The sequence below is a fragment of the Spirillospora sp. NPDC052269 genome, from assembly GCF_040679435.1.
Lineage (GTDB): Bacteria > Actinomycetota > Actinomycetes > Streptosporangiales > Streptosporangiaceae > Spirillospora.
Genome location: NZ_JBFAUU010000018.1, coordinates 113,508 through 171,178 on the forward strand (window position 1 = coordinate 113,508; position 57,671 = coordinate 171,178).

The 57,671-nt window shown below is 72.7% G+C and carries 49 protein-coding genes and 1 other RNA gene (2 of these 50 cut by a window edge); 16 read left to right on the forward strand and 34 right to left on the reverse strand.

What is annotated here, in order from left to right:
- On the reverse strand, positions 1-398 hold the 5' portion of the coding sequence (locus AB0L06_RS33380; RefSeq protein ID WP_500235139.1) for a Uma2 family endonuclease. The gene continues 169 nt to the left of window position 1, outside the view; only the first 398 of its 567 coding nucleotides appear in the window; it begins with the start codon at positions 396-398; its stop codon lies beyond the left edge, outside the window.
- 115 nt (positions 399-513) lie between these two features.
- Positions 514-1,125: a tetratricopeptide repeat protein gene (locus AB0L06_RS33385; protein WP_500235140.1), complete on the reverse strand. Its 612-nt coding sequence runs from the start codon at positions 1,123-1,125 to the stop codon at positions 514-516.
- Between the two features lie 123 nt (positions 1,126-1,248).
- On the opposite strand from AB0L06_RS33385, the gene AB0L06_RS33390 reads away from it, so the two are divergent.
- From AB0L06_RS33390 to AB0L06_RS33415, 6 genes are all read left to right on the forward strand, one after another.
- Positions 1,249-2,046, forward strand: a complete 798-nt coding sequence (locus AB0L06_RS33390; protein WP_500235226.1) for an alpha/beta fold hydrolase — start codon at positions 1,249-1,251, stop codon at positions 2,044-2,046.
- Positions 2,047-2,135: 89 nt separating this feature from the next.
- Complete coding sequence (locus AB0L06_RS33395) at positions 2,136-2,666, forward strand: cupin domain-containing protein (RefSeq protein ID WP_500235141.1); 531 nt, start codon at positions 2,136-2,138, stop codon at positions 2,664-2,666.
- Between the two features lie 45 nt (positions 2,667-2,711).
- Complete coding sequence (locus AB0L06_RS33400) at positions 2,712-3,341, forward strand: TetR/AcrR family transcriptional regulator (protein WP_500235142.1); 630 nt, start codon at positions 2,712-2,714, stop codon at positions 3,339-3,341.
- A 243-nt stretch (positions 3,342-3,584) separates the two neighbouring features.
- Positions 3,585-3,785, forward strand: a complete 201-nt coding sequence (locus tag AB0L06_RS33405; RefSeq protein ID WP_500235143.1) for a hypothetical protein — start codon at positions 3,585-3,587, stop codon at positions 3,783-3,785.
- 14 nt (positions 3,786-3,799) lie between these two features.
- Positions 3,800-3,925, forward strand: a complete 126-nt coding sequence (locus AB0L06_RS33410; RefSeq protein WP_500235144.1) for a hypothetical protein — start codon at positions 3,800-3,802, stop codon at positions 3,923-3,925.
- Complete coding sequence (locus AB0L06_RS33415; protein ID WP_500235145.1) at positions 3,922-5,310, forward strand: serine hydrolase; 1,389 nt, start codon at positions 3,922-3,924, stop codon at positions 5,308-5,310. Before AB0L06_RS33410 ends, AB0L06_RS33415 begins: the two co-directional genes overlap by 4 nt.
- Positions 5,311-5,358: 48 nt before the next feature.
- Here AB0L06_RS33415 and AB0L06_RS33420 read toward each other — a convergent pair whose 3' ends face one another.
- From AB0L06_RS33420 to pgfA, 3 genes are all read right to left on the reverse strand, one after another.
- Positions 5,359-6,471, reverse strand: coding sequence for an NAD(P)H-dependent flavin oxidoreductase (locus tag AB0L06_RS33420; protein WP_500235146.1), 1,113 nt, complete (start codon positions 6,469-6,471; stop codon positions 5,359-5,361).
- A gap of 112 nt (positions 6,472-6,583) precedes the next feature.
- Positions 6,584-7,879 (reverse strand): cytochrome P450, encoded by a 1,296-nt coding sequence (locus AB0L06_RS33425; protein WP_500235147.1) that lies wholly within the window; start codon positions 7,877-7,879, stop codon positions 6,584-6,586.
- A gap of 317 nt (positions 7,880-8,196) precedes the next feature.
- Positions 8,197-9,300, reverse strand: a complete 1,104-nt coding sequence (gene pgfA, locus AB0L06_RS33430) for a cell envelope lipid trafficking protein PgfA (RefSeq protein ID WP_500235148.1) — start codon at positions 9,298-9,300, stop codon at positions 8,197-8,199.
- Between the two features lie 176 nt (positions 9,301-9,476).
- Here pgfA and AB0L06_RS33435 point away from each other — a divergent pair, with 176 nt between their 5' ends.
- The 3 genes from AB0L06_RS33435 to AB0L06_RS33445 are packed head-to-tail and all read left to right on the forward strand — an operon-like array spanning position 9,477 to position 13,023.
- Complete coding sequence (locus AB0L06_RS33435) at positions 9,477-10,985, forward strand: MFS transporter (protein ID WP_500235149.1); 1,509 nt, start codon at positions 9,477-9,479, stop codon at positions 10,983-10,985.
- Positions 10,986-10,996: 11 nt separating this feature from the next.
- On the forward strand, positions 10,997-11,779 hold the full coding sequence (locus AB0L06_RS33440) for a glycosyltransferase family 2 protein (RefSeq protein WP_500235150.1): 783 nt from the start codon (positions 10,997-10,999) through the stop codon (positions 11,777-11,779).
- On the forward strand, positions 11,776-13,023 hold the full coding sequence (locus tag AB0L06_RS33445; RefSeq protein ID WP_500235151.1) for an acyltransferase family protein: 1,248 nt from the start codon (positions 11,776-11,778) through the stop codon (positions 13,021-13,023). The genes AB0L06_RS33440 and AB0L06_RS33445 overlap by 4 nt, the downstream gene beginning before the upstream one ends.
- Here AB0L06_RS33445 and AB0L06_RS33450 read toward each other — a convergent pair.
- From AB0L06_RS33450 to AB0L06_RS33530, 17 genes are all read right to left on the reverse strand, one after another.
- Complete coding sequence (locus AB0L06_RS33450) at positions 12,979-17,184, reverse strand: alpha-(1->3)-arabinofuranosyltransferase domain-containing protein (RefSeq protein WP_500235227.1); 4,206 nt, start codon at positions 17,182-17,184, stop codon at positions 12,979-12,981. The two genes, AB0L06_RS33445 and AB0L06_RS33450, sit on opposite strands and share 45 nt — an antisense overlap.
- Positions 17,185-17,235: 51 nt before the next feature.
- Positions 17,236-18,612, reverse strand: coding sequence for a glycosyltransferase family 4 protein (locus tag AB0L06_RS33455; RefSeq protein ID WP_500235152.1), 1,377 nt, complete (start codon positions 18,610-18,612; stop codon positions 17,236-17,238).
- Entirely contained in the window at positions 18,609-19,382 is a 774-nt protein-coding gene (locus AB0L06_RS33460) for a glycosyltransferase (RefSeq protein WP_500235153.1), read from the reverse strand. Before AB0L06_RS33460 ends, AB0L06_RS33455 begins: the two co-directional genes overlap by 4 nt.
- 70 nt (positions 19,383-19,452) lie before the next feature.
- On the reverse strand, positions 19,453-19,584 hold the full coding sequence (locus tag AB0L06_RS33465; RefSeq protein WP_500235154.1) for a hypothetical protein: 132 nt from the start codon (positions 19,582-19,584) through the stop codon (positions 19,453-19,455).
- The gene (locus AB0L06_RS33470) at positions 19,584-21,335 is read right to left on the reverse strand and encodes an MmpA family trehalose lipid delivery protein (protein ID WP_500235155.1); all 1,752 of its coding nucleotides are present in this window, start codon (positions 21,333-21,335) and stop codon (positions 19,584-19,586) included. Before AB0L06_RS33470 ends, AB0L06_RS33465 begins: the two co-directional genes overlap by 1 nt.
- 109 nt (positions 21,336-21,444) lie before the next feature.
- Positions 21,445-22,230, reverse strand: coding sequence for an SDR family NAD(P)-dependent oxidoreductase (locus AB0L06_RS33475; protein ID WP_500235156.1), 786 nt, complete (start codon positions 22,228-22,230; stop codon positions 21,445-21,447).
- 59 nt (positions 22,231-22,289) lie between these two features.
- Positions 22,290-24,443 (reverse strand): acyl-CoA dehydrogenase family protein, encoded by a 2,154-nt coding sequence (locus tag AB0L06_RS33480; protein ID WP_500235157.1) that lies wholly within the window; start codon positions 24,441-24,443, stop codon positions 22,290-22,292.
- 64 nt (positions 24,444-24,507) lie between these two features.
- Positions 24,508-24,813: a hypothetical protein gene (locus tag AB0L06_RS33485; RefSeq protein WP_500235158.1), complete on the reverse strand. Its 306-nt coding sequence runs from the start codon at positions 24,811-24,813 to the stop codon at positions 24,508-24,510.
- 63 nt (positions 24,814-24,876) lie between these two features.
- Positions 24,877-26,622 carry a hypothetical protein gene (locus AB0L06_RS33490; protein ID WP_500235159.1) on the reverse strand — a complete coding sequence of 582 codons (1,746 nt, stop codon included), beginning with the start codon at positions 26,620-26,622 and terminating at the stop codon, positions 24,877-24,879.
- Between the two features lie 75 nt (positions 26,623-26,697).
- Positions 26,698-27,498 (reverse strand): EI24 domain-containing protein, encoded by an 801-nt coding sequence (locus AB0L06_RS33495; RefSeq protein WP_500235160.1) that lies wholly within the window; start codon positions 27,496-27,498, stop codon positions 26,698-26,700.
- A gap of 379 nt (positions 27,499-27,877) precedes the next feature.
- Complete coding sequence (locus AB0L06_RS33500) at positions 27,878-28,756, reverse strand: SDR family NAD(P)-dependent oxidoreductase (protein ID WP_500235161.1); 879 nt, start codon at positions 28,754-28,756, stop codon at positions 27,878-27,880.
- A gap of 268 nt (positions 28,757-29,024) precedes the next feature.
- Positions 29,025-30,911, reverse strand: coding sequence for a M1 family aminopeptidase (locus tag AB0L06_RS33505; RefSeq protein WP_500235162.1), 1,887 nt, complete (start codon positions 30,909-30,911; stop codon positions 29,025-29,027).
- Between the two features lie 271 nt (positions 30,912-31,182).
- On the reverse strand, positions 31,183-33,612 hold the full coding sequence (locus AB0L06_RS33510; RefSeq protein ID WP_500235163.1) for a M4 family metallopeptidase: 2,430 nt from the start codon (positions 33,610-33,612) through the stop codon (positions 31,183-31,185).
- Between the two features lie 446 nt (positions 33,613-34,058).
- Positions 34,059-36,956 (reverse strand): helix-turn-helix transcriptional regulator, encoded by a 2,898-nt coding sequence (locus tag AB0L06_RS33515; RefSeq protein WP_500235164.1) that lies wholly within the window; start codon positions 36,954-36,956, stop codon positions 34,059-34,061.
- Between the two features lie 328 nt (positions 36,957-37,284).
- Complete coding sequence (locus AB0L06_RS33520; RefSeq protein WP_500235165.1) at positions 37,285-37,614, reverse strand: hypothetical protein; 330 nt, start codon at positions 37,612-37,614, stop codon at positions 37,285-37,287.
- Positions 37,598-38,512, reverse strand: a complete 915-nt coding sequence (locus tag AB0L06_RS33525) for a class E sortase (RefSeq protein ID WP_500235166.1) — start codon at positions 38,510-38,512, stop codon at positions 37,598-37,600. The genes AB0L06_RS33520 and AB0L06_RS33525 overlap by 17 nt, the downstream gene beginning before the upstream one ends.
- Positions 38,513-38,699: 187 nt before the next feature.
- Positions 38,700-39,047: a hypothetical protein gene (locus AB0L06_RS33530; RefSeq protein ID WP_500235167.1), complete on the reverse strand. Its 348-nt coding sequence runs from the start codon at positions 39,045-39,047 to the stop codon at positions 38,700-38,702.
- Between the two features lie 628 nt (positions 39,048-39,675).
- Between AB0L06_RS33530 and AB0L06_RS33535 the strand changes: the two genes are divergently transcribed.
- The 5 genes from AB0L06_RS33535 (at position 39,676) to AB0L06_RS33555 (ending at position 42,669) form a co-directional block, all read left to right on the forward strand.
- A complete protein-coding gene (locus AB0L06_RS33535) occupies positions 39,676-39,930 on the forward strand; it encodes a hypothetical protein (protein WP_500235168.1) in 255 nt (84 codons plus the stop codon).
- 269 nt (positions 39,931-40,199) lie between these two features.
- The gene (locus tag AB0L06_RS33540) at positions 40,200-40,457 is read left to right on the forward strand and encodes a hypothetical protein (RefSeq protein WP_500235169.1); all 258 of its coding nucleotides are present in this window, start codon (positions 40,200-40,202) and stop codon (positions 40,455-40,457) included.
- 352 nt (positions 40,458-40,809) lie between these two features.
- On the forward strand, positions 40,810-41,286 hold the full coding sequence (locus AB0L06_RS33545) for a hypothetical protein (protein ID WP_500235170.1): 477 nt from the start codon (positions 40,810-40,812) through the stop codon (positions 41,284-41,286).
- 122 nt (positions 41,287-41,408) lie between these two features.
- Positions 41,409-42,071 carry a hypothetical protein gene (locus AB0L06_RS33550; RefSeq protein ID WP_500235171.1) on the forward strand — a complete coding sequence of 221 codons (663 nt, stop codon included), beginning with the start codon at positions 41,409-41,411 and terminating at the stop codon, positions 42,069-42,071.
- A gap of 211 nt (positions 42,072-42,282) precedes the next feature.
- Entirely contained in the window at positions 42,283-42,669 is a 387-nt protein-coding gene (locus AB0L06_RS33555; RefSeq protein ID WP_500235172.1) for a hypothetical protein, read from the forward strand.
- A 58-nt stretch (positions 42,670-42,727) separates the two neighbouring features.
- On the opposite strand, the gene AB0L06_RS33560 is transcribed toward AB0L06_RS33555, so the two are convergent.
- A complete protein-coding gene (locus tag AB0L06_RS33560; RefSeq protein WP_500235173.1) occupies positions 42,728-43,933 on the reverse strand; it encodes an NAD(P)-binding domain-containing protein in 1,206 nt (401 codons plus the stop codon).
- A complete protein-coding gene (locus AB0L06_RS33565; RefSeq protein ID WP_500235174.1) occupies positions 43,930-45,234 on the reverse strand; it encodes a carboxylate--amine ligase in 1,305 nt (434 codons plus the stop codon). Before AB0L06_RS33565 ends, AB0L06_RS33560 begins: the two co-directional genes overlap by 4 nt.
- Before the next feature lie 155 nt (positions 45,235-45,389).
- Between AB0L06_RS33565 and AB0L06_RS33570 the strand changes: the two genes are divergently transcribed.
- A complete protein-coding gene (locus AB0L06_RS33570) occupies positions 45,390-46,454 on the forward strand; it encodes a glycoside hydrolase family 26 protein (protein WP_500235175.1) in 1,065 nt (354 codons plus the stop codon).
- Here the strand turns inward: AB0L06_RS33570 and AB0L06_RS33575 are convergent.
- The 9 genes from AB0L06_RS33575 to AB0L06_RS33615 form a co-directional block, all read right to left on the reverse strand.
- Positions 46,451-47,641 carry a glycosyltransferase gene (locus AB0L06_RS33575; RefSeq protein ID WP_500235176.1) on the reverse strand — a complete coding sequence of 397 codons (1,191 nt, stop codon included), beginning with the start codon at positions 47,639-47,641 and terminating at the stop codon, positions 46,451-46,453. The two genes, AB0L06_RS33570 and AB0L06_RS33575, sit on opposite strands and share 4 nt — an antisense overlap.
- Positions 47,638-48,246, reverse strand: a complete 609-nt coding sequence (locus AB0L06_RS33580) for a GNAT family N-acetyltransferase (protein WP_500235177.1) — start codon at positions 48,244-48,246, stop codon at positions 47,638-47,640. Before AB0L06_RS33580 ends, AB0L06_RS33575 begins: the two co-directional genes overlap by 4 nt.
- Positions 48,247-48,798: 552 nt before the next feature.
- Complete coding sequence (locus AB0L06_RS33585) at positions 48,799-49,494, reverse strand: Wzz/FepE/Etk N-terminal domain-containing protein (protein ID WP_500235178.1); 696 nt, start codon at positions 49,492-49,494, stop codon at positions 48,799-48,801.
- On the reverse strand, positions 49,491-50,636 hold the full coding sequence (locus AB0L06_RS33590; protein ID WP_500235179.1) for a glycosyltransferase: 1,146 nt from the start codon (positions 50,634-50,636) through the stop codon (positions 49,491-49,493). Before AB0L06_RS33590 ends, AB0L06_RS33585 begins: the two co-directional genes overlap by 4 nt.
- A complete protein-coding gene (locus tag AB0L06_RS33595) occupies positions 50,633-51,415 on the reverse strand; it encodes a polysaccharide deacetylase family protein (protein ID WP_500235180.1) in 783 nt (260 codons plus the stop codon). The genes AB0L06_RS33590 and AB0L06_RS33595 overlap by 4 nt, the downstream gene beginning before the upstream one ends.
- Entirely contained in the window at positions 51,415-53,061 is a 1,647-nt protein-coding gene (locus tag AB0L06_RS33600) for a lipid II flippase MurJ (protein ID WP_500235181.1), read from the reverse strand. Before AB0L06_RS33600 ends, AB0L06_RS33595 begins: the two co-directional genes overlap by 1 nt.
- Positions 53,058-54,428: an O-antigen ligase family protein gene (locus AB0L06_RS33605; RefSeq protein WP_500235182.1), complete on the reverse strand. Its 1,371-nt coding sequence runs from the start codon at positions 54,426-54,428 to the stop codon at positions 53,058-53,060. The genes AB0L06_RS33600 and AB0L06_RS33605 overlap by 4 nt, the downstream gene beginning before the upstream one ends.
- A 53-nt stretch (positions 54,429-54,481) precedes the next feature.
- Positions 54,482-55,960 carry a sugar transferase gene (locus tag AB0L06_RS33610; protein WP_500235183.1) on the reverse strand — a complete coding sequence of 493 codons (1,479 nt, stop codon included), beginning with the start codon at positions 55,958-55,960 and terminating at the stop codon, positions 54,482-54,484.
- Positions 55,961-56,356: 396 nt separating this feature from the next.
- Positions 56,357-56,602 (reverse strand): hypothetical protein, encoded by a 246-nt coding sequence (locus AB0L06_RS33615; RefSeq protein ID WP_500235184.1) that lies wholly within the window; start codon positions 56,600-56,602, stop codon positions 56,357-56,359.
- Positions 56,603-57,123: 521 nt separating this feature from the next.
- Between AB0L06_RS33615 and AB0L06_RS33620 the strand changes: the two genes are divergently transcribed.
- Positions 57,124-57,474, forward strand: a complete 351-nt coding sequence (locus tag AB0L06_RS33620; protein WP_500235185.1) for a hypothetical protein — start codon at positions 57,124-57,126, stop codon at positions 57,472-57,474.
- A gap of 113 nt (positions 57,475-57,587) precedes the next feature.
- Here AB0L06_RS33620 and ssrA read toward each other — a convergent pair.
- Positions 57,588-57,671, reverse strand: a transfer-messenger RNA (tmRNA) gene (gene ssrA, locus AB0L06_RS33625); it runs 289 nt beyond the window's last position.

Below are 57,671 nucleotides of genomic sequence, written 5' to 3' on the forward strand. Positions count from 1 at the left end.
GCCGCCTTCGCGTAGCAGTGCTGCCTCGCCGTGCGATCACATCCCACCCGTCCGGACCTGACCTCCACGGCCATGGCGACACCTCGCGGCGATGTCCAGGTCGTTTCCGAATCGAAGACGTCGAGTTCCGTCGAGGCGAATACCCCATCCGGAATCACATAGTTCTGCGTGCAGGAGTCTCCGCCGGACAGCAACAGCCCCGCCTTGCGTGAGAAATCCATGGGAGTCGCGGACATCCGAGCCACCTGCCGACTGAGCCGGGACAGGCACTTCTCCCGACGTGCGGTGAAGGCGACCGTCACCACGATCTCCCCTTCGATGAGCTCCGCACGCAGCCCTTCAGGCACGCCGAGCTCAAGGAAGCCTTCGAGCTGCACCTGCCCGCTGCATTTCGACAAGTGAGGCACCTCTCCGTAGCGGGTCCAACACAACAGGCTTCGACCATAGGTAGGCGGCCCTCGACCTGTTGGCCACTTCGGCGCTACGGACGCGGCGTAGCGTGATCGGCCTCGACTACGAGCTGAGACGGGCGACTTCTTCAGCCGCTTCCGCGTCGCCTCGCCCGGCTGCCTGGCTATAGAGATCCAGCGCCTCGTCCGGACGGCCTGCTTCCTCAAGAAGACCGGCGAGGTTGAACATGATGGCGGTATTGGCCTCGTAGTCTTCGTCACCCGGATAGTCGGAAGAGTCCGCCCACTCCTCAAGGGCGCGGCGGAACCACATCTCGGCCTCGTCGTTCCGTCCGGCGTCCCAGAGCAGACAGGCGAGGCGGTTGCGCGCGGCCGGGTAGGGCATGTCTGCGGCGGCGCGGTAGTGCTGTTCGGCCTCCGCAAGGCGGCCGTCCTCCTCCAGGAACACGCCGTAGTTGTACTGAGCGGTGCGGTCGGTTCCCTCCTCGGCCGCCCGCAGCGTCCAGGCCATGGCCGCTTCCCGGTCGTCGCGCTTGATCAGCAACGCCAGGTTGATCATCGCGATCGTTTGTCCCTGCTCCGCGGCGGCCTGGTACCAACGTGTCGCGGGCTGCTTCCGACCGGCATCGTCGTACAGCTTTCCCAGCCTGAACATGCTGGGCGCGTGTCCGGCTCGAGCAGCCGCACGGAGCCCTTCGAGATTCGCCTCGTCCACTGTTCGCCACGCCTTCGATCTCGCCAGGGTTTTCACGCTCTCATGAGGGTGCGGACCACCGACAACCAATTTCCCCGGAGATGGTGTCAGCGGCACGTCAGTGGGTGGGGTCAGGCTTGGTTCATGACGGAGCTTGTTGCATCTTCTGCCGATGGCCACCTCGTCCGTGCTCTCGATGAGGGGGACGGGCCCAACGTGCTCGTCGTTCATCCCGGTGGTGGGGGCGCTTCGGCGTGGGACGCGGTCGCGCGGCTGCTTACCGACGACTATCGGGTTGTTCGGGTTCGGCGGCGGATTTATGAGGTTGGGGCCGAGATCGTGTTGCCGCATTCGATGAGGGTTGAGGCGGCTGACATCGTGGCCGTTGCTCGGGTGCTGGACGGGCCGACGCTTCTTGTCGGGCATTCGTCCGGGGCGGTCGCGGCGTTGGAGGCGGCGCTGCTCGATCCCTCGCCATTCGGCGGGATGGTGCTCTACGAGCCGCCGATTCCTACGCGGGAGCTGGTCGCGGGGGCGGCGGGGGTGCGGGCTCGGGCGTTGCTGGAGGCGGGTGAGCCCGCCGAGGCGATGCGGGTGCATATGCGCGACATCGTCCGGATGCCGTCCGCCGAGGTCGACGCGATGTTCGCCGTGCCCCGGGTGCGGGAGCTCTTCGCGAAGGCGGCGGCTGCGCAGATCGCGGACTCCGAGGCGCTCGACGCGCTCGGCCTCGGGATCGGGCGGTTCGCTTCCCTGGACCTCCCGGCGACGTTGATCGAGGGCGACCAGAGCCCCGCTCACCTGCGGGAACGTCTGGCGGACCTCGCGGCGACGCTGCCGGACGCGCGGGTCGTCACGCTCGCCGGGCACGGTCACGTCGCGAGCATGACCGCGCCAGGACTCCTCGCCGAGGTCATCCGCGAGGCGGTGACACGGGTCTGACCTGCACGGCGAGGGCGAAGTACACCGACTGGTTGAGTTGTTGCACTGGTCGGTGTACTTTCGGGAGCACGCTCTCGAAGGAGGTTGTGTTGTCCTATCCACAGGATCGGTACCACGGCGAGAACGGCGAGGTCAGCGCCTCGTTCCGGGCGGCTTCGGAGAAGCCGGAGCTGGCCGGGCCGTCGGGGATGGAGACCTACTACCTCGCGACCGGGAAGCCCACCGGGCGGGAGCACGACATCTCCACGGACGGCGAGTTCGGCCTCTACCACGTGCGGAACCTGCCTCCGGGCGGCGGCACCGGGACACACTTCCACCGGACGATGTCCGAGTCGTTCTTCGTCACGGACGGCTCGCTCGGCGTCTTCGACGGCGAGCGATGGCGCAAGGCGTCCAAGGGGGACTTCCTCTATGTCCCGGCGGGCGGGCTGCACTCGTTCACCAACGAGTCGGACGACCCCGTCTCGTTCCTGATGCTGTTCGCTCCCGGCGCGCCCCGCGAGGAGTACTTCGAAGGAGTCGGGCATCTCGCCGCGCTGTCGCAGGAGGCCCGCGAGGACTTCTTCCTCGCGCACGACAGCCACTTCATCGACTTGGACGGGCCGAAGATCGGCCGCTGACGACGAATACACTGCACCCGATCAGTACGGCGGAGGAGGCCCGGCGTGACGTCCACCGGACGACCCGAGAAGCGGCGCGCGATCCTGGACGGCGCGCGCCGGGTGTTCGGCCGGGACGGCTACACCCGGGCCGGCATGGACGCGATCGCCGACGAGGCGAAGGTGTCCAAGCGGACGATCTACAACCACTTCGCCGACAAGGAGCAGCTCTTCCAGGCCGTGGCGGTCGAGGGCGGGCAGCAGGTCACCGACGCGATCAAGCGCCTGATGGACGTCCACCTCCTCAAGATCCTCGACCTGGAGGAGGACCTGCTCGCCTTCACCCGCGACCGGGCGGCGACGATCGGCGAGTTCCCCGACCACTTCGCGCTCGTCCGGGCTCTGGAGGCCGAGGTCACGCGGATCCCGCGCCCGGTGCTCGACCGGTGGATCGCGGTGGGTCCGCAGACCGCGCACGAGCGCCTCGCCCCCTACCTGGCGAAGATCGCCGAGCGCGGGCTGCTCACCTTGGACGACCCGGAGACGGCCGCGCTCCACTTCGACCAGCTGACCATCGCCACGGTGGTCCGGCGGACCTTCTACGGGGCACTCCCGCTCTCCCCCGAGGAGACCGACCGGATCCTGCGGGACGGGGTCCACGCCTTCCTTCGCGCCTACCGGCCCGCATCGTCCTGAATCGTGTTAATTTCGTGCCGTCCGGTTGGCACGAAAATTGCGGGTGATGTCATGACCGATGCCTGCGAGCACTGCGGGAGGCATCTGGCACAACAGGCCGGGCGTGGACGTAAGCGACGGTTCTGTGACGCCACCTGCCGGAGTGCGGCACGGCGGGCACGGCACGCAAAACGTGCGACCCCCATGCAGGACGTCAAGGGTCGCTTGACATCGATTCGCGGCGGTGACAGCTTGGGCGGCCAGGTGTCCGAAGCGCCCGGAGCGCCGGGCGACGCGCTGGCCGCGGTGGCCGCCGCCGCCGAGGCCGTCCGACGGGCGGACGACCACCTGCGCGGAACGGTCGGCACGGCGCGCTCCTCCGGTCGCACCTGGCAGGAGATCGGCGACGTCCTCGGCATCACCCGGCAGGCGGCGTTCCAGCGGTTCGGGCGTCCCATCGACTGAGAACGGGGACTCCGATGTCGACCAACGTGCTGCCCCAGGCGGCCGACGACCCGCCGGCCGAGACGGCCGCGGGCGAGCGGAAGACCGCCCGCCGCGACTCCATGCCCGACACCGACGCGCCCGCGGGCGGCGCGCGATGAGGGCCCGCACCCGAATCAAGGCCGCCGGACGCGCGCGCGTCACGGCTCTGACCTCCACGCGCGTCACGGCTCTGACCACCACGCGGGTCACGGCGCTGGCCGTCGTGCTGCTGAGCGGGGCGGCGGCGTGCGGCGGCGGCTCGGGCGGCCAGGACGCGGCCGACGCCCCGGCCGCGGCGGGCCGGCAGCTCGACTGGATCGTGTCGGCGTCCCGGCACCTTCCGCTCACCGACGCCGACGCGAAGGCGCACATCGCCGCGGCCGCGCTGCACTCGTTCGGCGGCACGGCCGGGCTGTCGAAGACGCTGGCGCGGATGGGGCCGCTCACCGCGCAGCTTCCGCCCAAGTCCGGGCGCACGCGCGCGGGCGGGTGGTTCACCGCGGGCCACGGCGCCTCGGTGTTCGGCATGTCCGCGACGGACCGGAGCGGACGGATCGCGGCGCTCTACTTCGCCGAGCAGCCCCGGTCGTGGCGCGACCTGGACTCCCGGCTGCACGAGCTCGCGCCGAACGTCTCGTTCGCGACCGCCGAGATCGGCAAGAAGGGGAACTGCCGGGTCGTCCACGGCGTGAACGAGAAGACGCAGCGTCCGCTCGGGTCGTCGTTCAAGCTGTACGTCCTGGGCGCGCTGTCCGACGCGGTCGCCCGCAAGGAGGTCGCCTGGGACAGCCCGCTCCCGATCAACGACGCGTGGAAGAGCCTCCCGTCCGGGACGTTCCAGGACAAGCCCGCCGGGACGACGATGACGCTCGCGCAGTACGCGGACGCCATGATCTCCAACAGCGACAACACGGCCGCCGACCACCTGATCCACCGGCTCGGACGCGAGGCCGTGGAGCGCGAGGTCGGCGCGCTCGGGAACTCGCGGCAGGCGAGCGACCGCCCGTTCCTGACCACGCGCGAGGTGTTCGCGCTGAAGGGGGCGGGCTACCCGGCGAGCGCGAAGCGGTACCTGGCCCTGCCCGCGAACAAGCGGTCCGCCGCGCTGCCCGCGCTGAACGCCACCCCGCTGTCCGGCATCACGGTCTGGCAGCAGCCGCGCGACGTCGACACCATCGAGTGGTTCGCCTCGCCGACCGACGTGTGCGCGGCGTACCAGGGGCTGAGCGAGCGGGCCGCCAAGCCCGGCCAGGCCGACCTGGACCACGCGCTGTCCCTGTACGACGGCGGGGTCGGGCTCGACCCGAAGGCGTACCCGAAGGTGTGGTTCAAGGGCGGCAGCGAGCCGGGCGTCATGTCCGCGAACTACCTGACCAGGACGTCGGGCGGACGGACGTTCGTCACGAGCGTGATGCTCTCGGACCCGAAGAACGCCATCCCGCCGAACGTCGAACTGAACATGCTCGCCCTCGCGCGGGCCGGGATCCAGCTCGCCAATTCCTGAGTGAGCACGAGAGACGTCCCCCAGGGGTTTCCCGGGGGACGTCTCCCGTCACTCGGCGTGGGTGAGGGTGGTCAGGCGGTCGACGGCCTCGACGTATTCCTCGATGAGGTCGTAGACGACCTGCGCGGCCGGCCTGACCTGGTTCATGCTGCCGACGATCTGCCCGACCGGGAACGTGACCAGCTCGCCGTCGCCCGACCGGGCGATGCGCGGCAGGGCGTCCGCGACCAGCATGAACTGCATCGGCATCGGCAGGGTTCCGGGGGACGACTCGCTCTCCCACGCGTCCGTCCAGGCCGTCCGCAGGAAGCGCGCGGGCTTGCCCGTCCAGGCACGCGACCGGACGGTGTCCCGGGACGTCGCGTCCAGCAGCTTCGGGACGGCGCGTTCCGGGGTGTCGGCCTCGTCCACGGTCAGCCAGATGGACCCGGTCCAGACGCCCTCCGCGCCGAGGGCCAGCCCGGCGGCGACCTGCCGGCCCCGGCCGATGCCTCCCGCTGCGAGGACGATCGTGTCATCGCCCACGGCGTCCACGACCTCGGGGATCAGGACCATCGTTGCGACCTCGCCGGTGTGGCCGCCCGCCTCGGTGCCCTGCGCGACGATGATGTCGACCCCGGCGGCGACCTGCTTGCGTGCGTGCCGGGCGCTCGACGCGAGCCCCGCGACCTTCACGCCGTGCTCGTGCGCGAGATCGGCGACGTCCGCCGGGGGCGGGCCGAGCGCGCTGGCCAGCAGCGCGATGTCGTGCCGGAGCGCCACCTCGACCTGCGGACGCGCCGTCTGGTCCGTCCAGCCGAGCAGCGCGCGGTTCGCCTTCTCGGACGGCGGCTCGACGCCGTGCTCGGCGAGCAGCCCCTCCAGGAAGTTTCGATGCTCTTTGGGGATCATCGACTGGAGCCGTCCGAGCAGCTCCTCGGCGTCGCCCGCGTCCGCGCCCTCGTACTTGGCGGGCATGACGACGTCGACGCCGTACGGTTTCCCGCCGACGTGCTCGTCGATCCACTTCAGCTCGAGTTCGAGCTCCTCGGGGGTGAAGTACAGGGCGCCGAGGACGCCCATGCCGCCGGCGCGGCTGACCGCCGCGACCACGTCGCGGCAGTGGCTGAACGCGAAGATCGGGTACTCGATGCCGAAGAGATCGGTGACTCGTGTCCGCACGCGTCGAACATAACCCCGAGCGGATCAAAACTGCAACAAGTTCTAGTTGGTGAGATCGCCTGGCTTCGCATGGCTGGCGAGCGAAAGGCTTAGAACGCGTACTACAGGCGGGTCAGCGTCCGGCCGCCTCCCGGAGGTCGCGCGGACGGCACAGCACCGTCAGCCCGGACGGACGGAACGTCCCCCACGTCGTCGGCGTCAGCGCGTGGCGGCGGATCAGGAGCCGCCGGGCCATGAACGCGGCGATCAGGACGAGTTGGACCGAGGCCAGCGACGCTCCGGGGCAGGTGCGCGGCCCGGCTCCGTACGGCAGGTAGGCGCCGTTCCCCGGACCGTTGGCGAACTGAAGCCACCGGCCCGGGTCGAAGACGTCGGCGTCGACGAAGTAGCGGGGGTCGCGGTGCAGCAGGTACGGGGAGACCATCACGCGTTCGCCGGGGAGCAGGTCGTAGCCGCCGATCTGGACGGGCTCGGCGACGATCCGGGAGAGCAGCCAGTTCGGCGGGTACAGGCGCAGCGTCTCGCGGACGAACGCGTTCGCCAGCGTGAGCCGGGACAGCACCTCGCCGTCGACGTCGTCCGGACCGGGAAGCACCGCTTCGGCCTCGGCGGCGAGGCGTTCGGCCCACTGCGGGTTCGCGGCGAGCGCGACGAGGACCCAGCCCGCGGCGGGCCCGACCATCTCCCGCGCCGCGACCATCGCCGTGACCAGCCGGAACGGCAGGTACACCCGGGGGTCCACGCCGTTGTCGGCGCAGGCGCGCATCAACTCGTCCAGGACATCGCCGCCCGATGTCCCGGGCGGGGCCGCCTCGGCGCGACGGTCGATCACCCGCCGGATCCGCGCCGCGAGGCGGTGCTGAGCGCGCCGGACCCTCAGCCGGGCGGGAGCCGGAACCCATCCGGGCAGGTGGACGTACCGGGGGCCGAGCTCGGTCCGCAGTTCGGCCAGCTCCTCCTCCCCGTCCAGCAGCTCGCCCGCGTCGGGCCCGAAGTGGTAGCGGGCGGCCATCCGCGCGGAGGCGGCAGCGAGCCGGGGCAGCGCCTCGGCCTCGGCGCCGACGGGCCAGGAGTCCGCGAGGTCGGCGGCCCCGGACGCCAGGACCGCGGCGTGCCGTCCGACCCGGTTGTGGCGCAGGGTCCGGACACGTATCGCCTCGACGGCCTCGTTCTCGGGGCGGGCGCGCCGGGGAAGCGCGAACGTCCCGCGCGGCGGCTCGAACTCCTGCCCGGTGCGGCGCAGCACCTGGCGGGTGGCGTCCAGGCCGGAGACGAGATGGATGTGCGGTAAGACCTGCCAGACGTCCCCGAAACGGGCCGTGCCCGCCGCGAGGTATCCGGGACGGTCCGCCTCGTACGCGCCCACCCCGGCGATCACGCCGTCGCGCGGGCCCGGTGGCCGTTTCATCGCGCAGACCTCCACTTCACGGAAACAGGACGGGCTTCACCAGGGGTAGTGCGGGTACGCGCCCATGCGCGCGGCTCGACGGCCCGTGAGGTAACGCTTGATGGCGGCCATTCCAGACACTTCCCCTCCGACGACGATCGGTTCTCTCGCACGGTCGGTGGATCTCGATTGACCACACCGGCCGGGGGCCAAGAGTAGTTAATCGATCGCTGGTTGTGACATGGCGAAGGGGTGAGGGAGCCGTCCCCCGGTGATGCCGGGGTAAAGCGAACGCGTCCGCCCTTGTGACCAGGGCGGACGCGCGGAGGAGAGGTCGGTCAGGAGCGGCCGAGGCGGCGCGGCTGGCGGGCCGGGCGCGGCTGGCGGCGGGCCCGCGAGGAACCGGCGGCCGGGTGGACGCGGCGTCGCGTGCCGGGCGGCGGTCCGGTCGCGAGGCCGCCGAACCGTCCGTCCGGGCCGCGCGGGGCGGTCGGCGGTGGCGGCAGGTCGCGGCGGCGCAGCAGCGTCATCGTGGACCCGGTGCCGAGCATCCCGAGGCCGACGAGCAGCGCCAGGGCCGGGCCGTAGATCCGGGTCCAGCCGATCGCCAGCGCGGACTCCTCCGACAGGTCGGCGAGGTGCTTCTGGTCCGCGGGAACGGTGACCATGTCGGCGTCCGCGACGATGAGTCTGCCCAGGCCGTCCCTGGTCCGGAGCGACTGGGTGATCTTCTGCTCCTGCTTGACCGGGACGCCCGTCCGCGGGTCGACCCACTGGGTGTTGACCGCCTCGAAGTAGCGGTCGACGCGCTGCGGGTAGGCGTCCTTGCCGAGGCCGAGCATGTCGCCGGGCAGCTTGACGTTGTTCATCGACTCGACCTTGACGAGCGGGACCTCCTGGACGAACCGGTAGACCCGGATCCCGGCGACCTCCTCCTCGCCGCTGAACCTCATCGGCAGGGTGCGGCGGGTGGTCGTGTCGTAGAACGGATAGTCGCGCTTGTGCACGTCCGCGATCGGGAACAGCAGCCCGTAGCCGAACATCCGCACGTTGACGTCGCCGCCGACGTTGACGCCGCAGCAGTTCACCAGCAGGCCGGTGCGGCGGTCGAAGGCCATCCGGTACGCCTGCAGGTCGACCTGCTTGCCGGTGGACTTGTCGGTGATGGTGGTCGAGGAGTCCCAGACGGCGATGCGGCCGTTGCCGCCGTTCGCCTTCACGTCGCCGCGGATGGTGCTGTCGGCGACCAGGGTGACGCCCGTCCGGAGCTTCAGCTTCGCCATGTCGAAGAGGCTGGCGTTCTGCGCCTCCAGCCGGACCCGCTCGTAGCGGTTCAGCGGCGCCTGGACGACCTGCTCGGAGACGTAGAACCGGATCAGCGGGGCGAGCGTGGTCAGGAACGCGCCCGCGACGACGAGAACTAGAGCCAGCGAACGCCGCATCGCACCTCCCGGGGGGCGGCCGGTGCCTCCCGGTCCTCCCGGCGCGTCCGGCCGAACGGCCCTGACCAGGCTCTCAGGCCCGGCATGTCCGGTTACCCTACAGGATCAGACGTCCCTTACCTCCCGTCTCAGGCCCCCGGCAGGAACCCCCCGATGACCCGTCTCCCAGGCTTCCCGTGAGCCCGCGTCCGCGCGTCCCGGAACGCCGGTGGCTCGCGCTGCTCGCGGCGCTCACGGCGGCGTTCATGGACCTGGTGGACGTGACGGTCGTGAACGTCGCACTGCCCCGGATCCAGGACGATCTGCACGCCGGTCCCGCGCTCGGCCAGTGGACGGTGTCGGCCTATGCCCTGGCCTACGCGTTGTCGCTGGTCACGGGCGGACGACTTGGAGACATCCTCGGGCGGCGGCGGGTGTTGTTGCTCGGGCTGGCGGGGTTCATCTTCGCCTCGTGGGCGGCGGGGGCGGCGCACTCCCCGGCCCCGCTGATCGCGGCGCGCGCGGCGCAGGGCGTGTTCGCGGGGGTGATGGTGCCGCAGACGTTGTCGGTGATCAGCGTCCAGTTCCCGCCCGGACGCGCTCGGGCGCGCGCGTTCACCCTGTACGGGATGCTGCTCGGCGCGGCGCAGGTCGGCGGGCCGCTGCTCGGCGGGATCCTGCTGCACTACGACATCGCCGGGCTCGGCTGGCGGGCGATCTTCCTGGTGAACGTCCCGGTCGGGCTGGTCGCGCTGCTCGGGGTCGACCGCTGGATGGACGACTCGCGCGCGACGCCGCCGCCCCGGCTGGACGTGGCCGGGGTGCTGCTGGTGAGCGCCGGCGCGGTCGCGCTGACGCTGCCGCTCGTCCAGGGGCGGGCGCTGGGCTGGCCGCCGTGGAGCCTGTTGCTGCTGGTGGCGAGCGTTCCGGTGCTGGTGGGGTTCGGGGTCGTGGAGGCGCGGCGCGAACGGTCCGGGCGCAGTCCGCTCGTGCCGCCTTCGTTGCTGCGGCGCCGTTCGTTCGCGGCCGGGCTGGTGCTGACGACGGCGCTGTTCGGGGCTGTCGCGGCCTGTTTCATCGCGCTGACCTGGGGGCTTCAGTCCGGGCTCGGCTGGTCGCCGCTGCGGGTCGCGCTGACCGGGGCGGCCTGGCCGGCCGGGATGGCCCTCACCGCCCAGCCCACGCACCGGATCGGGCCCCCGCGTGCTCGGGCCTTCGTCCGGGCCGGGGTTCTCGTGATGGCGTGCGGGGTCGGCTTGGTCGCGGGGGCGTTCGCGGTCGTCGGAGGCGATCTGCGGCCGTGGCATCTGGTTCCGGGGTTGTTCGTCGCCGGAGTCGGGATGGGGTTGGCGCTGCCTGTGCTGGCCAATGCCGTGCTCTCGGACGTCCCGGTGGACGCGTCGGGCGCGGCGTCCGGGGTCTACAACTCGGTCACGCAGTTCGCGGGCGTGCTCGGGGTCGCGGTCGCCGGGATCGCCTTCTACGCCGGGGACGCCGAAGCCGGGCCGGACGCGGCGGCTCGGACGTTGCTGGTCGCGGCGGTGGCCCTGGTGGTGGCGGGCGCGCTGTCGTCGCTGCTCCCACGGGGGCTGGCCTGGGCGGACGCGGGCGGGCAGGGGTCCTCGCGATTCACACGGGGGCCGTCCCGAATCGGGACGATCCGGGCTAGCCTGCTCCGACACGTCCACCCCGGGAGGTCACGCTGAGCGCCGCACGTGTGACCGTCGTCGTCCCGACCCGCGACTCCGCGCGGACGCTGGAGCGCTGCCTCGGCTCGCTGCGCGCGCAGACCGTCCCGGTCGAGGTGATCGTCGTGGACAACGCGTCCACGGACGGGACGCCCGGGATCGCCGCCGCGTACGCGGACACCGTGCTGGCGGGCGGGCCGGAGCGCAGCGCGCAGCGGAACCTCGGCTGGCGGGCGGCGACCGGGGACGTCGTGGCGTTCGTCGACTCGGACATGGTCCTCTCCGAGGGGGTCGCCGCCGAGGCGGCCGAGGCGTTCGGCGCCGATCCCGGGCTCGGCGGGCTGGTCATCCCGGAAGAGTCGTTCGGGCAGGGGTTCTGGGCGCGGGTGCGGGCCGTGGAGAAGCGCGCCTACCTGGGCGATCCCGCCGTCGAGGCCGCACGGATCTTCCGCCGGGCGGCCCTCGCCGACGTCGGCGGCTACGACGAGGACCTCAGCGCCTTCGAGGACTGGGACCTCGCCGACCGCGTCGCCACGACCGGACGCGCGATCGGCCGGACCTCCTCGGGCGTCCTGCACGACGAGGGGCGTCTGACACTGCTCTCCGCCTACCGGAAGCGCCGCTACTACGGGCGATGGCTGCCGGTGTACCGCGCCCTTCCGACCGCGCGGTCGTTCGGGCGGGGCGGGACGCTGCGGAGGCTTCCGCTGCTGAGCTCCCCGGTCACGGCCGCCGGGGTGATCGTCCTCAAGGCGACCGAGACGGCCGGGCTGCTCGCCGGCGCGCGTGCGGCGGGGAGGGGCGGGTCGTGACCGCGACGGTTCCGGCCTCCGCGCCGACGGTGTCCCGGCTGCCGGTGGTCTCCGGACGGCAGGACGCGCTGGACGGCGTCCGGGCCATCGCGGCGCTGATGGTGCTGCTGTTCCACGTGGCCGCGAGCACCGGATACCTCACCAAAGAGCCGACCGCTATGACGAGGCTGTTGTCCCGGGGCGAGATCGGGGTGCCGATCTTCTTCGTATTGTCCGGGCTGCTGCTGTACCGGCCTTGGGCGGCGGCCGCAGTGGGGCTGACGCGTTCGCCAGGCACAGGTAAATACCTGTGGCGTCGGCTGCTGCGGCTCATGCCCGCCTACTGGGTCGTCATGGGGGTCGCGATCGGCATGTACAGCCGTGGCCATCTGTCGGACGTCCCGAGCATGGTCGGTCTCGCGACGCTCACCTATGGCTTCGACATGCATCCTTGGTGGACGGACCATCTGGGTCCCAAGGGCCTAGGGCAGATGTGGAGTCTGTGCGTCGAGGCGTCCTTCTATGTGGCGCTGCCTGCGCTCGCCTTCCTGCTGGACCGGTGGGCGCGGCGCGGCAAGTCCCTCCACATACGGGCTCAACGGTTGCTCTATGCGTTGGGCGCGCTGTCCGTGGTGTCGGTCGTCTATGCGGTCGCCATGCTTCGGACGCCCAACCCGGCCTACTGGGGCAGCCTGCTTCCGCAGTACCTCGGGTGGTTCGGCGCCGGAATGGCGCTGGCCGTCGTGACGGTCTGGGCGAACGCCGCGCCGCTCGGCCCGGCGGCCCGGTTCGCGCGGACGGTCGCCGCGTCGGCCGCGATGTGCTGGGCGGCGTGCGTCCTCGTGTACGTCATCGCGTCCACGCCGGTCACGGGGATCTCCCGGCTCAACTCGACCAACGCGTGGACGACCGGGTTCAGCGTCGTCCTGTACGGGCTGGTCGCGCTGCTGCTGGTCACCCCGGCGGCGCTGGCCCCGGCGGACGACCGGCTGGTCGGGCGCGTCCTCGGCAACCCGGTGCTGGCGTTCCTCGGACGGATCTCCTACGGGCTCTTCCTCTGGCAGTTCGTCGTGATCTTCGTGTGGTTCGACCTGACCGACCATGCGCCGTTCACCGGCGACCTGCTGACCGACTTCCCGGTCTGCCTGGTGCTGACCGTCATCGTCGCGAGCGTGAGTTACTACGCGATCGAGGAGCCGATCCGGAAGCTGGGCGGACGACTAACCGCGCGCCGGGTCCGGACGGACGTCGCCGGCGGGAGCTGATCCCGGTTCGGCTGCGGCCGACCAGCTGAGCGCGACACCGTCCGCGAGCCAGGTGTCGGGAGCCTCCGGGGCGGTGAGGGCGGCGGTGAGCCGTCCGAGGACGATCAGCCCGCAGATCTGCGGTAGGACATCACGGAGGACGGGCAGCAGGTCGGCGCGCATGCCGTGCTGGTTCAGCCAGGCCGCGACGGCGACCGAGACGCCGCCGAGCAGCATGAAGAACGCGGCGATCCACGCCGACCGGACGTGCCGGGCCGTCCGTCCGCTGGACCACTGCGGCACGGCTCCGACCAGCGCGGACACCGCCGCCACACCCAGTCCGAGCGGGCCCGCCAGCCAGAATCCGAGCGCGGCGGCGAGGCCGACCGGGGTGACGACGCGGAGCGTCCGGGCCGTGCGTCCGGCGTTCGATGTCGTGGGGGCGGCGGGTGGTGGCGGTGCGTCGTCGTCGCCGCGTTTCGGGCGCCGGATCGAGATCGGGACGAGCAGCGCGAGCAGGCCGAGGCCGCCGAACAGGGCCGTCCGGTAGGCGGTGTCGGGCTTGTACCGGAGGGTGATCGTCCCGGACGTTCCGGCCGGGACCTCGAAACCCTGCCGCCAGCCGTCCAGGCGGACCGGGCGCAGTTCGCCACCGTTAGCGGTCTTCGCGTTCCAGCCCGTGTTGTAGTTCTCGTTCACTACCAGGATGGACTTGCGCGCGGCGTTCACCTGAATCCGGCGCTCGCCCGGAGCCCACGACTGCACGGTGACCGGGCTCGTCCGGCCTGGTCGGGCGGCGGCGAGCGCTCCGCCGGGATCGACGGTCATCGAGTCGACGCGGAAGTGACCGCCGGCGCTGACGTGGTTGTCGCCGTTCGCTACCCGGACGGCGTGGCACGCCCGGAAGGTCACCGGACGCTCGCCGAGCACGTCGGCGGCCGTCCCGGAGATCTGCGTCTTGACGGCATGACCGTTGACCGTGAGGTCCGGGCCGACTCCGCAGGACGTCGTGAACGGCCGTGAGCTGGGCTTGGGCAGTGCGGGGACGCCCGGAAGCGCCACCTCCGACACCTGGACGGGCACCTGGGACGTCGCGAACCGCAGCGTCACCCGGTCGGTGCGCATGGGCGCGAACCGCAGCCGTCCGAACCCGTCGAGCAGGCCCTCGCGGACCGAGCCACGCCCACCGAGGACGGTCACCGTCATCGCGGACCGCGCGCCCGGCGGCCGCGTCACTTTCAGTTCGCTCACCTTCAGCTCGCGCCCCCAGGCGAGCGTCAGCGACGGCCGCTTGTCGTCGCCCGCCGCGATCCAGGCGGTCGCGGGATCGCCGTCGATGGCCGCGCGAGGCTGGGCGGGAGCCTCCTTCGTCCAGGTGGAGCTGGCGGCGACACGCGTCGGGGCGCGGGCCCGGGTCAGCCTGTCGACCAGGGCGGGGTCGGTGACGACGGCGTGTCCGGTGATCGCGGCGGCGCCGCCGTGGCCGGTGAAGACGCGGCGCAGGGTCGGGCCGTCCTCGTCGCCGCGCGCCAGGTCGGGCGAGCAGACCCAGCGGGACGAGCCGCGCATGCACTCCGGCCGGGGCGGCGTCACCCGGCTCATCAGCTGGGGCGCCGTCGCGCCGGACTTCGGGACGGCGGGTAGTCGCAGATAGCGCTCGGCGGTGATGCCGGGGATGGACAGGTCGCGCACGCCTACCCGCGCGCCCTCGCCCGGTGTCCCGGCGACCGCGACGATCCGCAGCCGGATCCAGGCCGTCGGGCCGGGCGGGGCCGCCAGCGTCTGCGCGTCCGCGACCGGACGGACGTCCTGCTCCCGCACCCCGCGCTCGGTCTCGACCGCGACCCGCGACGGAGCCGGTCCGAGCAGGTCGTTGCGGGTGAAGGTGACCTGGAGCGAGCCCGGGTCCAGGGGCGACGGGAGGTCGACGCGCAGCCACTGGCCGACCGGACCGCGCGTCCCGCCGGTGATCCACTGGGTGTCGGGGTCGGAATCGACGGCGGCGAACGGCAGCGCGGACGGGTCCTCGACGCCTGCCAGGGTGCCGGGGTCGGCGGCCGAGGAGGACGCCGTGACGTTCTTGACGCCGGTGTACTCGGCGACGGTCTGCGCGCCGTCCCAGGCCGGGTCGCCAGGGTCGGGGCCGAGGCCGCCGGAGGTGTCCGGCTTGCTTCCGGCCGTCAGCGTCGGGCCGATCTGCGCGCGGATCTCCGATCGCGACCGGTCGCGCAACCGCGCCGAGTCGGACGCGACGGGCGTCCCACCGAGGTCGGACGCGTCGTCCCCGACCAGCACCGGACGACCCTTGAGGGCCCTCGCGTCGGCGAGGTCGAGCAGGCCCTCCGGGGCGCCGCGCAGCCGGACGGGATCGTCCGCGTCGACCAGCCCGGCCACCGCCCGCGCGCCGTCCACCTGGTAGATCTCGACCGCCGGGTACGGCTGGTCGCGCGCGCTCACGGCGTCGTCGCTCCAGCCTCCGGGCTGGAAGCCGAAGTACTTGACCCGCCTCAGGCCCGGCGAGCCGTCGAGGGCCTGGTGGACGCGGGCGGGCCAGGCTCCGGCCAGGTCGTCCCGCGTGAGGTCGTTCCGGACGAGCAGGTACCGCACTCCGGACCTGGCCAGAACCTCGGCGAGCCCGGTCGAGCCCTGACCGGCCGCGACGCGCTGGTCGATCGCGTCCAGCATCCGCGCGTACCCCGGCGACCCCTGCGGGACCATCTGCCGCGCGCCCCAGCGCGTCCGCAGCAGCGGCTGGACGATGTCGTCCATCGGCCGGCCCCACGTGTAGTCGCCCGTCCGCGAGCCGGGCAGCGCCAGCACGGACTGCTCCCCCGCGCGCGTGTTCAGCCAGGACGCCGCGTCACGCCAGTACTTCGGGACCTCCGGGAAGCCGCCGGGCGCGGCCAGGCCGTTCGCCATCGCGGGCGTCGCGACGGCGAGCAGCGTCACGCCCGCCGCCGCGATCACGCCGACCCGGAGGTTGCGTTTCCGCAGCGTGCCGGGCAGGTGCGCGATGCCGAGCGCGAGCGGCAGCCGGATCATCCCGTCGAACTTGTACAGGTTGCGGAGCGGCGCGAGCGGGCCGTCCAGCAGGTCGCGAAGGTGCGGGGCGAGCGGGCCTTCGACCCGGCTCGCGTGCCCGGCCGCGACGATCGCGACGCCGCCGAGCAGGACCAGCAGCGGGAACGTCCGGTCGGGCAGGTCGCGCCGGACGAGCCCCGCGAGCCCCAGCGCGGCGAGCACGGCGGTGACCACGACCAGCCAGGCCGTCCCGGCCAGCGCGGACCCGACCGGCAGTGCCTGTGGCAGGTAGTCGATCCAGCGTTCGGTGCCGCGCAGGACGTCCACCAGGCCGGTCGTCGCGGTGGTCGTGTCGGCCTGCTCGGTGTAGCCGAGCCAGGAGAAGCCGTACTTGCCGGTCAGGACGAGCGGAACGAGCCACCAGCCGACCGCGACGGCCATGGCGACCGTCCACCAGGAGAGCAGCCGGAAGCGGCGCGTCCCGCGCGGACGGGTCAGCAGGAACAGGAACGGGACGGTCAGCACCGCCACCGTCGCGGTCCCGTTGATGCCGCCGCACAGCCCGACGGCCAGGCCGGACCGGGCGGCGGCGCGGATCCGGCCGCCGTCCCGCCGGACGGCCGTCGCGAGCGGCACGACCGTCCACGGCAGCATCGCGAGCGGCAGGTACTCCCAGGAGTTCTGGCCCAGCGCGGACAGCGCGTGCGGGCTGAGCGCGTACGCCGTCCCCGCCGCGAGCCGCGCGGCCGGGCCGCCGATCTCCAGCCGCGCCGCGAGCGCCCGCACGCCCAGCAGCGCCGCGCACATCAGCAGCGCGAACCACAGCCGCTGGACGATCCAGGGCGGCATCCCGGCCGCGTGCCCGAGCCAGTAGAACGGGCCCATCGGGACGAAGTAGCCCGCGGCCTGGTTCTGCAGCTGGCCGAACTGCTCGGCGTCCCACAGGTGCAGCGCCCGGCCGAGGAACGCGCCGGGGTCCAGCACCATGTCGATCTTGGTGTCGGAGAGCAGCAGGCCCGGCTTCGTACAGAGGGCGAGCGCGGTCAGCGCGAGGCAGCACACGAAGACGCGGATGCGGTCCCGCAGCACGGGGTCGACGGCGACCTCGTCGGACACGATCGACACGCCGTCCGGCATGGTCACGGACGAGTCGCCGACCACCAAAGCGCCCTCCCGGACCCGAACCGAACCGACCTTTCGCCTCCCGCCGGATCAGCGGTCGGCGGTGTCCCCGACGCCGTCCTCGACGCCGCCCTCGGCTGCGTCCTCGACACGGCCGAGCAGGCGCTCGAGCGGCGTGGCGGGCCGCACCGGCTCCGCCTCGCCCGCGTCCAGCAGCTCGTCCCGGACCGGGCCCTCCACGACCCGGAGGTGACCGTCACCGTACCGGCGCACGACCTGTGCGTCCGCACCGGTCCCGCTCATGCCGGCCCCGCTCGTTCCGCGCCGGACGGACGCGGCGACCAGCGCGGCCATGCGGTCCGCGGTGTGCTCCCAGTCGAACTCGGCCGCCCAGGCGCGGCAGGCGTCCGCGACCGCGCCCCGGCGGACGGGATCGGCGAGCTCCTTCAGCGCCCGGTCCAGCGTGTGGACGAGCTCGGCCGCGTCGCCGGTGTCGGCGGCGAGCCAGCCGGTCGTGCCGTCCCGTACCGCGTCGCGCAGGCCGTCCACGTCGTAGGCGATCGTCGGGACGCCCAGCGCGGCGGCCTCCGCGACGACCAGGCCCCAGCCCTCGCCGCGCGACGCGCTCAGGTGCAGGTCGGCGTCCGCGACCACGGCGGCCTTCTCGTCCTCCGGGACGAACCCGAGCAGCTCGACCGCGCCGCCGAGCCCGCGCGCGGCGATCTCGGCGGCGAGCCGATCCTGGTCGGGGCCGCGCCCGATGATCCGCAGGCGCAGGCCCGGACGGTCCGGCAGGACGCGCTCGACCAGGTCGAGCAGCAGGTCGGCGCGCTTGTGCGGGACGAGCCGGGTCACGCACACCAGCCTCGGCGCGGACGGATCAAGCGCCCGCCGCTCCAGGCGACCGGCTGGCGGGGTGTCCACGCCGACCGGGACGAGATAGATCGGGCCCGTCCAGTCGAGCCGCGTGCGGAGCGCCTCAACGGTCGTCGTCGAGATCGCGGTGCAGGCGTGCCGCCGGTACGTCCAGCGCGCGACCGGGCCTTCCAGCGTCCGACCGATCCAGGCGAGCCAGCCCGGGAAGTACAGGCCGAACTGCTCGTCGTGCACATGGAAGATCGCGCAGAACACCGGGGTGCGGCGCGGCAGCGCCCACGGCGTGAAGAACGGGATGCCGTTCTGGCAGTCCAGGACGGCGTCGAACCGCCGCCGATGCGCCAGCATCCATGCCAGGACCAGCGGATACACGGTGAAGCGTGCGCCCAGCCGGACGAAGTCGACGCCGTCCACGCGCTCGCGGCGCGACTGTCCGGGCGCGCGGCAGGTCACGTAGGTGACGCGGGCGCCCCGCGCGGCGAACCGGCGGGCGAGCTCCCACGCGTACCGTTCGGCGCCTCCGGCCGCCGGATGCGCCGGGTCCCGCCAGTTCACGATCGCCACGCGCAGGCCGCGGACGTCGTCGCTCATCCGGAACCGGCCCCGCTGATCTCGGTGAAGGGCAGCGCCACCACCCCGGCGGCCTCCGCCGGAAGCGGGGCCTGCGCGGGCGCCGGGGCAGGACGGCGCGCGGACAGCCGGATGGCCACGACGTCGCGAAGGCAGCGCGCGGAGTGCCGTCGCACCGAGAACGTCGAGCCCGGCACGTCCCGCCAGCGGACCGGGATCGCGGTGATCGCCGCGCCGCGCCGCGCGCAGTGCATCAGCAGCTCGACGTCGAACGCGAACCCGCTGGTCGTGAGGTCGGCCGCCGCCTCCCGGACGAGCGGGCCGGCGAAGAACTTGAACCCGCACTGGGTGTCGGTCACCCCGCCCGCCAGGTCGCGGGTGAGCCGGTTGAACACGATCGCCCCGACCTTGCGGAGCGGATGGCTGTAGTCCTCCACCAGCGAGGACGGGTGGCGGCGCGACCCGACCACGACCGGACGGCCGTCGCGCAGCAGCGCGAGCGCGTCGTCCAGGCCGGACAGGTCGGTCGCCATGTCGGCGTCGCAGAACCCCACGTACCGGGCGGTCGTGGCGAGCAGTCCCGCGCGCACGGCCGCGCCCTTGCCGCGCTCGGGGCAGTGGATCACGCGGACCGGGACCGGCCCGCGCCAGGACGCGGCGATCCGGGCCGTCCCGTCGGTGCTGCCGTTGTCCACGACCAGCACGGACGCGGTGACCGGCAGGTCCGCGAGCCGGGCGCCCAACGCGTCCAGGCCGTCCGGCAGCCGGACGGCCTCGTTGAACGCGGGCACGACCACCTCGAGGGTGGGACGCGTGCCGGGCGGGGGTGTGGGGGCGGCCATCGCGGGGGCGGCGCGGGGCCTACCGGGAGCCGTAGTTGTACAGCGGCTTGATGACCGGGGACTCCTGCGAGGCGTTGGTGTAGTGCACCACGCTCACCGAGGCCACCAGCGCCAGCAGCGTGCCCGCGATGGCAGCGATCGCTATGCGCATCAGGGGGCCCTTCCACGTCGGGGGATGCGGGGGATGTGTCTCGTCACAGTAGTGCCCTGGGTGACAATTGACCAGGCGATCAACGCAAACATGACAATCCACGACATTGCGGTCGGAACGAGCGGCGCGCGGGCCTCGTCAGGGCGAGCCGGAGCCGGGATCCGGTAGAGGACGAGGCCGGATCCGGAGAGCACCTCCTCGGCCCCCGCGAGCCGCGCGCGCCACGGCGCGTCGGGGCCGGTCTCGGCGTCCAGTGCGACATACCGGACGCCCGCCTCCCGCAGCGCGGGCACGAGCGGCCCCTTGCCCGACACCGCCGGATCGAGTCTTCGCGCCACCGGATCCTCGGCGGGGACGGTCGTGGAGCCGACCACCACGGCGTCCCGCGTGACGACCCGGCGGTCGAGGTAGCGGGGCAGCGCGTCCAGCGACGTGCGTCCGCCGTTCCAGGGGTAACCGCGGTATGTCGCCCAGGGAAGGACGAGCACGTCCCCACGGACAGGGTCATCGCGGACGATCTTGCGCGCCGCGTCCCAGCCGTCCGGGTACTCGACCGGACGCAGCCGTCCGCCCGCGCCCAAGGCCAGCGACGGCAGGAGCACCAGCGGTAGCACGGCGACCACGACCGCGACGCCGTCCGCCAACGCGTCCGCGCCGTCCTTCTCACCAGGCCGGACGAGCCGGACGAGCACGTCCGCGACCAGCCCGGCCCCGATCGCGATGGCGAGCACGAGCGGCGCCGTGTACTGCTGACCGTCCCGGAGCACCGCGAACCCGGGCCACAATTCGATCAGCCACTTGAGCGCGGGCGCGGCGACGACGCCGAAGGCCGCCACTCCGAATCCGACCGCGGCCGCGACGGCCAGCCCGATTCCCCAGACAGGACGGTCGGAACGCCACATCCGTCCGGCGAACGCGGCCAGCGACGCCAGCACGAGGAGCGCCCAGCAGAACACCAGAACGCCCGATCCGTACCCCTTGGGCACGACCTCGGCGTTCCACACCCCGCCCGTGAACAGGAGGCTTCCGAGCGCACCGAAAGGCGTGTCCGCGCGCGGCGCGAAGGCGTCCACGGCGGACGGCGCGCCCGGCACCCCCGACGGCCGCAGCCACCCCGTCACCAGCCACGGCAGACTCAGCCCGGCGACCACGGCGACAACCCCGACCACCGCCCGCCCACGCCGCCTCCACCCACCCGAAGCAGTCGCGGCGACCGCGAGCGTCGGCAGGCCGGCGATCGCCATCGCGGCGAACCCGCCGATCGCCGCGGGCACGAGTGCCCGCGCGACCCGTTTCGCCTCGCCCGTGGACGCGGCCGCGACGGCCCAGGGCAGCGCCGCATAGCCGAGCAGCAGCGCCCAGTGCCCCAGGACGAGCCGCTCCGCCACATACGGATTCCAGACGTAACAGACACCGGCCGCCAGGCGCGGAAGCAGCCGTCGCGTGGGCACCAGCGCGGCCGCGCCCGCGCAGCCGAGCACGAAAACGGCCAGGAGCAGCGCCTTCTGCACCAGGTCCCCGGGCAGGACGGCCGACAGCGCCGCGACGAACGCGTCGCTCGGGACGTGCCGGGGCAGGGTCCCGGTCAGCCCGAAGGTCAGGGCCGTGAGCGGCTGGCGCGGCACGACGACCATGTCGTAGGACAGCAGGAATCCCCGCGCGAGGCCGGGTCCGAGCGCCAGCAGGCCCAGGACCAGGCCGGTCAGCGCGGCGGCCCCGTGCCGGGTGCGCGCGGTCGTCCCGTCAGTCATCCCGTCCGGACGTTATCGGATCCCCAAGGACGAACCGCCAGGAACACCCCTCAGGAACAGCCGCTCAGGAGCGGCCGCTCAGGAACGCGGCCCGCGGGACCGTCGCCGCTCAGGAACGCTTCGCGCCGGTCAGCGACATCAGCCGGTGCGTGAGGCTCGGGGCCAGCCAGGCCTGCGCCATGGTCAGCCGCATCATCAGCGGAAGCGCGGTGCGCGAGCGGTCGCGGCGGACCGCCGCGACGAGAGCGCCCGCGACCTGCTCCGGCGTGACGGTCGGAATGACCGCCGAGATGCGCGGGATGCGCTCCTCCGAGCCCGGGTTGTTCGCGAAGTAGTCGCTGGACACCTTGCCCGGGACGATCTCGGTGACGCCCACGCCGGTGCCGCGCAGGTCCACGCGCAGCGCGGCGACCATGCCGCGCAGGCCCCAGCGCGCGGCGGCGTAGCCGAACGCGCCCGGCCAGGTGGCCCGCGAGACCGGCGAGTTGACCACGACGATCCGGCCGCTCCCCCGGCGGACCATGTCGGCGGCGAACGCCGTGGTCACGTAGCCCGCGGCCAGGTAGGGGACGGCGGCCATGTCGCGGAAGTCGTGCGGGGTCGACTCGTCCACGAACAGCCAGCGGCCCGCGCCCGCGTTGTTCACGATCACGTCCGGGACGCCCAGCTCGGCGCGGACGCGTGCGGCCAGGTCGACGACGGCGTCCGGGTCGGCCAGGTCGCACGGGAAGACGCGCGCCTGGTCGCCGATCTCGGCGGCGAGCGTGTCCAGGCGGTCCTTCGAACGGGCGACCAGCGCGACCGTCGCGCCCGCGCGGGCGAACGCGCGGGCCGACGCCGCGCCGATCCCCGACGACGCGCCCGTGATCAGGACGATTCTCCGGCCCAGCTCCACTGCGGCACCTCCGGGACGACGACATGAAAGATCCTCATGTTAGCCGTCCCGGGAGGCGTTCAGTCGCGCGGCAGGCCGAGGATCCGCTCGCCGATCACGTTCAGGTTGACCTCGGTCGTCCCGCCGCCGATGGACATCGCGCGGGACGCGAGCAGGTGGCGGGTCCAGCGGCGGCGCAGGTCGTCCTTCCACCCGCCGGTCAGCGCGCCCTCGGCGTCCAGCAGCGTGAAACCGCACTCGGTGACGCGCTGCCCGTGCTCCATCGCGACCAGTTTCCGGACGTTCGCCGTCGCGCCCGGGTCCGTGCCGCTGATCTGCTTCAGCGTCGCCCGCAGCCCGAGCAGGTTGAACGCGTGCTCGTCGGCGGCCAGCCCGCCCAGCTCGTCCCGGACGACCGGGTCGTCGGCGACGCCCAGCTCCCCGGCCAGTTGCACGAGTTTCCGCAGGTCCGCGCCCAACTGGAACGAACTGGTCAGGCCCACGCGCTCGTTCGCGAGGGTGTTGCGCGCGACCCGCCAGCCCTCGTTCACCGTCCCGACGACCATCTCGTCCGGGACGAACAGGCCGTCCAGGAAGACCTCGTTGAACACCGCGTCGCCCGTGCACTCGCGCAGCGGCCGGATCTCGATCCCCGGCGACGTCATGTCCACGAGGAAGTAGGTGATGCCGCCGTGTTTCGGACGGTCCGGATCCGTTCGCGCGAGGAGGATCCCCCACTGCGCGTCCCGCGCGAGGGAGGTCCAGATCTTCTGCCCGCTGATCAACCAGCCGCCCTCGACGCGCTCCGCGCGCGTGGTGAGGCTCGCCAGGTCGCTGCCCGCGCCCGGCTCGCTGAACAGCTGGCACCACAGGATCTCGCCGCGCAGGGTCGGCCGCAGGAACCGCCTCTGCTGGGCCTCCGTGCCGTACTGCACCAGCGACGGCACCACCCATGCGGCGATCATCAGCGGGACGGGCCGGACGTTCGCCGCGCGCAGCTCCTGCTGGATGACGATCTGCTCCAGCGGCCCGGCGTCGCGCCCCCAGGGCTTCGGCAGGTGCGGCGTCACCCAGCCCTCGTCGGCCATCGCCGAGATCCGCTCGATGGCGTCCATCGTGGACAGCTCGCCCACCCGCCTCCGGATCGCGGCGCGCATCGGCGCCACGTCCTGCGGAAGCTCGATGTCCATCTCGCGGCGCACGCCCCGGACGGCGAGTTCCGCGATCTTCGCGCGGGCGGCGCTCGCGCGGCCCAGCAGGGCGCGCAGCGTCAGCGCCCGCCGGTAGACCAGATGCGCGTCGTGCTCGAAGGTGTAGCCGATCCCGCCGTGCACCTGGATGTTGCCTTCCGCGCAGGTCACGGCCGCGTCAGCGGCGAGCGCACCGGCCACGGCGAGGGCCAGGGCGCGCTGGTCCGGATCGTCCTCCGACAGGGCCCGGACGGCGTCCCAGACGGCCGCGCGGGCCCGTTCGACGGCGATCAGCATCCGGGCGCACCGGTGCTTGACCCCCTGGAACCTCCCGATCGGACGTCCGAACTGCTCGCGCAGCTTGGCGTAGGCGACCGCGTCGTCCAGGGCGCGCCCCGCGACCCCGCACGCCTCCGCGCCGAGCAGGACGGTCGCGAGCGCCTGCCCGTCCACGCCCTCGATCACCCGGTCGGCGTCCCGCGCGACGGCCCCCGCGACCGCGACCCGCCCGACCGGACGTGTCAGATCGAGCGATTCGAGCGGCTCGATCTCGGCGTCGGCGGCGTCCACGACGACCCACCGCTCCCCTCCCAGAGGAAGGACGAGCAGGTCGGCGAGGGTCGCGCCGAGCACCGGGCCGACCGTCCCGCCGTCCTCGGACAGCTCCCCGGTGAGCGCGACGGCCGCCGTCCGCGAACCGTCCGCCAGCCCCGGCAGGATCTCGTCGGCGAGCTTCCCGGCGCCGCCGGCCTCGATGATCGCGGACGCCAGGACGGTCGGCGGGTACGGCCCCGGAGCGAGCGCGCGGCCCAGCTCCTCCAGCGCGACCGCCTGTTCCAGCAGCCCGGCGCCCTGACCGCCGTGCCGTTCGGGCAGGTGGAGCCCGGCGAGGCCCTGCCCGGCCAGCGCGTCCCAGAACGCGGTCCGCCGCTCCGGGCCGTCCGCCACGGTCGCCCTGACCAGCCGCTCCACCTCGTGCCGCCCGACCAGTCCCCGCACGGACGCGGCGAGCTCCGCGTGCTCCTCGGTCAGTCCGATCGCCATGGCCGCACCTCCCACCTCGAGTAAGTAGGAGCTTACGAGAACCGTGTTCCGTTGTCCCGGGCGCTCAACGCCAGAGCACCGCCACGACGAACCCGAGGAGCAGCACTCCCACGACCCCGGTCATGGCCATGGCCTCGGAGCTCAGCGAGAACCCGCCCGCCTCGAACCCCAGGTCGGCGACGCCCTCCCCCGGATCCACCCCGCTGCAGGCGTCCGGTCCGGGCTCGCCCGAGACCTCGCCCCGCGCGGACGCGACGTCCGGCCCTTGGCTCGGCGGCGGCATCACGCCGTCCATGACGGGCCACCCGGCCCCGGGGAGCACGCGCGGGAGCGGGCCGGTGGGGGCGTCCTCGAACTCCTCCTCGCGCATGTCCTCAAACCTAGGCGAGCGATCAGCGATCGCCCAGCCCCGGCGAGGACCGGGACGTCCCGGTCAGGGAGCGGCGACCTTGAGCCCGTCCACGAAGGCGTTGATGTCCGGCCAGAGCTTCCGGCTGGTGTTCGGGAGCGAGGCGAACGCGACGGCCGGGGTCTTGTGCCCGGTGTCGATCACGGCCGTGACCACGACCTCGCCGGTCGCCTTGACGCCGGGTCGCTTGTACTTCAGGTAGCGCGCCACCAGCCAGCCCTTGTGCGTGCCGACCGTCAGCTCCTGCGACGCGAGCGGCGTCGAGTCGTGCTGGAAGGTGTAGTAGTCCTTGTCGAAGCCGTTGGCCGCGAGTGCCGCGACCGCCTTGAGGCTCTCCGGGCCCTTGTAGTGCGGCAGGAGCGGGGCGGCGAGGGCGCCGGTCAGCAGCTGGCCGTACGCCGTCTGGTCGCCGTGCTTCTCGGTGACCAGGATCTGCTGGCCGGACCACCCGGTCACGGCCAGCTTGTTCTTCTTGGTCGGCACCTGCCACGGATCAGCGAACCGGGGGTAGGACAGCCCGGACTTCGCGTCCGCCACCCGCCCGGCGATCTTTCCGGGCTTGCCGGAGAACTTGACAAGCGGCTTCTCCGGCGGCGGCTGCGGCTTCGGCGTGTGCGACTTCTGGCCGGCGGCCGGGAGGCCCGGCCGGTCCCCGGTGGCGGAGGACGACGAGGGCGCGTCCTTCTTGTGTTGCATGAAGTAGACGCCGCCCGCGGCGATCAGCCCCACCACCAGCACGCCGACGCCGCCGAAGAGCGCCACGCGGGACGACCGTCCGCCCCCGATCTCGTCGTCGTAGCCGTCGGATCCTCCGTGGGACGACGCCCCGCCCTGGCCCCCGACCAGCATGTCGTCGGCCGACTTCTCGTCCGCCATCCAGCCCGGCATCTGCCAGTTGCCGCTGCTCGGACGTCCGGGACGCGCCGACGCCGAGCCCATGGTCGGGTCGGCCACCGGCGCGTACCGCCCGTCGCCGTCGCCTCCGTCGGGGCCGCCCTCGAACAGCGAGCCCTCCCAGGCGTTCCCGTTGCCGCCCGGCTCGTCCACCGGCGCGACCTTCACGTCGTCCTCGTGCGCCGGGGCCGCGTCGCGGACGGGCCGCTCGTCGCCCTGGGGCGCGGACGGGCCCATCGCCTCGCGGACGGACGGAGCGCGCTCGTGCGCGGGGGCCGGCTTGGGCTCCTCCCACGCCGGGACGGGCTCGCGCGGCGCGTCGTGCCACCACGGGCCGGACTCCTGCGGAGCCGTCCCGGGCTCGTGCCTCATGTCCGGCTCGACGTCGAACTCGACCGCGCCGACGACGTCGGAGAGGTCGGCGGTCTCCTGCGGGAGCTTCGCCTCGACGGACGGCGTGTCCCCGTACGCGCGCGATGCGGGCGCCATCGGAGCCTCGTCGGCGAGGGCCTCCGGAACGGCCGCGGGCTCCGGAGCGGCGGGCTCCGGCTCCTCCTCCGCGGTGGGCCTGTGCCTGTGCGGGGCCTCGACCTTGCCCCAGACGTCGTGGTACTCGGGCTCGGGCTCGCCTGCGGGCGCGGGGTCCGGCTCGGAGAACTCGGTGCGTCCGGTCGGCTCGGGGATCGAGACCTCGGGGACCTTCACCTCGACCTCGGGGTACGACATCCGGGACCGGGTCTCCGCAGAGGCTCGCGGGGCGCGCCCCGCGGCGGGCTGAGCGGGCAGCGGGCCGGTCGGCGCCTCCGCCATCTCCCCGTCGGCTCCGTTCTCGCTCATGTCGGTCCAGCGCGTTCCGCGCTCCCCCTGATCGGACATGCGGCACACGTTACGCGAAGATCACTCATTAGGGCGTGGCCGGTAATTACGCTCAGGACACATCTTTCTATCGCCTCAGTGATGTGCCGGTGACACCAGATCCCGGTGCGACGGCGGAATAGCAGGCACGAGACGTTCCCGCGTGAGCAGCGCGCCACCGGCGACCGCTCCGGGCATGGCGAACACCGCACCCAGCGGAATCAGGAAGACCACGAATGCGGACGCGCCGAAACCCACTGCCAGGGACCGATGCGCCTTCAGCAACGCGAACCGGTCGCGGCGCAGCAGGCCGCGCCGCTCCAGCATGACGGCAGTCAGCTCGCCCGCGAGGAAATATCCCGAAACGCACGCCGCGACGGCCGGCACGACCGTCTGCCCCACCACCGGCAGGAAGCCGAGGACGAAGAACACCAGCCCGAACCCGACCGCGTACAGGCCGAGGATCAGCGCGTCCTTCAGGGCCCGCGCGATCTGCGTGCCCAGCGGGACGTCCGGCTCGGGCGGCGCGCCTCCGAGCGAGTCCTCGACCGCGACCGCGATCCGCTCGTAGAACGGATCGCCGACCAGCAGCGTCACCGCGGTGAACATCAGCACGGAAAGGAACGCGGCCGCGCCGAACAGCGTGATCCCCGCGACCACGTGCGTCGCGGTGCGCAGCCCGGACGACCAGTGGTCGGCGAACGGCGTGACCCCGCGCGCCGCGTCGTCCAGGTTCCACGCGAGCGAGCCGAGCAGCGCCGCGAACACGGCCAGCACGATCAGCGCCGGGATCAGCCCGAACAGCCACTTCCCCGGACGTCGCGCCACCCACGCCAGGCCCCGGAAGAAGTACACGACACCGGAGCCGAAGTCCTTGAGCCCACGCCCCTTGGCCACCGGCACGAGCGGCCCGGCAGGAGCACGCCCATAACCCCCAGGCCCAGGAGCTCCCGGCCCTGGCCCAGGCCCGTATCGAGGGCCGCCCTGCGCGGAGGCCTGGCCATACGCGGGTGCAGGCGCTTGACCGTAACCGCCCTGGGCAGGCGGTTGGCCATACCCGCCCTGCGGCTGGCCGTACGCACCCTGCGGTTGCCCATACCCGCCCTGAGCAGGCGGTTGACCGTAACCACCCTGAGCGGGCGGTTGGCCGTAGGCGCCGGGCGCACCCTGCCCAGGCATCTGGCCGTAGGCGCCTGGAGCGCCCGGGGCTGGAGTGCGGCCGGGCATGGGAGGACGGCCGGGCTGGGGGTGCTGAGGGTGGCTCACAGGGGCAACGTTAGCGGCAAGGCAACCCGACAAGTGCGGATGAACGGTCCCAGACGGCCCGGCGGAGGCCGGTGTCCTTGAGGGCGCCTGATCGGGGCAGGAGGCGCAGGCCGGGCGGGGACGACACGTACTCGCCCGTCCGCGTCCCGAACTCCGGGTCGGTGGCGATCCGGACGACGGCACGCGCGCCCTGGCCGGCCGTCCGCATGGCGGGCGTGTGGGAGAGCAGCCCGGCGACGCGTCCCACTCCGGGGGTGTCGCGGCCGAGGCCGGTGGCGACGATGCCCGGACAGACCGCGTTGGCGGTGACGCCCGTGCCGTCCAGGCGTCCGGCGAGCTCCTGCGTGAACAGGATGTTGAGCAGCTTCGACCGCGCGTACACGCGGAACGACCCGGACGGCCCGTAGGGGGCGGGTTCGGCGAACCGCTCGGGATCGAGGCGGCCCGCCTGGCGATGCGCCTCGGACGCCACGGTCACCACGCGCGCGCCGCCCGCGCGACCGGCCTTCTCCAGCGGGCCGAGCAGCAGCTCGGTGAGCAGGAACGGTCCGAGGTGGTTGGTGGCGATCATCCGGTCGTACCCGTCCGAGCTGGTCTTGGCCCGCAGCAGGTGCACGCCCGCGTTGTTCACCAGGACGTCCAGGCGCCCGTAGGCCGCGTGGACGCGGTCGGCCGCGTGCCGGACGTCCTCCAGCGCCGACAGGTCCGCCAGGAACAGGTCGAAGATCGCGCCGGGGACGCTCTCGGCCAGCTCCTCGACGGCGCGCTCCGCCCGCGTGGGGTTGCGGGCCACGATGCCGACACGGAAGCCGCGCCGGGCGAGCTCGCGCGCGACCTCCTTCCCGATCCCCGACGTGGCACCGGTGACGAGCGCGATCTTGTCCTCCATGGCCCCAGCCTCCCGGAGAGCCGCGTCGCAGTGGAAGACCCCGAACCGAACGTTCGGACGGGAATTCCCGGAAGATCTCCCGTGCGCGGCTCCGTCCATCCCCGAAAATCCGGTCTCCCGGCCGCTCTCCCGCCGGTTTCGAACCGCCGCCCGGCCCCGGACGCGCGTCCGCCCCGTCCGGGTGGGGACGGGGCGGAACACGGGCGGGGGGCGGGTCGTGCGACCGCGCGGGCCCGGGGCTCGGGGGCGGACCCCGGGCCCGGCGCGGTCAGCCTTCGATGCGGTGCTGGGTCCAGAAGGACGTCAGGTCCGTGCTGGTCGCGGCCTGTGCCGCGGCCTTGAACTCCGCCGTCGTCGAGACCCCGTACCAGTGGGACTGCGCGTAGGTGCGCAGCAGGTTCGCCATGGCCGTGTCGCCGAGGACGCGCTGCAGGTCGTGCAGCGCGCACTTGCCGTAGTCGTAGACGACCGTGGAGTACCGCGACGAATGCGCGTCCCAGTACGCCATCGAGTTGGTGATCTTCTCTGCGGACGACGCCCACGACACGCCCGACCAGCAGCCCGACCCGGTGTCGCCGAAGTACAGGTCGGTCGAGTAGTCGGCGAACGCCTCGTCCAGCCAGGGGCCGTTGTACTCGTCGTCGCCCACGATCCCGTACCACCACTGGTGGGCGAGCTCGTGCGCGAGCGCGGTGGAGCTGACCAGGTCGAGCACGAATCCCGGGTACTCCATGCCGCCGAACCAGAAGTTGTTGTCGAGCACGACGTCCGCCTCGCCGTACGGGTACGCCCCGAACCGCGAGGAGTGGGTGTCCAGCGCGTTCGTCGAGGTGTTCAGCATCGACTGCGCGGACGAGGACGAGATCCCGCTCACGTAGTAGACGTTGACCCTCACGCCGCCGGACGAGGTGCCGGAGACCTTCTGGAACGGCCCAGCCGCCCACGCGAAGTCCCGCACCTTGGCCGCCGTCGCCGTCGTGACCGTCCGGCCGGACGAGCCGGGCGTGTCGGTCGAGGTGCCGGTTGCGGGGACCAGGAGCGAGGTCGGGTGGTCGAGCGTGACCTTGAAGTCGGACGCCAGCGAGTAGAACGACTCGCCGTTGTTGGTGTACGGGTCGAGGTGCCAGCCGGACGCGTCCCGGATGGCGAGGACGGGCAGCGCGTTGCCGATGAAGCCGTACGAACCGTCCCGGCCGAACCGGTCCGCCCCGGACGGCACGACGATGCCCAGGTCGAAGCCGACCGTCCCGCTCTGCCCCTGGTTCAGGGGCGCGGGCAGGGTGACCTTGAGCGCCGTGCAGCCGACCTCCAGCGACCCGGCCGTCCCGCCGGAGACGTTGGAGACGGTGATCGGCGTGTTCGACGGGCACGTCCCGTGGTAGTTGTCCCAGAGCCGCAGGTAGACCTCGGACAGCGGGGTCGCGGACGCGTTGGTGAACGACACCGACTCGTGCCCGGTCCACGTCGCGCCGGACGCGTCGCTGCTGAGGTTCACCGTGTAGGACGGCGTCGCGGGGGTGCGGGTGGAGTCACCGGCAGGCGGGGTGGATCCGCCGGAGACGTCCAGGGCGACGTCGTCGAGCACGAAGCTGGTCTGGAGGCTCACGTCCTCGGTGCCGGTGAACGCGAGCGTGACCGTCTGGCCCGCGTACGCGGACACGTCGAAGGTCTTCTTCACGTACCCGCTCGCCGCGTCCGTGTTGGAGAACGTGCCGAGCGTGGTCGTGCCGATCTTCGCGGTGAGCTTGTCGTAGGCGACCGAACCGGACTCACCGGTGTCGATGTGCAGCCAGAACGACAGGGACGCCGAGGAGCACCCGGCGGGCAGCGTCACCGACTGGGACAGCGTGTCGGTGTGCGTGCCCCCGGTGCCGTCCAGCCGGGCGAACCGGCTGCCGGAGTGCGCGGTCTCGCCGCCGCCGGTGTAGATCACGTTGCCGGACGCCGTCCAGGGCGACGTCCCGCTCTCGAAGCCGCCGTTGCCGACGACCTGCGCGGGCGTGCAGTCCGCCGCCACGCGCGGCGTCGGCTTGGCGCCGGGACCGTGAGCGCCGGTCTGGGCGGAGGCGGGCTGGGCGGAGGCGGGCACGGTCGGGGCGACGAGGCTCGCCGCCACCACCGCGGCCCCCGCTCCGAGGGCGAGAGCCCTTCTCATGCGGGGGTTTCGATTCCGGAGGGTCACGCGGCGCACCACGGGGCGTGCGCCGAGGGGATCGGGGGTCACGGGGGTTCTCCCTCGCGGGCAGGTCCCGGGCGCGGCCGGGGTGGGGTCGCGCCGGGGACAAGGGATGGAACCGTCAGGCCGCCCTCCCGGCCAGGGCCTTCAATGGGGCTGGGGCCCGGGCCGGGAGGGACCGGCCTTCCTACCGGCTCCGTCGGGGGGCGCCGGCCGCCACGGGGGGAACGGTGGCCGGCGCCCGGCGACGTCAGGAGGTGGTGACCGCCACGTCGTCGACGACGAAGCTGGTCTGCAGGGACACGTCCTCGGTGCCGCTGAAGGAGAGGGTCACCGTCTGGCCGGCGAAGGAGGACAGGTCGACGGTCTGCAGCGAGTAGCCGCTGGCCGCGTTGACGTTGCTGTAGGTCTTCAGCGTCGTGGAGCCCGCCTTGACCGTGAGCTTGTCGTACGCGGTGCTGCCGCTCTCACTGGTGTCGATGTGCAGGTAGTAGGTCAGCGAGGCCTTGCAGCCCGCCGGGATGGTCACCGACTGGGACGCGGTGTCGGTGTGGGTGGTGCCGTAGCCGTCCATCCAGGCGAAGTAGGACCCGCTGTGCGAGGTCTCACCGCTGCCGTTGGCCGACACGACGCCCGAGGTGGTGGTCCACGGCGCGGTCCCGGACTCGAACCCGCCGTTGGTCACCTTGTTGCCGGGGCTGGAGCACCCGCCGCCGGGCCCGTTGATCGTCCAGGTGAACGTGGCCGTTCCGGTGTTCCCGGCGGTGTTCTTGGCGGTCACGGTCACCGAGGAGGAGCCCGCGGTGGTCGGGGTGCCGGAGATCAGGCCGGAGGAGGCGTTGATCGACAGGCCTGCGGGCAGGCCCGTGGCGCTGTAGGTCAGGGTCGTGTTGTTCGGGTCGGTCGCCTGGATCTGCAGGCTGGCGGCCGTCCCGACGGTGCCGGTCTGGTTGCCGGGGTTGGTCACCTGCGGCGAGCCGGGCTGGCCGGGGCACGTTCCGGGAACCGGGTCGGTGCCGGTGACGCTGACCGCCGCCCACGCGGAGTTCACGGTGTTGTACTCGGTGCAGTGCGTGCCGTACAGGTCCGCGGCGGCCTTCAGCGAGTCGATGCGGGCCTGCGAGTAGTTCTCGGAGCTGTTGGCATAGGACGCGAGGGCCTTGTACCAGATCTTCTCGGCCTTGTTGTTGCCCAGACCCGTGACGGTGGAGCTGTTGCACGTCGGGCTGTTGCCGTAGCCGTGGTCGCCGGAGCCGACCGCGAGCAGGAAGAACCAGTGGTTCAGCGGGCCCAGCGAGTAGTGCGGGTCGAGACTGCCGTTGCTGCTCGTGTAGCAGTTCGGCGACGCGCCGTCCAGCGACGGGTTGTACATGTAGCGGAGCGGCGTGCCGTTTCCATTGATGTCGATGAGCTCGCCCAGCGTGTAGTCAGGGCGGTCCACGGCGTTGTTGGCGTAGAACTCCACCATCGTGCCGAAGATGTCGCTGGTGCCCTCGTTCATGCCGCCGGTCTCGCCGGTCTCGTCCCAGTTGGTGAGGGCGCCGCTGACACCGTGGCTCATCTCGTGGCCGGCCACGTCGATCTCGACGAGCGGCTTGGCGTTGCCCGAGCCGTCGCCGTAGGTCATCTGGCTGCCGTCCCAGAACGCGTTCACATAGGCGTTGCCGTAGTGGGTGCGCGAGGGGACGCCGTTGCCGTCGCCGAAGATGCCGTTCCGGCCGTGGACGTTCTTGTAGTAGTCGAACGTCTCGGCCGCGCCGTAGTGCGCGTCGACGCCCGCGGACGCGGCGTCGCTGTTGGTGCCGTTGCCGAACGTCCCGGTCGAGTTGCTGAAGGTCGTCCCGGTGCCGCTCGTGGCGTGGTTCAGGTTCGTGGTGTACCCGTTGCCGTGCGACGGGTCCTTCATCGACCACGTGCTGCCCGACTGCGTCAGGTCGATCGACACCGAACCGCTGTAGATCGAGTTCCCGGTCCCGGCGGTGAGGATGTTGTCGTTGGCCTTGGCCTTCTGGGTCTTGGCCAGCTTGGCCGCCTGGGCCGGCGAGAGGAACGAGCTGACCTCGTCCCGCTTGGTGACGACCTTGCCCTTGTGCGCGTCCACCAGGACGTGCAGGACGGTCGGCGTCTGGTCGGTCCGGACGCCCCGGACGACGGTCTCCCACACCAGCTGGGACGACCGGCCGGAGTTCCAGATCGCCAGGTGCGGCGCGGCGGCGGAGCTCACCTTGCCGTGCACCTGGCCGCGCGACGTCGCCTGCGCCTGCTTCGCGCTGATGAACGGCGCGGTCGGCACGGTCGGCGTCTCACGGGTGTTGGTGTCGATCTCCTTGTACGAGCCGCCCGGCTTCAGGTGGACGACCAGGTCGCCGCCGTAGACCGGCAGTCCCTTGTAGGTCCGGTCGAAGTGGACGTCGGCCGCGCCGTTCTTGTCGACGACGACCGTGCGCGGCACGAACGCGTGGCCCGCCTTGGCGTGCGCCTGGCCGGCGTGCGACGCGAGCGCCTTCTCGGCGTTCTTGATCGCGGCCTTGCGGGTGTCGCCGGAGGGATTGACCGTGAAGTCGTCCTTGGTGAAGGACGAGGGCCCGGCCGGCATACCGGGTTTCGGTTTGGGCCCGGCCTGGGCCGCTGGGGGGAGGGCGACGAGGCCGGCCGCGGCGATCACGGCCGCGCTCGACACCGTCACGATTCTACGTGGGGTCATGTGGATCGGTTCCCTCTCGCCTCGTGGGGGGCAGGGGCCCGCCGCGGGGACGGCGGGCCGGACAGAACGGGGACGAGGGCGGCGAGTTCGGACTGGCGACTCCTTTCGCGGCATAGCGGGGAAATTCGCCGCATCTCAGATCAACGTGAGTTTCAGCGCGTTAACTCGCCCAAGGAAGACCGAAGACGGAACGTTAGGGATATCCCTACGTACAAGCACATGAACCGGACACGACGCCCACATGACGTCCGACATCGGCTTTTTCCACGCGCCGTGAGCGCGGTCTCGACCCGGCGTGAGGAGGAATTCCGCGCACCGAAATCACGCCCGGACGACGACCCGAACCGGTGTGGAGCCGCGCCGGGGCCCGCACAAGGGCGTGCGCGATCAGGGAAGGGGCGCGCAGGGTCGGCGCAGGGTTCCTAGACGCCGCTCGGCGGGGGATCCTGAGGAGGACGGTGCGGAGACGAGGCGAGGCGTGCGAGGTCCACGCGCGACCGGACGCCGAGCTTGCGGTACGTCCGCGTCAGCGCGGCCTCGACCGTCTTGACGCTGATGAACAGGCGCGACGCGATCTCGCGGTTGGTCGCGCCCTCCGCGACGAGCCCGGCGACCTTCGCCTCCATCGCGCTGAGCACCCCCAGCGCGGCGGACGGCGCGGACGGCGCCTGAGCCGCACGGTCCAGGTCCCGGACGCGGTCGAGCTCAGCGGTGACCAGCGCGAGCCACGGGCGCGCATGCGCGTGCGCGAAGACACGGCGCGCCTCGCGCAGGGCCGACCGCGCCCCGGGCGCGTCGTTCTGCCCGAGCCGCAACCTGCCCAGCACCAGCCAGGACCGGCCCTCCTCCAGCCGGAACGGCAGCTCCGCCAGCGCCGTCGCCGACCGCCGCGCGAGCGCGGTCGCCGTGGCCTGGTCGCCGTGTCCGGCCGCGACCAGCGCTGCGGCCCGGTCCATCACCGCGACCATGACGCGGCGCTCCAGCCGGGTCGCGCGGGCGCGCGTCTCCTCGATCAGCTCGGCCGCCTCGTCCAGGCTCCCCGACAGCGCGAGCGCCTCCGCGAGGTCGCCGTGCCAGCGCCGCATCGCCGGGTCGCCGAGCCCCTGCGCCTCCTCCGACCGCCGGACGCGCCGGAGCAGCGCCGCCGCGGCCTCGTTGCGCCCGGCCATCAGGTGGATGTGCCCGGCGACGAACCACGCCTGCGGCAGGAACAGCAGGTCGCCGTCGTCGGCGCTGTGCTGCTCGGCCCGGCGCGCCGCGTCCACCGCCCGGTCGGCGTCGCCGCCGGCCGCCTCGGCGAGCGCGAGCGAGAACCACGACGGGCCCTGGCTCAGGTCGCTGTCCTCGGCCAGCCGCAGGCTCTGCCGCGCCACGTCCAGCGCCCGGTCGCACCGTCCGCGGTGGACCTCCACGCGCGCCAGGTTGTGCAGGCAGTGGCACAGGCTCTCGACCGCGCCGCGCCGCCGGACGAGGTAGATGAGCGACCGCAGCTCGGCCCGCGCCTCCTCCAGCCGGTCGGCGAGCAGGTGGTGCCGGTAGCGCTGGAAGGCGGGACCGTTGTGGTCCACCATGACGCGCGGGTCCTGGGGCGACGACAACGCGCGCGCGAGCGTCCTCTCCGCGTCCGGACGCCCTAGGAAGAACGCCAGGTGCGCCTGCTTGGCCAACGCGAGGATCTCGGTACGCCTGTCTCCTGCGCGCGCGGCCAGCTCAGCCGAACGCGCCGCGTGCTCATGCGCCTCGAACGCCGAACCCTCGACGAGCCACGCCCGCCACGCGAGCCGGTAGTGCAGTGGAGCGAGCAGGGCCGGATCGTCCCCGGCGTCCGCGAGCGCGCGCGGGAAGATGTCGCCGAACTCGGCGAGCGCCTGCCCCGCCGAGTCGATCACCGCGAGCCAGCCGCGCACGCGGGGCGCCGGCTCGGACGCTACGGCCAGGGCCTCGTGCGCGATCCGCCGGGCCTCGGGCAGGTCCCCGGCGGCGATCGCGTCCTCGGACGCGGTGAGCAGCCGGTTCACGAACCCGCCGGTGTCGTCCCGCGGGGTGTGCTCGGCGGCGAGGCGGCCGAGCCGGCACGCCTCCGCCGGGGCGCCGCGCCGCCGCGCCGCGACCGCCGCCTCGTCCAGCGCCTCCGCCAGCTCGGCGTCCGGGCCGGGCGCGATGAGCGCGCGGTGCCGGGCGCGCTCGACCGGGTCGGTCACCGCCTCGGCGAGCGCGGCGTGCGCGGCGTGCCGCTCCCCCGGCTCGGCCTCGGCGTACACGACGGCCGCGAGCAGCGGATGCGTGAACCGGACGACCTCGCCCGACCCGATCTCCACGATCCCGTCCCGGACGGCCGCCGCGACGTCCTCGTCCGCTCCGTCCCGTCCGGCCGCGCGCAGCAGGCGCAGCGTCGGACGGGCCGCGGCGCTCGCGGTCAGCAGCGTCCGGCGGGCGTCCTCCGACAGCGTGCCGAGCCGGTCGAGCATGAGGTCGCGCAGGCTGTCCGGAAGCGGAAGGTCGTCGTCGGTCGACTCCGGCGGCGACTCCGCCAGGGCGCGCCCGAGCTCGAGCGCGAAGAACGGGTTGCCGCCGCTGACCTCGTGCACGCGCGTCGCGACCGGGCGCGGCCACCGATCGCCGAGCAGCTGCGACACCTCGGCCACGGTCAGGCCCGGAACGTTGATCGCGTGCACGGGTCCCGGGCAGAAGCTCGCGTCGTACCGCCCGCGCTGATCCACCCGGACGGCCACCAGGGCGCGCAGCGGCAGCCCGGCCGCGCGGCGCGCCACGAACGCCAGCAGCTCGACGCTCGGGCCGTCCAGCCACTGCGCGTCGTCGATCACCAGCAGCACCGGCGACCGCGCGCACAGCACCCGGAACAGGTCCAGGACGGCCAGCCGCAGCGGCAGCGGGCCGCGCTCGGGCGGCGGGTCCCCGCCGCGCAGCAGCGCCGACCGCAGGACGGCCCGCTGGTGCCCCGGCAGCAGGTCGAGCACGTCGTCGCCGGTCGTGGACAGCAGGTCGATCAGCCCGAGGAACGGCAGCTGGCTCTCGGACTCGGCGGGCGCGCAGCGCAGCACGGTGTGGCCGGGATGCTCTCCCGCGAGCCGCTCGAGCAGCGTCGACTTGCCGATGCCGGGCGGACCGGTCAGCACGACCGTCCCGTCGTCGCGGCCCAGATGCTCCCGCGCCTCGCTGAGCAGGCCCGACATCCCCACGATGTCGGCGCCCCGCCGGGTGCGGCCGGGACCCATCGGTTCCACGACCACGAACGCCTCGGCCGCCGCCCGTTCGGCGTCCTTGGCGTATCCCCCGGTTGGCCCTGCCGCACGGTCCATCTGGGCGGGTCCTCCGGTTGCTCATGGCCAGGCACGAGTTCCGCGCCGCGAAACTACTCCTCCCGCCGACCATGGTCAACGGCGATGTCAGCCGTCACCCGGCGCCCGGCGGGCGGTGTCATTTTGGTGGATATCGTGCCGCAACCGTAGTGGAACGGTCTCACCGGGGTCACGTGCGCCGGACACGGGCGAATCGGCACGTCCCCCACTCACCCGGCCCGCGCCCCGCCCCCGGCCGCGCTCCCTCCGGCCCCGTCCGGTTCCGGCCGCATGGCGAGGGTGGCCGAGCCCGGCCACCCTCGCGGAACGGCCACCCGCGAACGGCCGGCTAGGGCATGAAGCGGAAGCTCCACGCGTAGGTGGGCGCCGCGTCCCTCCCCGCGTGCGGCTCCATGTACTGGTGGTTGCCGTGGCAGCCCTTGCGCCGGTACAGCTCCACGGTCGTCCCGGTGTTGTTCTTGAAGCCCGTCCCGACGGCCCTCAGGGAGTGGCAGGGCCCGTCCGGCGCGTCATGCAGGCGCTGTTTCCTCAACCCCTCGCGGTACGTGAAGTTCCCGATCGACGCCGAGGCCGCCCCGGCGGCGCTCAGCCCGCCCGCGGCGCAGCCGAGCACCAGCGCGCCCTTGAGCACGAGCATGGTCCTACTCGTCGAAGTCATGGCTGTCTCCTCTTTCCGGATAGTCGAAGGGCGCCATCCGCGGCTGCAAGGGCATCCCCTGCGTCGGAACCACCTGCCCCTGCGAAGGAACCGTCGGCTGCGGCTGTGCGGGAACCGTCGGCTGCGGCTGTGCGGCAACCGTCGGCTGCGGCAACACCTGCGGCTGCGGAGGAAGGGCCGGACGCGGCACGACCTGCGGCTGCGAGGGAGCCGTCGGACGCGGCAGCGCATGCGGCCGCGAAGGCGCCTTCGGCGTCGGCGGCACATGCGGCTGTGCGGGCGTCTTGTGCACGATGACGCCGCCGTTCGACGGATGTCCGTGGGCGTGCACCGCCGCGTGCCGCGCCCGCCGCTTATGGACGAAGTGCGTGAAGACCACGAACCGGTGGCTGTCGAGCCCGCGCGGATAGCAGGTGATGAGCGTCGCCCAGCGTTCCGTCGCCGGACGACCCGGCCTCATGGGCACGGGCGCGAGCACCTTGCTGTCGGTCGGCAGGATGATCTTCGATCCGGCCACCCGGTAGACGTACTCCCTGCGGCCGGAGACCAGGACCACCCGGTCACCGGTCCTCAGCCTCTGCAGGTCGTCGAAGGGGGCCCGCCCGGTCGTCCGGTGCCCGAGGTAGACGGCGTTGCCCACCTGCCCGGGGAAGGCCGTGCCCGGATAGTGGCCGACGCCGTGCTTGAGGTCCGCCTCCGAGATGCCGTCGCTGACCGCGTCGTCGAAGCGCAGCCTCGGGATGATCAGTTCGACGCGGCCCCGGCCCCGTCCGGGACGCGCCTTCCGGTGACCGTGCCGGGCGTGGGCGGGAGTCCGCTCGGCGTGCGCGGGCACGGCGAGGCAGGCCCCGCCGAGGACACCGGTGGCCGCGGCGGCGAGAAGCTGTCTGAGCTGCACGTACTCCTCCTGGCGGTGCTGATTGCTGAAACCGCCGCCCCGAGGCGAACCCCACGGCCGGACGGCCCTGATCACGGCGACAGCGCACCGCCGTGCCGGACTCGAGGGAGATCGGAGTCCGGCCGGGGGTGCGCTGTCGCGGGCGGGAGCAGGACCGGCGCGCTCTCAGGCGTCCGGCCCGCTCACATCACGAGAAGCCCGGGATCGCCTTGCCGGCGAGGCTGAGCGGCAGACCGTCGACCAGCTTCGGCGGAACCTGCGGGTCGTTCGGGCCCGCATCGGAGCCCGGGACCGGGATGCCGACGCTGCGGATCAGACTGCGAATGTTCTTCGCCACCTCCGGCATCTCGTCCGCCTTGGCCTCGGCGCCGCCGTTCGGCCGGCCGCCGACGCCCCGCTGGCCGACCGGCTGGGGGCCCGCGGCGCGGGGGGCGGTTTCGGCGAAGGCGGAGCCGCTGAGCAGCCCCATGCCGACGGCGGTCAGGCCGGCCGCGACGAGCGCGGCACGGCTCACGTTCTTGGCTCGGTTGCGCATGATGTTCTCCTTCGGAGGTTCGGCGGAACGCGTCGCCCATGCCCGGCGGAAGCGGGGATCCGGGCTTTCGTGATCGACGGCCGCCTGTCGGTTTCGGGGTGGCCGGGTACGACTGTGCGCGAATTCGTGCGAGGGCGGGCCGGGGTCGAGCATGCGCTCATGGCCGCACATTCGGAGGAATCCGGCGACCGGAACCCCGCTTTCGCACCTTCACTTGTCGGCCCGAGCGCCGTGGCACCGGAACTCGCGGCCGTGGCAAGTCAGTGTGCCACTCGGAGCGTCCACAGGACCGGCAACACGCCGCATTGGTGAAGCGGCGGACACCGTCCCACCGAATGCCGTTTCCGGTTGATATGAACCGAATGTACGAGCCCTTGGAAAGCACATCGACCTGATCAACACACGGGCTTACCCGGCCGCGCACGAACGACCGGTCCAGCAGTCGCGACTTTTGCCCTGCCGCCGGAAATTCCCGAGCCACCTGATGAACGTTCCCGCAACGGGCAACGGTTTCGCAAAACGCGTTTGTCCCTCCGGCCCGCCGGTGAGGCTGTGAGGTGCGATGGTCGGATGCCGTGGCGCGCTTCGCGTCCGCGGCAACGCAACGACAGTTGAATTGGAGCACTTCATGCGCAAGCGACAGGCTGCTATGACCCTCCTCGGCAGCGTGGGTTTGATGACCCTCATGTCCGCGCCCGCCATGGCGGGCGACAAGCCTACGCCGCCGCGCAACCTGCAGATCATCGGCATCCAGACCTGCCGCAGCGTCGACATCGTCGGCCTCGGCGCCGCCATCCACAACCTTCTCGGCATCGAGGACGAGCACGGTGACTGCGTCAACGGCGGGACCTTGGTGAAGGGCAAGGCCGAGGTCAACCACTAGCCGGACCGTTCGAGACGAGGGTGCGGACGGGGCCGCCCAGGTCTCCTCCGCACCCTTGCCGTCTCTATGACATCCGATTTGTCCGACACCTGTTCCTTCGACGAAACCCGTTCCTTCCACACCGGATCCAACAGAACCGCGTTCTTGTGAGGCGCGCACCGAGCCGTCCACCCTGATGTCCCTCTCGTTCGGAAGCGCCCGTTTCATTCGCCCTCAGCCATCACCACGCACTCGGACTCCCCCTGGGCAAGGCGAGGATGAGTCAACCCATGGGCCGGCCCGAAGAGCCGGGCGGAGGCGACCAAGGCAGGACGCTTTGGGGCGCCATCGGCGAAGGAGCCCTCGGCGGGCTGCTCGCCGCTCTTCTCGCGCTCGCCCTCTGGTATCTCATCCCCGTCCCGCCCCCGACTCCGATCGAGCGCTGGCTCGCCGTCATCGCCACCACCACGGCCGGCGGAATCGCCTCGATATCCGGACGATTTCGGCGCGGACCCGGACCCGGCGGCCCCACCTCCGAGAACGAATAGGACAGGTCAGCGCCCTTCCGTTTTCCGATTCCCGCTCGCACCGGAGACCGGTCGCATACGATGCGGAGGCAGGTGCCGTCCCACAGGGGGGTGGGTGGCACACGGTCCACGTCAGCACGCGGAATTCCGCTCGATCCGATATCCGCCGGCGTCCGGGGCGCCCCGATCCGGCCGGCCTCCGAAAACGATCCTCGAGAACGGACCGAGACCGCGTTCCGCCGATGCGGCGGACGCGGCCCCTCACTTCCCCGGTTCCGGACTTCGCACCCAGTTCGCGAAATTCACCGTCAGCGCCCAGCGCCTTCTCCGGCATGGGCGAACCACAGCGTCAGGTCGTCCGGGGGGCCGATCCATGTCTTGGATTTCCGACTGGTTCCATCGTCCGGCGTTCGCCGCGGACCCGGTGTCGAGCGGCGTCGGATGGTCGCCGCGGACCGTCGCTCCCGACCTGCCCCGGCTCCGCCTGGGACCGGGGACCGACGAGCCGACGCCCCTGGGAGGCACCCGCCACCTCGAGGAACTACAGGTCGTCGTCCTGAAGCTGTCGGGGCTTCGGTGCAGCCTCCAGGTCCCGGACGACGGGCCGCCGTTCCTCAGCGTCTGCCGCGCCGAGGCCGTCCGGATGAGGCAGACCGTGTGGTGCGAGCCCCCGGCCCAGCCCCCCGGCGTCCTGGCGGTCGGGACGGGGAGTTGCTGCACCGACGCGACCGAGGACACCTCGTGCGGGTTCGTCTGGGAGGCGGGCCCCATCGCGCCCGCGTACGAGGTGTTCGAGGCGGCGATCCTCATCATCGCCGCCATGACGACGGCTCACCCGTCCGCGCCGTGACGACGGCTCACCCGTCCGGGGGACCGGCCCCGCACTGATCCACCCAGGCGGGGGAGTCGGCGGCCCGGCCCAGGTCGGCAAGGTGGTTCCCGTTCAAGATCGCCGACAGGACGGACCACCCGATGAACGTCAGGAAGATCGCCGTGCTCGCCCTCGCCGCCGCCGCGACGAGCACCGCCGTCGTCGCCACCACGGCGTCCGCCGCCGCTCCCCGCGAGTCGTCCGCGCACCCCGGGGCCAAGGCGGCGAGCGTGGTCGGGGCGGCGGAGATCCGCCGCACCTACCAGGCCGACGACGACGTCCGCGCGTTCACGATCGACGCGCACGCCGCGCCCTACACCCGTCCGCTCCCCGGCCGGGACGGGCGCCCGGGCCTGCCGGGCTCGCCGAACGACGCCACCGGCACGGTGACGATCTCGCACTCGACCGTCCGCAACGGCCAGAAGGTCACCTTCAAGGCCACGGGCACCGTCGACTCGCTCGTGACCGCGCCGGGGTACGCGTCGCTCACGGCGATCATCAGCTGGACCAGCCCTGGCGGCCCGGACTGGGTCGGCAAGCGGCTCGGCTTCAGCGTGTACGACGCGGGCAAGGACGCGCCCGGCCGCTCCCGCGACCGCCTCGGCTACTCCTGGGAGTTCGTGAACCAGTCGAAGGACGCCGACGGGTACTGGGACGACGAGACCCCGGTCGGCACGGCGATGGCGCCCGCGCCGTTCGCCCCCGTGACCAAGGGCGGCTTCACCGTCACGCACGCCGACCTGTTGCCCGTCCCTGGCAACTGACCGGAGCGCGAGACCCTGCTTGCGCTGGGGAAAGGGCTACCTACCAGCGCGGATAGATCTCGTCCAAGGCGTCCTCTTCCGGCGGCCGGGTTCGGGCGTGGCGGCCGCGACGCAGGCCAGTATTCGGTGTACGCCGCGTGCGCGCGCCGGGAGCCCGGCGCCCGCACGCGCCCGGCGCCGGTGTTTCGCGTCTCCCGCCCGAGGAGGACATGTGAGCTCGCTGGACCCCTACTGCCCGGACTGCGGGGCCGCCGTCGCACGGCCGCACGCCGACGGTTGCGCGATCGCCCGCTGCCTCTACCACGGCGGACGGCGGCTCACCTGCGGAAGCCAGCACCGTGCCGACCTCGAGCTGGACCACGCCTGCGGCCGGGACCTGTGGACGGGGCGGTGGCCCGGCGAGGCCGAGGCCGCCGAGTTCGGCTGGTGGGCCTGCTGGGACGGCCCGGGCCCCGAACGCGGCTGGGACTACCAGGGGCAGGGCTGGATCCAGGTGCCCGCGGGCACGCCCGGCGCCGTCCCGGACCTCGACCGCCTCAGGACCGACGCCCGCTGGGACCGCGACGCGCTGCGCTGGGTCCGGCGCGTGAAGCACTGAACCGGGGGCCCGGCGGTCAGTACCCGGCGGTGAGGGCGCTCCGGTCTCCCCGGACGGGTCAGTCTCGCGTGAGGCGGAGTCGCCGGGTGATGGCGCGCGCGCAGAAGTCGGTGCCGTGGACGAACCGCATGACGGGCCCGAAGCTCGCCGCGGCGGCGAGGCCGGTGAAGAACAGCCCGGGGACGGACGACTCGAACCCCGCGTCCAGCCTGGGCGAACGGCCGATGCGGGCGATCTCGCGGCGGAGCCCGGGCGAGAGGATCCCGACCCGGTCGACGTCCGGGCTGAAGCCCGTGGCGGCCAGGACGTGGTCGACGTTGAGGATCCAGGGCATCCCGGTGTGGTCGACGGTGGAGAGCGTCACCCGTCCGCCGACGACGTCGGCCCCGGAGAGCCGCTGCCCCGGCCGCACCGCGACGCCCCCCTCGAAGCGGTCGCGCAGCCACCACGCCCCGGCGGGGCCGAGCGTGTTCCTGACGATCCTGGCGCGGGCCGCGTCCGAGAGCAGCCGCGTGTACTGCGGACGCTCGGACCACACCCACGTGCGCCAGCCGCGTCCGAGTCCCGACCGCGGGCCGCGCAGCAGGCGCGTCAGCGGTGACCCGCCGTCGCGGGGCGTCGCGTTCCACCGCAGCCTCGTGGTGCGGGTGATCAGGTGGGGCTCCGCGCCGTGCTCGGCGAGCAGCACCGCGGTCTCCAGCGCCGACTGGCCCGCGCCGACGACCGCGACCCTCCGTCCCTTGAAGACCGCCAGGTCGCGGTGCCCGCTGCTGTGGCCGCACACCTCGCCGGGCAGGTTCCGCAGCTCGGGCGGCATGTCGGCGAACCCGCCGACCCCGACGGCCAGGACGACGTTCGCCGCGGAGACCACCTCCCCCGTCTCCAGGGCGACCTCGAACCGGTCGCCGGTGCGGCTGACGTCGGCGACGACCGTCGGCTCGGCCGGCAGCCCGGTCTCGCGGGTGAACCACTCGCCGTACGAGGTGAACGTGTCGAGGGGAATGGGCTGCCCGGGGCGCCACCCGGGACGGAAGTCGAGGAAGCGCGTCCCGGCGTCCGGCGAGCTGAGGCTGGACGCGAACGGCTCGGACTTCAGGAACATCTCCTCGGGCATGGTGGTGTTCCAGAAGTGCATGGGCGTGCCGATGATCCGGCAGTCCATGCCCGCGCCGCGCAGATGCGCCGCCACGGAGAGGCCGTAGGGGCCGGCGCCGACGACGACGGTCTCCGCGCTGGAGGTGGACACGTCCTGGACTCCGTTCACTGGGACGGCGTTCCTTGGTGGCGACGGCCCTTGTCCGGCTTGGCGGACGACTCGGACGAGGCCTTCTCCCCGGACGAGGGGCGGGCGCGGTGCCGGCCGAGGTGCTTGGCGGACGGAGCCCGCCGGACGGTCTTGCGCGCGATGACGCGCACGCTCTGCCGGAAGAGCGTCGTCATCGGGGCGAGGTCGTCCACCGCGAGCCAGGCCAGTTCACTCCCGCGCAGGGCGGCGAACCCGTGGGGCCGGTTCGTGGCCATCAGCGGCAGGAAGTGGTTCTCGACGAGGATCTTCCGGCCGAATACCGGGCGGACCGGCGGGACGGGGCGTCCGGAGGCCAGCAGGTGCATGACGCGGACGAGGTCGGTCCCATCGCCACCGGTGAACAGCCGGAACTGGGCGCCGAGCCGCGGGTTGTAGTCGAGCAGGCTGTAGGTGTCGTTCCGCTGGTCGTACCGGAAGTCGAGGTCGGCGGGACCGGTGTAGCCGAGCCGCTTGGCGAGCGAGCGGACGTGGTCTTCCAGGCGCGGGTTGGGCAGCCACTCCCCCACGACGGTCGCGCCCGTCCGGCGGGGGTGGGCGAGCCGCTTCCGCCCGACGCCGCCGAAGACCAGGTTCGACTCGTCGTCGAAGTAGCCCTGGAAGAACCAGTCGTGCCGGGTGTCGCCGACGACTTGCTGGAAGATGACCGGGCCCGCGCCGCGATGGTCACGGGCGGAGGAGAGGTTGAACAGCGCGCGTGCCTCGCGGAGGCCGCGCACCATGACGGTGCTGCGGGAGCCGCGCGGGAGCATCCACGGGCGGGCCCACTTGCCGATCATCGGAAATCCGAGCGCTTCCAGGTCGGCCTCGGAGACGTGCGACCCGGTCGGCACGTGACTGGGCGGGACGGGGATGCCGGCGCGGCGGCAGCATTCCAGCAGCGCGGACTTGTCCGCGACCTCGGCGGGCGCGCGGCTCATCCCGGGAAGCCGGAAACGGCTCGCGAGGACGGTGCGGTGCTCGGCCGAGAAGAGCGCGGCGGCGTCGTCCAGCGGGATCAGGAGCGGGGCCCGTCCGATGCGGTCGGCGACCAGGGCGAGATGGCCGAGCAGCCCGGACGCGTCGGTCGGGCGCGGGCCGAACTCGTGGGAGCACCACAGGTAGCGGGACCGGCGCACGGGGCTGGCGCGCCCCTCCAGCAGCGCGTGGACCTCGATCCCGGCGCGTCCGAGGGACCGGACGGCCGCCAGCGTGCCGTGGTGCAGCGGATAATGGTTGGTGCGGAAGAGCAGCACCGGAAGCCCGGTGTCGAATTCGGGCACACGGGAAGGCGCATGGGCAGGCGCATGGGAATGGGACAGCGTGGGCCGATTAGCCGCTTCCGCCAAGATTCACCCCGATTCGAGGTTGGGTAAAGAGTTCTTCATCCGGCGAGACCCGCGGTTCTTCACCCAAAGTCGTCGGGCATATTTTACGCATGAGGACCGCCCCCGCACGCGCAGACCGCCCGCGTTTCGCCCTATCGAAGCCGAGGTCCCCCAAGATTCTCGGAGCCCTCTCACTGGCCTCGATCCCCGCCTTTATCGCGTTCGGCGCCGGCACCCCTCACAGGACGGCGGCGCCGTCCTTCGGCCCGGCGCGGCACACCGTCCCGCTCGGGGCGTTCCTGGGATCGGGGAGCGAGGGCGTCGAGGCCGTCGGCCGGTTCCAGAGCTGGCTCGGCTCGCCGGTGGACGTCGGTCACACCTACCTGCCCGGCAACAGCTGGCGCGACATCGAGGGCGCGCCCGCGATCCTTTCGCCCTGGCTGGCCTGGAAGCGCGAGAATCCCCGAAAACTCCTGGTCCTGAACATGCCCATGCTGCCGAACAACGAGGACGGCGTGGACGACGGCTCCGTCTCGGCGATGCTCGGGAACGGCGCCGGGGGCGCCGACGACCAGCACTTCAAGGAGCTGGCGAAGCGGCTCGCCGCCGGTGGCGCGCGCGACGCGGTCATCGTGCCCGGCTGGGAGATGAACGGCGCCACCTACACCAGCCGATGCGGGCCGAACCCGGCGAAATGGATCGCCTACTGGCGGCGGATCGTCACGGCGATGCGCGCGGTCCCGGGCACGAGGTTCCGCTTCGACTTCACCGTCTCGCGCGGCCTCGACGCCATTCCGTGGCCGCACTGCTATCCGGGTGACGACGTCGTCGACATCATCGGGTCGGACAATTACGACCAGCCCGAGGGGGCGCACTTCACCCAGTTCGTCCAGGAGCCCTACGGACTGGGCGAGCAGGCGCGCTTCGCCACCGAGCACAACAAGCCGATGTCCTTTCCGGAATGGGGGATGTTCCGCAATTCCGATGACCCCGGCTTCGTGAAGAGCATGTACGACTGGATCTCCACTCATTCGGTGGCCTATCAGACCATCACCGACTACTGCCCGCACGGGGTGTGGGGCTGCCAGGAGAACCCGCGCGCGTCCGCCGAGTACCGGAGGCTGTTCGGCGGCCACGGCGTCACGTCGCCGCCCGCCCCGGCCAAGCATCGCTAGCTGACCGGGACGGGGCTGTTCAGCGCCGGTGCGTCGGCGGTGCCCATGGCCACGGCCAGGGTGAGGGCGCAGAGCCGGCGCTGCGTCTCGGCCATGTCGAAGTCGCGGACGCGGACACCGGCCGCCTCCGCCTCGGACGCCGCCAGACCGGGATCCCGGAGCCGCACCGCGATGGCTTGAGCCAGCTCGTCCGGGTCTCCACAGGTCACCAGTGCCCCGACATCGGATGTGACGACCTCGGCGAGCCCCGGGATCCGCGACGCGACGACACTGCGGCCGACCGCCAGCGCCTCCAGCGCGACCAGCGGAAGCCCCTCCCAGCGGGACGGCAGCGCGACCACGTGCGCCGCCGCGAGCCAGTCGCGCGGGCAGACGGCCTCCGGGACGAACCGCACCCGGTCGCCGCCGCGCCGCCGCAGCTCGTCCAGGGTGTCGCCCGATCCGACGATCGCGAGCTCGGCGTCCGGGCAGGCCCGGACCACCTGATCCCAAGCGTCCAGGAGGATGTCCTGGCCCTTCTGGCGGGTGACGCGGCCGAGGCACACCACGAGCGGGGCCTGCCGGGGAAGCCGGAGCCGTTCCCGAGCCAGCTCACGTTCGCGCTGGTCAGCGGGGGGAAAGCGGGTGAGATCAACGCCGTTGCGGATCGTCCACAGGCGCTCCCGGATCCCCTTCCCGGTTCCCTGCCGACGCTCGCCCTCGCCGACGCAGACGATCGCGTCCGCGCGGTGCGCCGCCCTCCGCTCCCACCACGCGCTCGCGCGGCCGAGGACTCCTCCGCCGGACAGCCACGACCAGCCGTGCGGCTGGAAGATCACGGGACGTCGCGTCGCGACGCCCGGCAGCCGCCCGACCAGTCCCGCCTTGGACGAGTGCAGATGGACCACGTCCGGGCGCACGGCGGCGATGACGCGGCGCAGCCTGCGCGCCTCGTCCAGCGTGCTCGGTCCGGGCACGCGACCGGCCTCCCACGGATGGTGCGGGACGCCTTCGACCAGCAACTCCTGCGAGAGCCTGCCGTCCTGCGGGCAGGCCACGAAGACCTCCCACCCGCGCCGACGCTGCGCGGCGACGGTCTGAACGACGTAGCCGGCGACCCCGCCCGTCGTCGGTTGAGAGACGTGCAGCACCCGCAGCGGACGGTCCTGGGGGCCGACCTCGACTGCGGGAGCGGTTTCATCGGTCATGAGAGGCCGCCCGCGTGCCGCCCACGCGTTCGCGCGATCCGACTCAACCGCGTCAGCCCCGTGCGGCCGGCGACGAAGCCCAGGTAGCCGGCCGACCGGGCCGAACGGCACAGGACGATCCGCTCGTTCCGGATCAGGTCCGGCCGCCACTTGAGCTTGTAGTCCTCCTGGCCGCGCAGCAGGCTCAGAAACGGCAGGCCGCCCCGGCACGCCAGCCGCAGGTCGTTGCCGAGCAGCATCAACGCCACGTCCATGCCGGTCCGGAGGTCGGGTTCGGCGCCGTACAGGTAGGCGCCGACCCAGTCGGGGCCGATCACCGCGAGGTCGGACGCGACCAGCCGCCCGTCCCACCGGTACTCGGTGAGCGCCGCCTGCCCGGACGCGATCATCGCGGCCGCAGCGTCCCCGAGCATCGCCGCGAAGCGCGGCCGCAGCGTCCCCGAGCATCGCCGCGAAGCGCGGCCGCAGGTGCTCGGGGTTGATCCCGCGCCCCTGCCACTGCCGCCGGTGCAGCCGCAGCATCTCCCCGACCGCCCGCCGGGCCTCGGCGGCGCCGGCCTGCCGGACGTCCAGTCCCAGCGCCTCGATCCTCCGGAGCCTCGCACGGACCTTGCCCGCCGTCCGGCCCGGGAAGCGCGCGCAGAACTCCGCGGGCTCGCACGCGGGAAGCCGCAGGCACACCGAGGACGGCACGCGGCGGCCCGGACGCGTCCAGTGCTCGGCCAGCAGGCCCACCGAGCCGTTCGGCATCACCTCGGGGAAGTCCAGGACGCCCCAGCCCGGCTCGTCCAGCAGCGCCTCCACCAGGTGTTCGAGCGCCATGTCCGCGTGCGCGATGTCGACGAGCACGTCGGTGTGGTCGCTCTGCGCGGCGGCCAGCGGCACGAGGACGCGGTGTCCGTGGCGCCATCGCATCATCAGCGGCGCCAGCGCGATCAGCCGGTCGTCCCGCCAGACGGCGACGAGGCGCAGCCGCCCCGGACGGCCGTAGTGCCGCCACCAGGCGGCATTCCAGGCCAGGGCCTGGAAGGGGGTGGCGCGACTGCGGTCGTACAGGTCGTTCCAGCCCTCGCCCAGCACTTTCCAGGCGGTTTCGTCGCGGTGCACCTCGGTGCGCCAGCGGGCCGTGTCCACCCGGAAGGGGGACGGCTGGAGGCTCACTGCCCGGTCTCCGGCGCGGCCGATCCCGGGTCCGAACCACGCCGCTGCCTGCGGCGGCCCGCCGACGCCTGCGGCCACTGCAACCCGGCGAGCGCCGCCAACGCCGCCAGCAGCCCCCCGGACGCCGCTCCGACCGCGACGTCCAGGACGATCTTGGGCGAACTGGCCGTCGCGGGGGCGAGCGCGTCACTCATCAGGACGACCCGGACGCCCGTGTCCGCCTGGTGGCCCGCGCCGTAGCGGACGAGCGCGGCAGCGGCGGCGTTCGCCAGGGCCGCCGCGCGCCGCGGGCCCGACGCGGACGCGGTCAGCCGGATGAGCGGAGTCTCCGGCGAGGTGGACGTTCGCAGGTGCTTGGCGGCGGTGTCCACGGCCGTCCCCCAGGGCGGCGGGGGCGGCGCCCAGGTGAGCGTCTCGGGGAGGCTCGCGAGCCTGCCGTACGCCTGCGCGTAGTTGACCGCGTCGGAGCCGTTGCTCTGCTTGTCCGGTGCGACCAGCACGTTCGCGGACGCCTCGTAGGTGGGCGGGCTGATCAGCCCGTACCCGGCCCCGGCCACCGCGCCGAACAGGATCACGGCCATCGGGAGCACCGCGCCGCGCGCCGGGCCCGACGGCCCGCGCGACCGCCCGGCCGCGGGTAGGGGACCGGTCTCCGGGCCGTTCTCCGCCGTCCGGGTCTTGGCCGTGGTCATCGATGTGCCTCCTCGGAAGTCGTCATGAGGCCGGGGTGGCCGACCTGGTAGAGCGCGGCCAGCCGGGCGACGAGGCCGTCGATCGCGTAGGCCCGCGCGGCCGCGGCGCACGGACGCGCCGTGGCGGGCCGGTCTTCGAGCTCGCGGAGCGCCGCCGCGTACGCCCCGGCCGTGCCGGGCACCCGCCGGGCGAACGGCTCGGCACTCCCCGTGCCGTCGCTCCCCGTGCTGTCGCGGCCCGGCCGCAGGTCCTGGAGGGCCGGGCAGGTGGTGTAGATCGTGGGAAGCCCGTTCGCCAGGGCCTCGAGGACGCTGAGCCCGAAGGTCTCCTGCTCCGAGGGCGAGGCGAACACGTCCATGGCCGACAGGTAGGCGCCGATGTCCTGCCGCGCGCCCGCGAAGATGACGCGATCCCCCAGGACGGACGCCAGCGCGTACAGGCGCAGCGCGTCCGGACCGTCCCCGACGATCAGCAGCCTGGCGCCCGGCACCTGCGCGACGGCCTCGATCAGGACGTCCACGCGCTTGGTCGGGACGAGCCGTCCGACCGTCCCGACGACGAAGTCCCCGGGCGCCACCCCGAGCCCCTCCCGGACGCGTTCGCGCGCCACGGGATCGAAGGCGAACGCCACCGGGTCCAGCCCGTTCGGGATCGTGACGACCCGCCGCGCGGGGACGCCCCAGTCGCGCAGGCGGCGTTCGACCGTCGGCGAGACCGCGACCGTGGCCGAGCCGAGCTGCTCGCTCGCGCGGTACAGCATCCGCACGGGCCAGGTGGTGTCGCGGCCTTCGATGTGCCCGTCGCCGAGCGAGTGCTCGGTCGCGATGATGCGCCGCACGCCCGCGATCCGCGCCGCGACCCGTCCGTACAGGCATGCCCGGTAGAGGTGGGTGTGGACGGCGTCGTACCTGCCGCGCCGCATCAACGACACCAGCCGGGGCAGGACGGTCAGGTCGCGGTTGTGCACCATCCCCAGGTCGTGCACGGGGACGCCGAGGCCGCGCAGCTCGTCCGCGAGCGTGGTCGGCCCGGCCAGCGTGGCCACCTCGCACTGCACGGGAAGGTGCCGCGCCAGCAGCAGCAACTGGTGCTCCGCGCCGCCCAGGCCCAGCCCGGTGATGAGGTGCAGGACCCGTGTCATCCGAGCCTCCTCTGCCGGAACCGGTGGCGGGCGAACTTGAGCCGCATCCGGAACGGGTCGTCGCGTTCGCCGATGTAGGTGCGGGCGAGCGCATGCCGGTCGGCGCCCGTCTCCCAGATCGCGCACGCGTAGTCGTAGCCCGCCTTCCGGACGGCCCTCGCCTCGCGCGGCGTCACGTTCCCGTACGGATAGGCGAATCCCGAGACCGGCCGCTGGACCAGCTCCGACAGCTGCGCCCGGCTCTCCCGCAACTCGCTGACGAGGTCGTCGTCGCCCACGTCGGGCAGGGAGAGGTGCCGGACGCCGTGGGACGCGACCTCCATGCCCGCCCTGGCCACGGCGCGCAGCTGCTCGGCGTCCATGAGCCGCTTGCGAGGCCCGTCGTCCCAGGAGTTCCGGCCGCCGATCTCCCCGGACACCATGAACACCGTGGCCGTGAACCCCAGCTCCCGCAGCACCGGAACGACATTCCTGACGAAGTCGGCGTAGCCGTCGTCGAAGGTGAGGCCGACCATCCGCCGGTGCCGTCCGGCGGCCCGCGCGGCCAGCAGCTCCGACATGCTCACACCGCGCAGGCGACCCGCCTTCAGCCAGCGCATCTGCCGTTCGAAGCGGCTGGGCGTGACGGTGATCAGATGTGGATCCTCGAGGTAGTAGTCGACGGAGTGGTACATGAGCACCGGTGGAAGGCTGCCCGGCCCGTCCGGACGGTCCGCCCGGTTCGCGCCCGGCCCCGGCCTGCCGTGCGGCTGGTCCCTGGTCGTCCACTCGATGCCCATCAGCCGATCACCCTCCGCATGGCCGGCAGTCGTTCCGCGGGAGGAGCCGATCCGGCCTCACCGGCTCCCCTCGTTCCGGTCTCCGCCCGTGCACGTCCCGTCAGGCGGCCCCGCAGGAGCTCCGAGGCCCCGACGGCCAAGGCGACCAACACCGCCATGACCAGCAGCAACACCACGCCCCCGACCACCAGCCGGACGAACGGCAGGCCGTCCCCTGCCATCAGCCGCGTCACCTGCCCGGCGCTGAATCCTGCCGCGAGAGCGCATCCCACGCCGATGACGAGCCGCCGTCCCAGCAGGCCGAACCTGATGGGCGCGACCCTCCGCCGGACGGTCACCAGCTGCAGGACGGCGGCGACGCTGATCCCGGCCGCGTTGCCCGCCGCGAGCGCCCCCGCCCCGTGGCTCGCGCTGAACAGCGCGGCGACACCGAACGTCACCGCGAGGCCGACCAGCATCGCCAGCGGCGTGCGCCAGCCGGGCCGCCGTCCCGCCGACAGGGCCCGGACACTCACTCCCAGCAGGCACTGCGCGAGCAGTCCGAGCGAGTAGATCCGCAGGATGCCCGCCGTGCTCAGGGAGTCGGCCCGGGTGAACGCGCCGTGCTCGAACATCACCCGCGTGATCAGCGGCGCGAACTCCCACAGGTAGGTGACCGCGACGAGGATCAGCAGCCCCACGGCGGTGAGGTCGCCCTCGATGCGTCTCCGCAGCCGTCCGGCGTCGTCGTCCAGGTGGGCCCGGACGAGCCGGGGGAAGGTGACGGTCGCGACCAGCAGCGCCAGCACCATCGGCACCTGGGCGACCTTCTGCGCGTAGTTCAGGTGCGAGATCGTCCCCTCGGGCAGGCCCGATCCGAAGTAGCGCTCGATCAGCACCTGCGCCTGCCGCGCGACCGTGAACACCAGGACGGGCGCGGCCGCCGCGAACCGCACCTCCCGCGCCGACAGCCCCGAAGCCAGGCCCGCAGGTTCGGCCGGGAGGCGCGCTCCGCCGCGCAGCACCCGTACGAACGCGGGCATCTGGACGAGGACCATGAACAGGCTGCCGCACGCGACCCCGAGCGCCGCGCTGGTGATCCCCCACGCGTCCGCCAGGGTGACCAGCATCGTGAGGATGCCGACGTTGTAGGCGAGGTAGATCGCGGCGGGCGGCCCGAACCGGTGGTGCGGACGCAGGATCGCGCTGACGAACCCCGCGACGCCGAACGTCAGGACGGTCACGGCGGTCAGCCGCAGGCACATGACCGCCTCGGACCGGTCCGCGACACCGGGTGCGGCGATCCGCACCAGCCACGGCGCCAGGACCATCACGGCCACCGACACCGCCGTCAGGACGAGGACCAGCCGCGGCGCGACCCGCCGCACCAGCCGCGGCACCCCGTGTGCGCGAAGCATCGCGCGTGTGACGACCGGGACCATGACCAGCGCCATGGCGTCCTCGATGAGCAGCGGCGACACCGTCTCCGGGACCGTCCAGGACACCAGAAACGCGTCCGTGCCCGCCCCCGCCCCGAAGCGGTCGGCGAGCAGCAGGTCCCGGACGAACCCCATCCCCGTGCCCGCGCACACCAGCACCGCCGAGAGCGCGGCCGCGCGTCCGACCGAGAGCGTGCGAACTCCCTCCGCCTCCTCGGCGGCGGTCACCGCTCGCCCTCCCCGTCGGCCGAGGCCACCGGCCAGGTGTGCCGTGTGGCCAGCCCCAGCACGATCCCCACCAGGACGGTCGTGGGCCCGCCCACGTCCGAGTACAGGAAGTTGACGCAGACCGAGGTGGCGACGCCCACGCACAGCAGCCAATGCGCGTCCGCGGCCCTCCCCCGGCGCCACAGCCCGATCAGCAACGCGCCCAGGGCCAGCACGAACGCGCCCGCCCCGAGCACCCCCTGCTCCGACAGCGCCAGCAGGTACTGGTTGTGCGGCGACAGCAGGGGCTCCCGGACGAACCCGGTCACCGAATCGGCGGTGTCGCTGGACCCGGACAGCCCGAGCGGCGCGTACGCGTCCCGGAAGGCCGGGAAGTTCTTGATACCGACGCCCGTCGCGGGATGGTCCTGCCACATCCCCTCAGCGGTGCGCCACAGGCTGTAGCGGTCCCCGACCGAACGATCCGGATCGTGGACGGAGTCGAGGATCGACCGGACGCGCCCCCCGATCATCCCCGCGCCGACCCCGAACCCACCCATCACCACGGTCAGCAGCGCCCCCGCCCCCAACCCGAGCCGGAAGGCGAGCTTCGCGTCGAACCGCATGAGGACGACCAGCACCCCGGCCCCCGCCGCGATCCAGCTGCCCCGGCTCAGCGAGCACACCAGCCCGACGACGAGGACGGCCGTGACGCCGAGGAACAGGGCACGCCTCCACCCGTCCGGCGCGGTCAGCGCAAGGGGGACGGCCATGACCAGCGCGATCCCGCAGACGATCGACATCGCCATCACGTCCAGCGCGCCGAACGTCCCGACCGCGCGGATCATCTGCCCCGCGTACGAGGCGCCGTTGCGCGTGGCGGTCTGCCAGACGCCCACCCCGGCCTCGACGACGCCCAGCGTCACGATCGAGCCCACGACGATCGACACGTCCCGCCGGACGCGCAGCGACACGATGACCGCCGGCGGCACCAGGACGAAGATCTGCGTCTGCCGCACCCATCCCACGAGGCTCGACGCGGGATCGGCCGAGAGCTCCGTCGAGAGCGCCGCCGCGACGACGATCCCGGCGAACACGAGCGCGACGGCCACCGGGACGCGGACACGCCCCGCGGCGCGATCACGCACCCAGAACGCGCCCGCCAGAACGACCAGGAGCAGGCTGGCCACGTCACCCGGCGAGACGCGCGTCGTCCCGGAGCCGACCGCGCCGTCCCCCCAGGGGATCGCGACGCTCAGCACCGTCGCCGCGACCAGCCACGACGGACGCACCCGCAGGCCTTCCAGCACGAACAGGGCCGATCGAGGCGGGGGGTCGATCCATGGGAGCGGGCGCCGTCCCGGCGGCGCGGACCGCACGCCGGTCACGCGGTGCCAGGACGAGGGTCGGGGACGGCCTGGACCTGCGGGTTCATCGCCCGTCACCGCCCTTCCCGGACGATCACTGCCCGGACGGTCATCAGCAGGATCCGCAGGTCCGCGGCGAACGACCAGTGGTCGATGTAGTAGTTGTCGTAGCGCACCCGGTCCTCGATCGAGGTGTCGCCGCGCAGCCCGTTGACCTGCGCCCATCCCGTGATCCCGCCCCGCACGCGATGCCGCAGCCCGTAGTTCGGGACGGACGCGCCGAACGTCCGGGCGAAGTGCGGACGCTCCGGCCGCGGCCCGACCAGGCTCATCTCACCGCGAAGGACGTTCCACAGCTGCGGCAGCTCGTCCAGCGAGGTCTTCCGCAGGAACCTCCCCACCGGCCCCACGAGCCGCTCGTGGTCGATCGACCAGCTCGTGTCGGCGGGGTACTCGCTGCTCGGACGGACCGTCCGGAACTTCACCAGCGTGAACTCCCGTCCGAGCCGTCCCACGCGACGCTGCCGGAACAGCACGCCCGGCCCGCCCTCCAGGCGCACCGCGAACGCGCACAGCAGCATCAGCCAGCCCAGCAGCACGACCATCACCGACGCCACGACGAAGTCGAACATCCGCTTACCGCGCCGTCCCGGCGTGACCCGCCCGGCGGGAAGGACGCGGACGACCGGGATCCCGGCCAGGTACTCGCGTCCGCGCACCCCGGCGGGGAGCAGGCCCGGCGCGGTCACCACCGCCCAGACCTCGCCGGTGCTCCGCGCGGCCGTCCGCGTCACCACGTCCAGCTGGACGGGAGGGACCCCCTCGCAGACCACCACGGCGACCCGGACGCGCAGCGTGCGAAGCGTCCGCGTGAGGTGCGGCCAGTCACCCGCCGCGGCCGCCGGGAGGACGGGCTCCTCAAGGCCCCGGAGGTCCAGCCGCGCCGCCACGGTCAACCCCAGCTCAGGGCGGTGGTCGAGGTGCTCGGCGATGCGGTCGGTGACCGGGCCCGCCCCGATGACGACCGTCGCCCGCAACCGCGCCGGCCTGCGCCGGAAGCGCCGCGCCGCCTTGAACACCGGCAGCCGTCCCGCCACCACCAGCACCGATGCCGCGAGGACGAACTCCAGCAGCTGAAGCGCCGCGTGCCCCAGCGTCGCGGTGGCGGGCGGCGACAGCACGCGATGGGCGACCAGGTCGGCCAGCAGCACACGGATCACGGTCGGCATGACCTCGTCGGCGAGGCTGAGGCTCCGGCGCGGCCGGTAGCCCCCGGCCGCGACCTGCAGCGCCACGAGCGTCGCCCCCGTGAGGACGGCACGCGCCGGGCCACCGGCCTGAAGAAGGGAGAGCCACGCGGCGACGGTGAAGTCCAGCAGCACGAGCGTCAGGCGGTAGCCGGCGACGGGCAGCCGCGACGCGAGCCGGCGGCGGGGAGCGCGCCGGTGGGACGGCCGCCGGCGGTCCGTCCCGGGCGTGCGGTCCTGGACGGCCCGCGGGAAGGACGCGGTCTCCTCGGCCGTGCCAAGGGCCGCGATCCCCTGAGCTCCCAAATCGACGTCCTTTCGGGAACAGGAAAGGCCAGGCCGGGCGATCCGCCTTGATTCACCGTCGCTCCGCCTGCGGACACCGGCGGAAACGGGACGTTCCCACGCAGTGCGGGCAGGCGGCCGCGGGACGCCCGCCCTCCGGGGGTTTCTTCGGTTCACTCGGGTTCGCGATCTCCTCGCGAGCATCACACGCCAGGAGAACGATGGAGCCGTGTCACGACCCCGTTTGACGGATATCGAGGGGGACGATGGAACAACGTTGACCACCGGAGGCGGGGCGAAGAACCCACAAAAGGCTCCCGAACCGAACATCCGGACATGCCTCTATTAAGCGTCCAGACAAAAAGCAACCGGGCCGGGAGCGAGTAGAACTCGCTCCCGACCCGGTCAGGGCTTGGATCAGTGACGGTACCCGTCGTAACCCGCGCCGTTGCCGTTACGGCCCTCCATGGAGCCGTTGTCGCAGTTGCCGTCCTCCCGGTCCTGAGCCAGGACGTTGTGGAGGATGACACCGATGACGGCGGCAACCTCGACGGCCCGGCAGGTCTCAACGCCAATGCCCTGGGCGTTGGACGCGTGGTGGGAGTGGATGGAGGTGTACGGGTACGGCTCGTCCCAGGCCATGGCCGGAGACGCGCTAGCCATCACACTAGCCGTCGTGAGGGCCATGAGCCCTGCCGCCACCAGTCGCTTCATTCCGAAGCCCCTTCTGTGCACAGTGGATTTCTTCTAAGCGCCCGTCCCTTGCAGGCCGGGCACCCACGGACACTCAACACGTTGCGCGGGCCGACTTCCACCACTGTCCGAACCATTAGCAGCTAGCTCACCGATTCTTGACTTTCCAATGACGCGCACCCCGGGTGGAAATATCCATTTCTCCCTATCAATCCCCCCGACACGACATCTCGCCGCTCTTCCCGACGGCGAACACGTCACCTCTCGACAATCCGCCGCAAGCGGGCGAGTTCAACGGTCCGCCTCCGTCCACGCCCGGCGCACCACGGGCGCACCCCTGGCGGCGTTCCCGGCATAGAACCCTTCTCACAACATGAGGGACGTTCCGCTTTCTTGGCCTGAACCGGTAGTTGTCATGCCAAATGCCGGGAATTCACTCTCACGTCGGATGCATGTCGCATGCGCGACTGCCCGGATCAGAAGGAGCACACATGGGAGCGACGACTCGACGGAGCATCGCCCTTGCCATAGCCGGAGCGGGCCTGAGCGGCGCGACTCTGCTGTCCTCAGGCGCGGCCGAGGCAGCGGCGCCTGCCGCGCCCCAGGGCGCGATGGCGGCGTCTTCCAGCAGTCCGATCTGCAGGTACAGGGTGACGCCGTGGATCGGGCTCAACGTCCGCGTGCTGCCCAACGGCCGCATCGTCGGCGCCCTGCGGCACAACCACCGGGTGATGGCCAAGAAGTGCCGCAACCCGCGCGGCTGGGTGCGGCTGCGGGGCGGCGTCCGGCCCTCGTGGATGGGCCGCTTCGTCTTCAGGCCGTACCTGCAGCGCGTGCGGTAGCCGCCGGGAGGCGCCCGGGAGTTCAGGCTGTGAGCCCCGGGGCGGGGCCTCTCCGGCAACACAAAAAGGCCCCGTGTGGTCGGAAGTCTCGCTTCCGACCACACGGGGCCTGTTCGTGGAGGTGGCGGGAATCGAACCCGCGTCCTTCGGTGATGGGCCAGGGCTTCTCCGGGCGCAGCCTGCTTGACGCTTTCTCA

Coding starts and splice junctions, on each gene's coding strand:
- AB0L06_RS33390 (WP_500235226.1), top strand. CDS start 1,249: ATGACGGAGCTTGTTGCATCTTCTGCCGATGGCCACCTCGTCCGTGCT.
- AB0L06_RS33410 (WP_500235144.1), top strand. CDS start 3,800: ATGTCGACCAACGTGCTGCCCCAGGCGGCCGACGACCCGCCGGCCGAG.
- AB0L06_RS33415 (WP_500235145.1), top strand. CDS start 3,922: ATGAGGGCCCGCACCCGAATCAAGGCCGCCGGACGCGCGCGCGTCACG.
- AB0L06_RS33425 (WP_500235147.1), bottom strand. CDS start 7,879: ATGAAACGGCCACCGGGCCCGCGCGACGGCGTGATCGCCGGGGTGGGC.
- pgfA (WP_500235148.1), bottom strand. CDS start 9,300: ATGCGGCGTTCGCTGGCTCTAGTTCTCGTCGTCGCGGGCGCGTTCCTG.
- AB0L06_RS33455 (WP_500235152.1), bottom strand. CDS start 18,612: ATGAGCGACGACGTCCGCGGCCTGCGCGTGGCGATCGTGAACTGGCGG.
- AB0L06_RS33465 (WP_500235154.1), bottom strand. CDS start 19,584: ATGCGCATAGCGATCGCTGCCATCGCGGGCACGCTGCTGGCGCTGGTG.
- AB0L06_RS33470 (WP_500235155.1), bottom strand. CDS start 21,335: ATGACTGACGGGACGACCGCGCGCACCCGGCACGGGGCCGCCGCGCTG.
- AB0L06_RS33480 (WP_500235157.1), bottom strand. CDS start 24,443: ATGGCGATCGGACTGACCGAGGAGCACGCGGAGCTCGCCGCGTCCGTG.
- AB0L06_RS33485 (WP_500235158.1), bottom strand. CDS start 24,813: ATGCGCGAGGAGGAGTTCGAGGACGCCCCCACCGGCCCGCTCCCGCGC.
- AB0L06_RS33490 (WP_500235159.1), bottom strand. CDS start 26,622: ATGTCCGATCAGGGGGAGCGCGGAACGCGCTGGACCGACATGAGCGAG.
- AB0L06_RS33500 (WP_500235161.1), bottom strand. CDS start 28,756: ATGGAGGACAAGATCGCGCTCGTCACCGGTGCCACGTCGGGGATCGGG.
- AB0L06_RS33505 (WP_500235162.1), bottom strand. CDS start 30,911: ATGAGAAGGGCTCTCGCCCTCGGAGCGGGGGCCGCGGTGGTGGCGGCG.
- AB0L06_RS33515 (WP_500235164.1), bottom strand. CDS start 36,956: ATGGACCGTGCGGCAGGGCCAACCGGGGGATACGCCAAGGACGCCGAA.
- AB0L06_RS33520 (WP_500235165.1), bottom strand. CDS start 37,614: ATGACTTCGACGAGTAGGACCATGCTCGTGCTCAAGGGCGCGCTGGTG.
- AB0L06_RS33530 (WP_500235167.1), bottom strand. CDS start 39,047: ATGCGCAACCGAGCCAAGAACGTGAGCCGTGCCGCGCTCGTCGCGGCC.
- AB0L06_RS33535 (WP_500235168.1), top strand. CDS start 39,676: ATGCGCAAGCGACAGGCTGCTATGACCCTCCTCGGCAGCGTGGGTTTG.
- AB0L06_RS33540 (WP_500235169.1), top strand. CDS start 40,200: ATGGGCCGGCCCGAAGAGCCGGGCGGAGGCGACCAAGGCAGGACGCTT.
- AB0L06_RS33545 (WP_500235170.1), top strand. CDS start 40,810: ATGTCTTGGATTTCCGACTGGTTCCATCGTCCGGCGTTCGCCGCGGAC.
- AB0L06_RS33550 (WP_500235171.1), top strand. CDS start 41,409: ATGAACGTCAGGAAGATCGCCGTGCTCGCCCTCGCCGCCGCCGCGACG.
- AB0L06_RS33570 (WP_500235175.1), top strand. CDS start 45,390: ATGAGGACCGCCCCCGCACGCGCAGACCGCCCGCGTTTCGCCCTATCG.
- AB0L06_RS33575 (WP_500235176.1), bottom strand. CDS start 47,641: ATGACCGATGAAACCGCTCCCGCAGTCGAGGTCGGCCCCCAGGACCGT.
- AB0L06_RS33585 (WP_500235178.1), bottom strand. CDS start 49,494: ATGACCACGGCCAAGACCCGGACGGCGGAGAACGGCCCGGAGACCGGT.
- AB0L06_RS33590 (WP_500235179.1), bottom strand. CDS start 50,636: ATGACACGGGTCCTGCACCTCATCACCGGGCTGGGCCTGGGCGGCGCG.
- AB0L06_RS33595 (WP_500235180.1), bottom strand. CDS start 51,415: ATGGGCATCGAGTGGACGACCAGGGACCAGCCGCACGGCAGGCCGGGG.
- AB0L06_RS33615 (WP_500235184.1), bottom strand. CDS start 56,602: ATGGCTAGCGCGTCTCCGGCCATGGCCTGGGACGAGCCGTACCCGTAC.
- AB0L06_RS33620 (WP_500235185.1), top strand. CDS start 57,124: ATGGGAGCGACGACTCGACGGAGCATCGCCCTTGCCATAGCCGGAGCG.